At 66.7% G+C, this 42,358-nt stretch carries 37 protein-coding genes and 1 tRNA gene (1 of these 38 cut by a window edge); 26 read left to right on the top strand and 12 right to left on the bottom strand.

The window, feature by feature from the left end:
- Together ACTU6V_RS03890 and ACTU6V_RS03895 are read left to right on the top strand one after the other, a co-directional pair.
- A protein-coding gene (locus ACTU6V_RS03890) for a sugar phosphate isomerase/epimerase family protein (protein ID WP_443474969.1) crosses the window boundary here: on the top strand, positions 1-550 show its 3' portion. Its footprint begins 221 nt before the window's first position; the window shows 550 of its 771 coding nt (coding positions 222-771); its start codon lies off the left edge, out of view; its stop codon occupies positions 548-550.
- Positions 551-609: 59 nt separating this feature from the next.
- The gene (locus tag ACTU6V_RS03895) at positions 610-1,719 is read left to right on the top strand and encodes a glycerate kinase (RefSeq protein ID WP_443468683.1); all 1,110 of its coding nucleotides are present in this window, start codon (positions 610-612) and stop codon (positions 1,717-1,719) included.
- Between the two features lie 48 nt (positions 1,720-1,767).
- Here the strand turns inward: ACTU6V_RS03895 and pgm are convergent, their stop codons facing one another.
- A complete protein-coding gene (gene pgm / locus ACTU6V_RS03900; RefSeq protein WP_443468684.1) occupies positions 1,768-3,411 on the bottom strand; it encodes a phosphoglucomutase (alpha-D-glucose-1,6-bisphosphate-dependent) in 1,644 nt (547 codons plus the stop codon).
- Positions 3,412-3,485: 74 nt separating this feature from the next.
- Here pgm and pheA point away from each other — a divergent pair, with 74 nt between their 5' ends.
- Complete coding sequence (gene pheA, locus ACTU6V_RS03905; protein WP_443474970.1) at positions 3,486-4,436, top strand: prephenate dehydratase; 951 nt, start codon at positions 3,486-3,488, stop codon at positions 4,434-4,436.
- A gap of 137 nt (positions 4,437-4,573) precedes the next feature.
- On the opposite strand, the gene ACTU6V_RS03910 is transcribed toward pheA, so the two are convergent.
- A complete protein-coding gene (locus ACTU6V_RS03910) occupies positions 4,574-5,620 on the bottom strand; it encodes an LLM class flavin-dependent oxidoreductase (protein WP_443468686.1) in 1,047 nt (348 codons plus the stop codon).
- Positions 5,621-5,717: 97 nt separating this feature from the next.
- Here ACTU6V_RS03910 and ACTU6V_RS03915 point away from each other — a divergent pair, with 97 nt between their 5' ends.
- The 5 genes from ACTU6V_RS03915 (at position 5,718) to ACTU6V_RS03935 (ending at position 12,117) form a co-directional block, all read left to right on the top strand.
- Positions 5,718-6,902 carry an ROK family transcriptional regulator gene (locus ACTU6V_RS03915; RefSeq protein ID WP_443468687.1) on the top strand — a complete coding sequence of 395 codons (1,185 nt, stop codon included), beginning with the start codon at positions 5,718-5,720 and terminating at the stop codon, positions 6,900-6,902.
- A gap of 81 nt (positions 6,903-6,983) precedes the next feature.
- Positions 6,984-8,096, top strand: coding sequence for an ABC transporter substrate-binding protein (locus tag ACTU6V_RS03920; RefSeq protein ID WP_443468688.1), 1,113 nt, complete (start codon positions 6,984-6,986; stop codon positions 8,094-8,096).
- Between the two features lie 175 nt (positions 8,097-8,271).
- Positions 8,272-9,090, top strand: a complete 819-nt coding sequence (locus ACTU6V_RS03925) for an ATP-binding cassette domain-containing protein (RefSeq protein ID WP_443468689.1) — start codon at positions 8,272-8,274, stop codon at positions 9,088-9,090.
- A 29-nt stretch (positions 9,091-9,119) separates the two neighbouring features.
- Positions 9,120-10,355 (top strand): sugar ABC transporter permease, encoded by a 1,236-nt coding sequence (locus tag ACTU6V_RS03930; protein ID WP_443474971.1) that lies wholly within the window; start codon positions 9,120-9,122, stop codon positions 10,353-10,355.
- Positions 10,356-10,407: 52 nt separating this feature from the next.
- Positions 10,408-12,117: a cation:proton antiporter gene (locus ACTU6V_RS03935; RefSeq protein ID WP_443474972.1), complete on the top strand. Its 1,710-nt coding sequence runs from the start codon at positions 10,408-10,410 to the stop codon at positions 12,115-12,117.
- A gap of 3 nt (positions 12,118-12,120) precedes the next feature.
- On the opposite strand, the gene ACTU6V_RS03940 is transcribed toward ACTU6V_RS03935, so the two are convergent.
- The 5 genes from ACTU6V_RS03940 to ACTU6V_RS03960 form a co-directional block, all read right to left on the bottom strand.
- On the bottom strand, positions 12,121-12,471 hold the full coding sequence (locus tag ACTU6V_RS03940) for a hypothetical protein (RefSeq protein ID WP_443474973.1): 351 nt from the start codon (positions 12,469-12,471) through the stop codon (positions 12,121-12,123).
- Positions 12,472-12,550: 79 nt separating this feature from the next.
- Positions 12,551-13,975 carry a dicarboxylate/amino acid:cation symporter gene (locus ACTU6V_RS03945; RefSeq protein WP_443474974.1) on the bottom strand — a complete coding sequence of 475 codons (1,425 nt, stop codon included), beginning with the start codon at positions 13,973-13,975 and terminating at the stop codon, positions 12,551-12,553.
- 501 nt (positions 13,976-14,476) lie between these two features.
- Positions 14,477-14,728, bottom strand: a complete 252-nt coding sequence (locus ACTU6V_RS03950; protein WP_443468694.1) for a helix-turn-helix domain-containing protein — start codon at positions 14,726-14,728, stop codon at positions 14,477-14,479.
- The gene (locus tag ACTU6V_RS03955) at positions 14,725-15,324 is read right to left on the bottom strand and encodes a hypothetical protein (RefSeq protein WP_443474975.1); all 600 of its coding nucleotides are present in this window, start codon (positions 15,322-15,324) and stop codon (positions 14,725-14,727) included. The genes ACTU6V_RS03950 and ACTU6V_RS03955 overlap by 4 nt, the downstream gene beginning before the upstream one ends.
- On the bottom strand, positions 15,324-15,944 hold the full coding sequence (locus tag ACTU6V_RS03960) for a hypothetical protein (protein WP_443474976.1): 621 nt from the start codon (positions 15,942-15,944) through the stop codon (positions 15,324-15,326). The genes ACTU6V_RS03955 and ACTU6V_RS03960 overlap by 1 nt, the downstream gene beginning before the upstream one ends.
- Positions 15,945-16,164: 220 nt before the next feature.
- On the opposite strand from ACTU6V_RS03960, the gene ACTU6V_RS03965 reads away from it, so the two are divergent.
- The 4 genes from ACTU6V_RS03965 (at position 16,165) to ACTU6V_RS03980 (ending at position 20,600) form a co-directional block, all read left to right on the top strand.
- Positions 16,165-18,696, top strand: coding sequence for an ATP-dependent Clp protease ATP-binding subunit (locus ACTU6V_RS03965; RefSeq protein WP_443468697.1), 2,532 nt, complete (start codon positions 16,165-16,167; stop codon positions 18,694-18,696).
- Positions 18,697-18,839: 143 nt separating this feature from the next.
- Complete coding sequence (locus ACTU6V_RS03970) at positions 18,840-19,337, top strand: amino-acid N-acetyltransferase (RefSeq protein WP_443468698.1); 498 nt, start codon at positions 18,840-18,842, stop codon at positions 19,335-19,337.
- Complete coding sequence (locus tag ACTU6V_RS03975; protein ID WP_443474977.1) at positions 19,337-19,993, top strand: hypothetical protein; 657 nt, start codon at positions 19,337-19,339, stop codon at positions 19,991-19,993. The genes ACTU6V_RS03970 and ACTU6V_RS03975 overlap by 1 nt, the downstream gene beginning before the upstream one ends.
- Before the next feature lie 187 nt (positions 19,994-20,180).
- On the top strand, positions 20,181-20,600 hold the full coding sequence (locus tag ACTU6V_RS03980; RefSeq protein WP_443468700.1) for a dehydrogenase: 420 nt from the start codon (positions 20,181-20,183) through the stop codon (positions 20,598-20,600).
- Positions 20,601-20,617: 17 nt separating this feature from the next.
- Here ACTU6V_RS03980 and radA read toward each other — a convergent pair whose 3' ends face one another.
- Both radA and ACTU6V_RS03990 read right to left on the bottom strand, forming a co-directional pair.
- A complete protein-coding gene (gene radA / locus ACTU6V_RS03985; RefSeq protein WP_443474978.1) occupies positions 20,618-22,006 on the bottom strand; it encodes a DNA repair protein RadA in 1,389 nt (462 codons plus the stop codon).
- 66 nt (positions 22,007-22,072) lie between these two features.
- A complete protein-coding gene (locus ACTU6V_RS03990) occupies positions 22,073-23,296 on the bottom strand; it encodes a nitrate/nitrite transporter (RefSeq protein WP_443468702.1) in 1,224 nt (407 codons plus the stop codon).
- A 212-nt stretch (positions 23,297-23,508) separates the two neighbouring features.
- Between ACTU6V_RS03990 and ACTU6V_RS03995 the strand changes: the two genes are divergently transcribed.
- From ACTU6V_RS03995 to ACTU6V_RS04025, 7 genes are read left to right on the top strand one after another with little or no spacing between them, the layout of a single operon-like run.
- On the top strand, positions 23,509-27,231 hold the full coding sequence (locus ACTU6V_RS03995) for a nitrate reductase subunit alpha (RefSeq protein ID WP_443468703.1): 3,723 nt from the start codon (positions 23,509-23,511) through the stop codon (positions 27,229-27,231).
- Positions 27,228-28,898, top strand: coding sequence for a nitrate reductase subunit beta (narH, locus tag ACTU6V_RS04000; RefSeq protein ID WP_443468704.1), 1,671 nt, complete (start codon positions 27,228-27,230; stop codon positions 28,896-28,898). Before ACTU6V_RS03995 ends, narH begins: the two co-directional genes overlap by 4 nt.
- Positions 28,895-29,587 (top strand): nitrate reductase molybdenum cofactor assembly chaperone, encoded by a 693-nt coding sequence (gene narJ, locus ACTU6V_RS04005; RefSeq protein WP_443468705.1) that lies wholly within the window; start codon positions 28,895-28,897, stop codon positions 29,585-29,587. The genes narH and narJ overlap by 4 nt, the downstream gene beginning before the upstream one ends.
- Positions 29,584-30,342 carry a respiratory nitrate reductase subunit gamma gene (narI, locus tag ACTU6V_RS04010; RefSeq protein WP_443468706.1) on the top strand — a complete coding sequence of 253 codons (759 nt, stop codon included), beginning with the start codon at positions 29,584-29,586 and terminating at the stop codon, positions 30,340-30,342. Before narJ ends, narI begins: the two co-directional genes overlap by 4 nt.
- Positions 30,339-31,577, top strand: a complete 1,239-nt coding sequence (locus ACTU6V_RS04015; RefSeq protein WP_443474979.1) for a molybdopterin molybdotransferase MoeA — start codon at positions 30,339-30,341, stop codon at positions 31,575-31,577. Before narI ends, ACTU6V_RS04015 begins: the two co-directional genes overlap by 4 nt.
- Positions 31,574-32,200: a molybdenum cofactor guanylyltransferase gene (gene mobA, locus ACTU6V_RS04020; RefSeq protein WP_443468708.1), complete on the top strand. Its 627-nt coding sequence runs from the start codon at positions 31,574-31,576 to the stop codon at positions 32,198-32,200. Before ACTU6V_RS04015 ends, mobA begins: the two co-directional genes overlap by 4 nt.
- Positions 32,197-32,478 (top strand): DUF6457 domain-containing protein, encoded by a 282-nt coding sequence (locus tag ACTU6V_RS04025; protein ID WP_443468709.1) that lies wholly within the window; start codon positions 32,197-32,199, stop codon positions 32,476-32,478. Before mobA ends, ACTU6V_RS04025 begins: the two co-directional genes overlap by 4 nt.
- On the opposite strand, the gene ACTU6V_RS04030 is transcribed toward ACTU6V_RS04025, so the two are convergent.
- A complete protein-coding gene (locus tag ACTU6V_RS04030) occupies positions 32,475-32,906 on the bottom strand; it encodes a molybdenum cofactor biosynthesis protein MoaE (RefSeq protein ID WP_443468710.1) in 432 nt (143 codons plus the stop codon). The two genes, ACTU6V_RS04025 and ACTU6V_RS04030, sit on opposite strands and share 4 nt — an antisense overlap.
- 100 nt (positions 32,907-33,006) lie before the next feature.
- On the opposite strand from ACTU6V_RS04030, the gene ACTU6V_RS04035 reads away from it, so the two are divergent.
- Genes ACTU6V_RS04035 through cydC form a run of 5 tightly spaced genes read left to right on the top strand, consistent with a single transcriptional unit; the run spans position 33,007 to position 39,392 of the window.
- Positions 33,007-33,630 carry a helix-turn-helix transcriptional regulator gene (locus ACTU6V_RS04035; protein WP_443468711.1) on the top strand — a complete coding sequence of 208 codons (624 nt, stop codon included), beginning with the start codon at positions 33,007-33,009 and terminating at the stop codon, positions 33,628-33,630.
- Between the two features lie 27 nt (positions 33,631-33,657).
- Positions 33,658-35,073 carry a cytochrome ubiquinol oxidase subunit I gene (locus tag ACTU6V_RS04040; RefSeq protein ID WP_443468862.1) on the top strand — a complete coding sequence of 472 codons (1,416 nt, stop codon included), beginning with the start codon at positions 33,658-33,660 and terminating at the stop codon, positions 35,071-35,073.
- Positions 35,074-35,083: 10 nt separating this feature from the next.
- Positions 35,084-36,094, top strand: coding sequence for a cytochrome d ubiquinol oxidase subunit II (gene cydB, locus ACTU6V_RS04045; RefSeq protein ID WP_443468712.1), 1,011 nt, complete (start codon positions 35,084-35,086; stop codon positions 36,092-36,094).
- Positions 36,091-37,740 (top strand): thiol reductant ABC exporter subunit CydD, encoded by a 1,650-nt coding sequence (gene cydD / locus ACTU6V_RS04050; RefSeq protein WP_443474980.1) that lies wholly within the window; start codon positions 36,091-36,093, stop codon positions 37,738-37,740. Before cydB ends, cydD begins: the two co-directional genes overlap by 4 nt.
- The gene (gene cydC / locus ACTU6V_RS04055) at positions 37,737-39,392 is read left to right on the top strand and encodes a thiol reductant ABC exporter subunit CydC (RefSeq protein WP_443474981.1); all 1,656 of its coding nucleotides are present in this window, start codon (positions 37,737-37,739) and stop codon (positions 39,390-39,392) included. Before cydD ends, cydC begins: the two co-directional genes overlap by 4 nt.
- 4 nt (positions 39,393-39,396) lie before the next feature.
- On the opposite strand, the gene ACTU6V_RS04060 is transcribed toward cydC, so the two are convergent.
- Positions 39,397-40,170, bottom strand: a complete 774-nt coding sequence (locus tag ACTU6V_RS04060; protein WP_443474982.1) for a hypothetical protein — start codon at positions 40,168-40,170, stop codon at positions 39,397-39,399.
- A gap of 102 nt (positions 40,171-40,272) precedes the next feature.
- Between ACTU6V_RS04060 and ACTU6V_RS04065 the strand changes: the two genes are divergently transcribed.
- Both ACTU6V_RS04065 and ACTU6V_RS04070 read left to right on the top strand, forming a co-directional pair.
- Positions 40,273-40,734 carry a hypothetical protein gene (locus tag ACTU6V_RS04065; protein WP_443474983.1) on the top strand — a complete coding sequence of 154 codons (462 nt, stop codon included), beginning with the start codon at positions 40,273-40,275 and terminating at the stop codon, positions 40,732-40,734.
- 53 nt (positions 40,735-40,787) lie between these two features.
- Positions 40,788-40,877: transfer RNA gene (locus tag ACTU6V_RS04070), tRNA-Ser, on the top strand.
- Positions 40,878-41,274: 397 nt separating this feature from the next.
- On the opposite strand, the gene ACTU6V_RS04075 is transcribed toward ACTU6V_RS04070, so the two are convergent.
- Positions 41,275-42,234, bottom strand: a complete 960-nt coding sequence (locus tag ACTU6V_RS04075) for a CPBP family glutamic-type intramembrane protease (protein WP_443468716.1) — start codon at positions 42,232-42,234, stop codon at positions 41,275-41,277.
- Between the last annotated feature and the right edge of the window lie 124 nt (positions 42,235-42,358).

Genomic DNA, 42,358 nt, shown 5'->3' on the forward strand with positions numbered 1-42,358 from the left:
TGAGCCTCTCACCCCGATCCTCGACAGCGCACAGGCCCTGGGTGCGGATCGGGTGCGCATCTGGGCCGGAGATGTGGATTCTGGAGATGCGACCCCCGCTCAGTACGCGCGGGTCGTCGGCAGGCTGAAGGATGCTGTGGCCGAAGCATCCGCTCGTCAGATCTCTTTGGCGCTCGAGTTCCATCGCGGCACTCTCGCTGACAACCCGGATGCCGTGCTGCGCCTGCTCGCGGGTGTCGGTGCGGCGCCTGAGGCGCTCACGACCTATTGGCAGCCGAGCGTGGGCGCGGACGACGCCGCGGCGCTGGACGAGTACCGTGCTGTCGCCGCGCACACCAGCGCCGTGCATGCGTTCTCGTGGTGGCCACAGACGCAGCGGCTGCTGCTCGAAGAGCGCGAGTCGTTGTGGCGGCGGTTCTTCGAGGCGGTGGGCGCGGCGCAGGCACCGCCGCGCGAGGTGCTGCTCGAGTTCGTGCGAGATGATCACCCCGCGCTGCTGGCTTCAGAGGCCGCGACTTTGCGTTCTTACGCGGGCGGGACACCTCGGTAGGCTCGGCTCATGACCTCCACGCACACCCGTGCCGGGTGGTCCGTGAAGGGAGTCGCTTCGTGAGGGTCGTTCTTGCACCGGACAGTTTCAAGGGCACGATCACCGCGCTGGCGGCTGCATCCGCTCTTGCGGAGGGCTGGCTGGGGGTCGATCCGGATGCCGAATTCACTCTGCGTCCGATGGCTGATGGCGGCGAGGGCACCGTCGCGGCATTCGAGGCCGCGGTTGCGGGCGTCCAGCGCATACCGGTGCGCGTCGATGGACCGGCAGGCCGCCCGATCGACTCCAGCTGGCTGCTCCTGCCCGGCTCGGATGAGGCGCCCGCGGGTACGGCCGTGATCGATATGGCCTCCACATCGGGAATCGAGCTTCTGGACGAGCTCCGCCCATGGGATGCCGACTCCACGGGATTCGGGCAGGCTATCAGCGCGGCTCTCGACCACGGAGTCTCCCGTGTCGTGCTCGGCATCGGATCCAGCGCATCGACGGATGGCGGCACCGGGATGCTGCGCGCGCTCGGCGCGCGATTCCTCGATGAGTCCGGAGCGGAGGTCCCTCTCGGTGCGCGCGGACTGTCCGCCATCGCGCACGCCGACCTGAGCGGTCTGCGCGCGGCTCCCGAGGTGCACGTGCTCACCGACGTCACCAATCCGTTGACCGGTCCTCGCGGGGCGGCGGCCGTCTTCGGCCCACAGAAGGGGCTCACTGACGCCGGCGAAATCGAGCGAACGGATGCCGCCCTCGCGCAGCTCGCTGACCTGCTGGGCCTTGACAGCAACAGGCCAGGAGTGGGAGCTGCCGGCGGGGTCGGCGGCGCACTCATCGTCTGGGGTGCATGCCTCGCGCCAGGGGCCGCCGAGGTCGCGCATCTCATCGGGCTCGCCGATGCGATCGCGGGCAGCGACGTCGTCGTGACCGGCGAAGGCGCCTATGACGGACAGTCCGGTGATGGCAAGGTGCCGTCGTTCGTCGCTGCGCTTGCTGCGGAGGCCGGCGTGAAGCCGATGCTCGTCGCAGGACGCATCGATGAGGATGCCGACACGGGGCTTTTCGCGGCATCCGCTTCGCTGACTGATCTCGCGGGGTCTTCAGCATCCGCTCTTCGCGACCCGGCGCGTTGGCTGCGCGCCGCCGGCGAGGCGCTCGCGGAGCGCGCTGCGAACGGTTAAGCGCCCGCGACCTGGACGGGCGCCGAGGCGACCTGACGGGCGCCTGCCTCAGGAACCGAGCGCAGCCGAGACCACGGCGCGGGCTTCGGCCTGCACCTCGGCGAGGTGTTCGGGTCCGCGCAGGCTCTCGGCATAGAGCTTGTAGACGTCCTCCGTGCCCGAAGGGCGCGCGGCGAACCACGCGTGCTCGGTCTGCACCTTCAACCCGCCGATCGCCGCACCGTTTCCGGGAGCGTTCGAGAGCTTGGCGGTGATCTCCTCGCCGGCAAGCGTCGTCGCGGTGACAGACTCGGGGGCGAGGCGAGAGAGCGTCGCCTTCTGCTCCGGCGTCGCCGGTGCGTCGACGCGCTGGTACGCGGATGCTCCGAACGCGGCCTCGAGCTCCGCATAGCGCTCCGACGGGGACTTGCCCGTTACCGCGATGATCTCGGCGGCCAGCAGGCACAGCAGGATGCCGTCCTTGTCTGTGGACCAGACGGATCCGTCGCGGCGCAGGAATGATGCTCCGGCCGACTCTTCGCCACCGAAGGCCACCGATCCATCGAGGAGTCCTGGGACGAACCACTTGAACCCGACGGGAACCTCGAGCAGGCGGCGCCCGAGGGATTCGGCGACGCGGTCGATGATCATCGACGAGACGAGGGTCTTGCCGATTGCGGCATCCCGCGGCCATTCCGCACGGTGCGAGAACAGGTAGTCGATCGCGACGGCGAGGTAGTGGTTGGGGTTCATGAGCCCGGCATCCGGAGTGACGATACCGTGGCGGTCGGCGTCGGCGTCGTTTCCAGTGAGGACGTCGAAATCTGCGCGACGCGCGACGAGCGATGCCATCGCACTCGGCGAGGACGGATCCATGCGGATCTTCTCGTCCCAATCCAGCGTCATGAAGCGCCAGGTCGGGTCGACTTCGGGGTTCACGACCGTGAGATCGAGGCCGTGCATCTCCTTGATGAGGGCCCAGTAGTCGACGGATGCTCCGCCGAGAGGATCAGCGCCGATGCGCACACCGGCGTTCTTGATCGCGTCGAGGTCGATGATCGAGGGCAGGTCGCGCACGTACGCGTCGCGGAAGTCGTAGTTTTGCAGCGCGTCCCAGTCGATGTCGGCGAAGCTCGTGGCCTGCACGCCTTCCATGCCAGCCTCGATCAGCTCGTTCGCGCGGTCTGCGATCCAGCTCGTGGCATCCGTGTCGGCGGGGCCGCCGTGCGGAGGGTTGTACTTGAAGCCGCCGTCGCGGGGCGGATTGTGCGAAGGGGTGACGACGATGCCGTCTGCTCGTTCGGCAGCATCCGAGGGCAGGTCACGGTTGTACGTGAGGATCGCGTGGCTGAGAGCCGGGGTGGGCACGTACGAATCACGGGAGTCGACGCGCAGATCCACACCGTTGGCGAGCAGAACTTCGATCGCGCTGCGCTCGGCGGGGAGTGAGAGGGCGTGGGTGTCGCGACCGAGGAAGAGCGGGCCGGTGATGCCCTGAGTGCGGCGATAGTCGACGATCGCCTGCGTGGTGGCGAGGATGTGGTTCTCGTTGAAGCTGCCGGCCAGCGACGAGCCGCGATGGCCGCTCGTGCCGAAGACCACGCGCTGTGCGGGGTCAGCGGGATCAGGGTGCCGGTCGTAGTAGGCGGCGATGAGTGCGTCGACATCGATGAGGTCTTTTTCCTCCGCGGGGAGGCCGGCACGGCTGGTCATGCTTCCAGTGTGCCCCGATACGGGCGCGCGCGCATCCTGAATGACGAGGCGGGTGAGGGGAGGACGGGGCTAAGGTGAAACGCGTGACTGAACGCCGTACTTACAGCTACCTGGGGCCAGCGGGTACCTTCACCGAAGCAGCACTCGATCAGGTGGCCGAGGCTCGGGGGCACGATCGCCGTTCGGTGCACAACGTCGGCGAGGCGCTCGCGGACGTGCTCGAAGGGCGAAGCTACGCGGCGATGATCGCGATCGAGAACTCCATCGAGGGCGGCGTCTCCACGACTCAGGATGCTCTGGCGACTCTCCCGGGGCTGCGCATCGTTGGTGAATACCTGGTCAAGGTTAATTTCGTGCTCGTCGCACCTCGCGGAACGAAGCTCGAGGACGTCTCTGCGATCGCCGCGCATCCCGTGGCCTACGCGCAGTGTCACGCCTGGCTCGGCGAGCATCTGCCTAACCACTCCCATGTTCCGGCAGCGAGCAACGTGGCATCCGCCATCGGCGTGCTCGAGGGAACCTCCCCCGCGCAGGCGGCGATCGCACCTCCCGGGATCGTGGCGCACTACGACGTCGACGTGCTCGCCTCCGAGATCGGCGACAACACGTCGGCCGTCACCCGCTTCGTGCTGGTCACGCGGACGACCACAGCGCCGGATCCGACCGGGGCAGACAAGACCTCGCTCATCGTCGAGCTCCCGAACGATCAGCCGGGAGCCCTGCTCGACATGCTCGAGCAGTTCTCGACCCGTGGCATCAACCTCTCGCTCATCGAATCCCGCCCCATCGGGGATTCGCTCGGACGCTACCGCTTCGTGATCGATGCGGACGGACACGTGCACGATGAGCGGATGGCCGATGCGCTGCTCGGCATCCGCCGCTTCAGCCCGCGAGTGGTGTTTCTCGGGTCGTATCCGCGGGCCGATCGCCGGATCGTGCAGTACCCCGAGCGCTACGCCGATGACGTGTTCGTCGAGGCGCGCGACTGGCTGCGCGCCCTCATCGCCGGCGAGCCCGAGGCCTGACCCGCTCGTTCTCGTTCGTCGCGCCGGTTGGCCGGGTCGGTTGGCGCGCGCGGGATGGATCTCGGGTCTAAACCGGCCTGCGAGCCGCGAAAAGCATCCCGCGCGCGCCCGCCGCGCCCCGCGCCCGGCCGCCGACGCTAAAGCGCGGCGGCGACGAGCTCGAGCGTCTGGGCTCGGCCGGCCGGAGCATCCATCGGCTCTGTCTCGTACGCGCCGGCGACAGGGGAGACCATGACCTCGTCGACACCGAACTTCGTCGCGAACTCGCGCAGTTGGGTCGCGACCTGCGCGCCGGTGCCGACGAACCAGCGTGAGCGGGCGGCCTCGACGACCTGATCGGTCGCGGGGTCGGATGCCGCGGCCAGCGCCTCGTCGACGCTTTCGAGCGCGATCAGCGGCTTGTTCAACCGCAGCCGCGACATCATGCGCAGCTGCGGCAGTGCCCGCGCCTCGGCCTCTTCGGGCGTGGGGGCGGCGACGACGTTGACGGTGAGGAAGGTCCGAGGTGCCGGGTGCGCCTCGCTCGGCTGATAGTTCGTGCGGTACAGATCCAGCGCGCGCTCCAGCCCCTGGCCCGAGAAATGGTTGGCGAACACGTAGGGCAGCCCCTGGGATGCCGCGAGCTGAGCCGAGTAGTCGCTCGAGCCCAGCAGCCAGACCTCCGGCGTGCTCGTGGCTGCCGGCGTCGAATGCACGATGTACTCGCCGCCCGACGTGAAGCGCACCGTCGCACCCTCGCTGCTGAGGAGCATCGTGATGTCCTGTACGTGGCGGGGGAACTGCTCCACGTCACTGGTCGTCCCCGAGCCGCGGAGAAGCTGAGTGATGACGGGGTCGCTGCCCGGAGCCCGACCGAGCCCGAGGTCGATGCGCCCGGGCGCGATGGCCTCGAGCGCCGCGAACTGCTCGGCGACGATGAGCGGCGCATGGTTGGGGAGCATGACGCCACCGGAACCCAGACGCATGGTCTTGGTGCGCGCGGCGGCGGCCGCGATCAGCACGGGTGGGGTCGTGGATGCCACGGCCGGCATGTTGTGGTGCTCGGCGAACCAGTAGCGGTGATAAGCGAGCCGGTCGGCGGTCTCGGCCAGCGATAGAGAGGCGTTGATCGCCTCTGCGCTGGTCTGGCCGGTGCGCACCGGAACGAGGTCGAGCACGGACAGAGCGGGGGCTGAAGCAGTCATCACAGAGGTGAACATGCGGGTGTGGTCATACATTCCTTGCGCGTGGCGAAATGCCGGATGCTCGCGTATCCGCGCCTGACGCGGATAAAGTGTCGTCGTGACATCACAAAGGCGTCCTCCGGGCTCACAGTCTTCACTGCGTGAAGCCAACCGGCGCCGTGTGGTGGCCGCGATCAAGAAACAGGGCAGCCTCACGCAGGTCGAATTGGCTGCGGTCACGGGGCTTTCGGCAGCATCCGTTTCGAACATCGTGAAAGAGCTCGCGGCGGCCGGAATCCTGCGCACGACGCCGAGCATTCGCAGCGGACGACGAGCGACGCTGGTGTCCTTCGCCCGTGCAGTGGGTCTCGTCGCCGGCATCCATGTCGCCGCCCGCCATCTGCGGGTCATCGTTGCGGATGTGAACGGCAGCGTGCTTGGCGAGAACCACATGCCGCTCGCGCGCGATCACCGCGCCGACAACGAGCTCGATCGGGCCTCTCTCCTGCTCGCCGACATCCTCTCGAACCTCGAGTCGGGCATCGATGAGCTGCGCGGTGTCGGGGTGGCGATCTCGGCGCCGATCGACCGGGCCACGGGGCGCGTCGCGGGGCGCGGCATCCTGCGCGGCTGGACCGGAGTCGACATCGCGGATGTCATGCATCGGCGGCTGCGGCAGCCGATCTTCCTCGACAACGCCTCGAATCTCGCAGCGCTCGCCGAAGCGCGACTGGGCGCGGGGCGCGGCAAGCAGAACGTGGTCTTCATCGACGTGGATGACGGCATCGGCGCCGGCCTGCTGCTCGGCGGACAGCTGCTGCGCGGTCACAACGGCACCGCCGGAGAGCTTGGGCACACGGTGATTCTCGAGGATGGTCCGCTGTGCCGGTGCGGCAACCGGGGGTGCTTGGAAGCGATCGCTGGGGGACCTGCGATTCTCGAGAAGCTCGGGGATGCCGGGGGGATCACGAAGGTCGGCGATGTCGTCGTTCGGGCGATGGCGAATGACCCCGACTGCATCCGCGCGCTGACTGAGGCCGGCCGGCACATCGGGCTCGCGACAGGTAACCTCTGCAACCTGTTCGACCCGGAGCGGATCATCGTCGGCGGCGACTTCGCGCGCGCAGGGGAGCTGCTGCTCGGGCCGATCAGGCTGGTGATGGAGAACACCATGATCGTCAGCGGTCAGGGCGTTGCCGACGTCGTGCCAGGACAGCTGGGCATCGGAGCGGCTGCGAGGGGCGCCGCAGTCCGTGCGATCGACGAGACCAATGTGCGCGAATCGGATCTTCTCATGGCTTGAATTCAAGTCTTGACGCCAATGGCTGAATCCTGTCATGCTCAGATGTCGCCAAAGTGGTCGGCACAGCTACGGAGGTTTTCAATGAAGAACACAACCAAGCGAGCGCTGGTGGCTACGACCGCGCTCGCGCTTTCGTTGGGCATGCTGTCTGCGTGTTCCAACGGCACACAGACCGGCGATGCCGCTCCTGCCGAGACTGGGGATGCCTCCGCCGCGACGATCGGGCTCCTGCTTCCCGACAACGTCACCGAGCGTTACGCCAGCGCTGACAAGCCCTATTTCGAAGAGAAGGTCGCCGAGCTCTGCCCCGACTGCACCGTGCTCTACGCGAACGCTGACGGCGACGCCGCCAAGCAGCAGCAGCAGGCCGAGTCCATGCTCACGCAGGGTGTCGACGTGCTGGTGCTCGATCCCTTCGACGGCAAGGCCGCCGCGGCGATCGTCAACCAGGCCAAGGCCAAAGACATCCCTGTCGTCTCGTACGACCGCCTCATCGACAGCCCCGATGTGTCGTACTACGTCTCGTTCGACAACGAGAAGGTCGGCGAGCTGCAGGCTCAGGCACTCGTCGATCAGATGGGCGTTCTCGGCCTGCCCGAGGACTCGGGCATCATCATGGTCAACGGATCGCCGACCGACCCGAACGCCGCGCAGTTCAAGAAGGGTGCGCACAGCGTCATCGACGCATCCGGGCTGACCGTCCTCGCCGAGTACGACACGCCCGGATGGGAGCCGCCCAAGGCTCAGGACTGGGTCGCCGGTCAGGTCACCAAGTTCGGTGACCAGATCACCGGTGTCTACGACGCCAACGACGACACCGCCGGTGGCGCGATCGCGGCTCTGAAGGGCGGCGGCATCACGCCGCTTCCTCCCGTCACGGGTCAGGATGCCTCGCTTGCCGGCATCCAGCGCATCCTCGCCGGGGACCAGTTCATGACCGTATACAAGGCGTTCAAGCCCGAGGCCTACCAGGCAGCTGAGTTGGCTGTCGCGCTGACCAAGGGCGAGTCGCCCAAGGCAGACACGACCGCTGACACCGGGAGCGGCGACGCGATCCCGTCGTTCCTGCTGAAGCCGGTCGCGGTGACCGTCGACAACATCAAGGACACCGTCGTCGCTGACGAGCTGTACACGATCGACGAGATCTGCACCGCGGCTTACGCCGATGCGTGCGCCGCGCACGGTCTCAAGTGATCACCCCGCGGTGCCGGCGGTTCGGCGGGATCGGGGGCACCAAAAAAAGGGAGTTCCGGGGGAAAAGCATCCGAAGTTAAAGGAAAGCGCGAAGCTGTGGGGNCACGGTCTCAGGGGATCACCCCGCGGTGCCGGCGATCCGCCGGCACCGCGGCCATCAAGCGAAGGAATCTCCGTGGCAACAGCATCCGACCTCGACGAACAGCATGACGCTGTGCGTGAGCCCGTCCTGTCGATCCGAGGCGTATCCAAAGGATTCGGCGCCGTCAGGGCTTTGACTGATATCGACCTCGACGTCTACCCCGGCGAGGTCGTCGCCCTGGTGGGCGATAACGGCGCAGGAAAGTCGACTCTGGTGAAGATCCTCGCCGGTGTGCACCCCGCCGACAGCGGTGTCATCACCTTCAACGGTGCACCGGCGTCGATTCCGTCGCCGACCGCGTCACGCGAGCTCGGCATCGCTACGGTCTTCCAGGACCTGGCGCTCTGCGACAACCTCGACGTGGTCGCCAACCTCTTCCTCGGTCGCGAGCGGGGCACCGCCACCCTTGACGAGGAGCTCATGGAGCAGCAGGCATGGGAACTGCTGCGTCAGCTCTCGGCCAAGATCCCCTCGGTGCGCATCGCCGTGGCGTCCCTCTCGGGCGGTCAGCGTCAGACGGTCGCGATCGCGCGCTCGCTGATCGGTGAGCCGCGCATCGTGATTCTCGACGAGCCCACCGCGGCGCTGGGCGTCGCGCAGACGGCGGAGGTGCTCAACCTCATCGAGCGTCTGCGTGAGCGGGGCCTCGGGGTCATCCTCATCAGCCACAACATGGCCGATGTGCAGGCGGTCGCCGACCGTGTGCTCGTCCTCCGGCTCGGCCGCAACAACGGCATTTTCCGCACATCCGACGTCAGCTACGAAGACATCGTCGCCGCGATCACCGGAGCGACGGACAACCCGGTCAGTACCCGCGCGGCGTCGCGGATCGAAGAGAAGGACGCCCGATGAGTGCTCGACAGCCCGTGAAAGACAATTCCATGCCCACCACTCGCGCCGTCGACCTGCAGGACGAGCGACTGGTGCGCGGCGAGGGACTCCGCGGCGCGATGAGTGGGTTCGGAACCCGTATCCGCACCGGTGACCTGGGGTCACTGCCGATCTTCCTCGGGCTCGTCGTGATCTGGATCGTCTTCCAGCTGCTGAACCCGAACTTCCTGACCGCCGACAACCTCGTCAACCTCACGCTGCAGTGCGCGGCGGTGGGCACGATCGCCCTCGGCGTCGTCGTCGTGCTCCTGGTCGCGCAGATCGACCTGTCGATCGGTTCGCTCAGCGGACTGTCATCGGCGATCCTCGGCGTCACGTTCGTGAACATGGGCTGGCCGATCTGGGTGGCGATCCTGCTGTCGATCGCGGTGGGCGCGGCGATCGGTTTCCTCTACGGGTTCCTGTTCACGCGCTTCGGGGTTCCCACCTTCGTCGTCACTCTCGCGGGGCTCTTGGGCTTCCTCGGGCTGCAGCTGTGGATCCTGGGACCGACGGGCACCATCAACCTGCCCTACTCATCGTGGCTCGTGCAGTTCGCGACCTCGTGGTTCCTGCCGCCATGGCTCGCGTACCTCATCGCTCTCGTCGCGGTGGCGGGCATCGTCGTCAGCGACCTGAGTCGGGCACGCCGGCGGGCGAAAGCGGGGCTCTCGACCGGCCCGGTCTCGCTCATCATCATCAAGGCCGTGGTGATCGCGGCTGTGGCGGTCGCCGCCATCGCCTATCTTGCGACGAACCGCGGCGTCGGTGTGATGTTCCTGGTGTTCATCGTCTTCGTCGCCGTGATGGCGTTCATGCTCACCCGCACGCGCTGGGGTCGGTGGATCTACGCGGTGGGCGGCAACGAAGAGGCAGCGCGCCGCGCGGGCATCAACGTGAAGGCCGTCTACATCTCCGCGCTCATGGTCGGTACCGTGCTCGCGTCGGTGGGCGGCCTGATGGCGGCAGCGCGACTGACCGCTGCGAGCATTTCCAGCGGTGGCGGCACGACGAACCTCATCGCGATCGCTGCGGCGGTCATCGGCGGCACCAGCCTGTTCGGTGGACGCGGGTCGGCGTGGTCGGCGCTGCTGGGCATCTTCGTGATCATGTCGATCCAGAACGGACTGACGCTTCTGAGCCTGGACTCCTCTGTTCAGTTCATGGTCACCGGTGGCGTGCTTCTGCTCGCGGTGATCATCGACTCGCTGTCGCGGAAGTCCCGGGTCCAACACGGACAGTCCTGACGGACGGGTGCGCGGCTGGGGCCACTTGACCGGACGCAGATAGTCTTTCCGCATGGATGCGACACTGTTCTACGTGGTGGTCGGCGCTGTCGTCGTGGCGGCGATCGCACGGTGGCGGGGGTGGCCTGCGCCGTTGCTGGTCACGGTCGTGGCGCTCGCGGCATCCTTCGTTCCGTTCATCCCCGACCTGGAGATCGACGGTCATCTGCTGTTGAGTGTCGTGCTTCCGCCGCTGCTGTACTCGGCGGCGCTGGATGTCTCGTTCGTTGGGTTCAAGCGCAGCCTGCCGCAGATCCGCCGGCTCGGGATCTGGCTCGTACTGCTCACTACGGCGGTCGTCGGGGTGGTGGCGTGGCTGATCATGCCTTCGTTGACTCTGCCGGGTGCGCTGCTGCTGGGGGCGATCGTGGCGCCGCCGGATGCGGTGTCTGCTGCCGCGATCGGTCGGAAGCTCGGTCTTCCGAGGCGCATCATGACGGTGCTGTCGGGGGAGAGCCTCATCAACGATGCGACCTCGCTGACGCTGTACCGGGTGTTCGCGGCGATGATCGCCGGGGCCGCGCTGACCGCCTGGGACGGTATCTGGCAGTTCGTGGTCGCGGTCGTGGTCGGGGTTTTCGTCGGCCTCGTGTTCGGGGTCGTGCTGCATCAGCTGCGCATGCGGGTGGCAGACCCGGTGGTGATCGGCACCTTCGGGCTGCTCGTGCCGTTCGGCGCATATGCGATCGCCGAGCATCTCGGTGGATCCGGTGTGCTCGCGGTCGTGGCGATGGGACTGTACGTGGGGTTCAACGCCCCACGCACCGACTACACGACCAGGCAGCAGGAGGCGCCGCTATGGCTGTCGGCCGATCTGCTGCTGGAAAGCTTCGTCTTCGCCTATATCGGGCTGCAGTTCCCGCGAGTGCTGCGCGACCTCAGCTCGGAGTCGGTAGGCCAGTTCCTGCTGCTTGCAGGGGCCGTGCTGCTCGCAGTGCTGCTGGTGCGCCCGGCCTACATCTATCCCGCGCATGCCTGGGCGCGGTGGGCCGAGCGAAAGCGGCTTGCGCGCTGGGAGCGGATGGTGGCTGCGGGGCGCACGCAAGCACGCCCGAGACCAGGGCGCCCGGTGCTGACGGCTGAGCAGATGAAGAAGCGGCTGACCGAGCCCGCGCTGGACTGGAAGGACAACGCGGTCATCTCGTGGGCGGGAATGCGCGGTGTCGTGACGCTGGCGACTGCGCTCGCGGCATCCGATCTCGCGGCGCTCGACGACAAGTCGTCGCATGCGATCGTCGTGGTCGCCTTCATCGTGACGGTTGCGACGCTGCTTCTGCAGGGGCTGACGCTGCCGGTGTTGATCAAGCGGCTCAAGATCGCCGGCGACGTCGATCACGAAGAGGATGCCAAGGCGATGGCCGCGGTGCGCAAGCGCAGCCGTGAGGCGGGCAAGGCTTATCTCGCCGAGCAGCGCGAGAAGTGGGCCGGCAAGTATGACGAGGGTCAGCTGAAAGCGTTCGACGCCTTCGTCACACGGATGACGCGAGTTGAGACCGAGACCGATCGTGTGCAGGAGATGGAGGAGTCCGTTCCACGGCCTTCTTACGAGGATCTTGTGACGCTGTCGAAGGGATGGCTGTACGTGCGTCGCGAGGTGCTCCTCGCCGAGCGCGATGATGACAATCTCGACGAGGAGCTGATGCGCGAGCTCATGACGGCGATCGATGCCGAAGAGCTCGCGCTCGACACGCGCGGTGCGATCTGGCCGCAGCCGCGCGCGTAGATGCTACTCGGCGCTGCAGGTCATAGCGGCCTCTGACATCGTCTGCGAGACGAGATCCTTGGCCTCTTCCGAGGTCTGCTCGTCCTTGCCGTCGGCGAGGTTCTGAAGATCCTTGTCGGAGACCTTGGAATCGAGGAACTCCCCGGCGACGCAGTCGATCTGGTCGGCGGTGAGGACGTCGCCTTGACCGGCGTCCTCGAGGATCGTGGCGATGCCGGAGCTGAGCTCGTCGGCAGTGGGCCGGGCGTCGCCTCCGGTCGCACCGACGCCGGAGCACGCGGCGAGGGAGATCGCTGCGGCGGCGATCGGGAGTGCGAGCAGGAGGCGGGTGCGGGTGCGCAGGGTTCCGGTCATGAGTACCAGCCTATGAGGCGCTGCCCGCAGGTACGGCGACGGGCGATGGGCAGTGATACCCATCGCCCGTCGTCAGAGGTCAGCGCGCAGCGACGGCGTCGGTCGTGGGGCCGGCGGGTGCGGCATCCGCCTCATCGTCATCTGAATCGTCCGCGAACGGCAGGCCTTCGCGAGGCGCGTTGTAGAGCTCCTCATTCAGGATGCCTTCGCGCTTGGCGACGATCGTCGGAACGAGTGCCTGGCCTGCGACGTTGACGGCGGTGCGTCCCATGTCGAGGATCGGGTCGATCGCGAGGAGGAGGCCGACGCCCTCGAGGGGCAGGCCCAGCGTCGACAGGGTGAGGGTGAGCATGACGATCGCGCCGGTGGTGCCCGCGGTGGCGGCGGAGCCGACGACCGAGACCAGGACGATCAGCAGGTACTGCACGAAGTTCAGCTGGATGTCGAAGAACTGTGCGACGAAGATCGCCGCGATGGCCGGGTAGATCGCGGCGCAGCCGTCCATCTTCGTGGTGGCTCCGAAGGGAACCGCGAAGGAGGCGTAGGCGCGGGGCACGCCGAGGTTGCGCTCGGTGACGCGCTCGGTGAGGGGAAGGGTGCCGATCGATGAGCGGCTCACGAAGCCGAGCTGCACGGCGGGCCAGACACCGGTGAAGTACTGCTTGATCGACAGCCCGTGGGTCTTGACCAGGACCGGGTAGACGACGAAGATCACGAGGGCGAGGCCGATGTAGACGGCGCCGGCGAACCAGGCGAGTGATGCGAGCTTCTCCCAGCCGTACTTGATGACGGCCGATCCGATGAGGCCGAAGGTGCCGATCGGGGCGATGCGGATGATCCACCACAGCACGCGCTGGATGATCTTCAGCAGGGACTCGGTGAAGACGAGGAACGGCTCGGCCTTCTTGCCGGCCTTGAGGGCGGCGATACCGATGACGGCCGCGACGACGATCACCTGCAGGATGTTGAAGCTGATGCTCGACGCGGCTGCACCCGTTTCGGGATCGATCTGCGTGCTGGCACCGATACCGAGGAAGTTCTGCGGGACGAGGCCGAGGAGGAAGTTCCACCACGTGCCGACCGTGTACGGCTCACCGGGCTCGAGGCCGGAGCCTGCGCGAGATCCAGGCTGGATGACCAGGCCGAGGACGATTCCGATCGATACGGCGATGAAAGCGGTGATTGCGAACCAGAGCAGCGTCTGACCCGCCAGGCGCGCGGCGTTCTGCACGCGGCGCAGGTTCGAGATGCTGGCGACGATTGCGGTGAAGATGAGCGGGACGACGGCCGCGCGAAGCAGTGTGACGTACGAGCTGCCGATCGTGTCGAGGGTGGCGGAGAGGCCGTTGGGGGACTCGGCTGTCGCGCCGAGTTGGCGTCCGATGAGGCCGGCGGCGATGCCGAGCACCAGGGCCGCGAGGATCTGGAAGCCGAATGATGTCAGCAGTTTGCGGACGGGGCCGCGGGTATCGGGTGCCTTTTGGGCGCGTGCAGTCGTGCTCATGGTTCTCCAGATCAGGCGCGCTCCGGACGCGCGCCACGGACTTCAACGTTAGGCGGGAAGATTCATTCCCACGCATGTTGTGACGTTGCGTGACGTGGCCGGCGTCGTGCCCGTAACGATCGACGCGTGCGGAAATCCACTCGATGTGGGCCGAGAGCAACGGCTCTTCACTCCGAGACAGCGCATCGGGCTCGCGATCCGCGACGGCGGATGCCGATGGTCGGGCTGTGATCGACCATCCTCATATTGCGAGGCCCATCACATCGATGAATGGCAAAAAGATCAGGGCTCAGCTACGCCTTCGGCGACATCGACCCGCCACCCAAGCGATTTCGCACCACAGGTGATTCATCTATTCCGACCCACGGGTGATTCAGCTATTGCGCGGATGCTGCCGTGCTGTGCGTTCGTTGCCACGTTTGTAGTTGCCAGTCCAGCGAGCGCGCCACATACTCGAATCCTTCAGCGGCGCTCATCAGGATTACCCATCAGGATTACCCATCAGCGCGACTGTCGAGCAGGCGGCGTCAGCACCAACAGCTCACCCACCTCGCACTCGAGCACATCGCAGATCGCCCGCAGCGTCGAATACCGAATAGCCCGCGCCCGATCGTTCTTCAGCACCGAGAGATTGACGATCGACACCCCGACCCGCGCGCTCAACTCCGTGAGCGTCATCCCGCGCGCAGCGAGCAGCTCATCGAGCCGACAGTGGATGCCGGTCTCTTCATCTTCCGGCGGCGGGGGAGTCATACCAACCCCTCCGTGTCCTTCTGCAGTGACGCCCCTCGACGGAACACGATCACCAGCACGCCCAGGGCGATCGCGGCGACGAAGAGCGGAATGCCGTCCAAGAACAGCAGCCACTGCCCATCGAACTCGCCACCCAGGGCCGCGAAGACGCCATTCAATCCCATGTTCTCGAACCACGCCCAGGCCAGCCCCGCAGCCAGAAATCCGATGGACATTGCGAACGTCAGGCTGGAGTTCACTCTGTCGAAGACGGCGCCCCGCATCAGCCGACGGCACAGGACGACGCCCAGTGCAGTGACACCTACCAGGCACACCGCTCGCAACGCAATTGCGAGAACCAGGCACACGGTGCTGACGCCGTTCACGTTCTCCACCGTCAGCGTCGCTGCGTCGACGGTAGCCGGCGCACCCGCGCCGATCGCAACGGTGAGCTCCTGGGCGGGCACCCGGGTCGTCACCGTCACCGAACCCGCGGTCGCGAACAACTGGACCAGAGCACGGATGCCGTCATACAGCAGCCAAGCGATGACCAGACCGCCCACGACGATCGCCGCGTTCAGATCATTCCGATCCGATCTCACCTGCTTCGTGTTCATCAGATCAACCCCTCAGTCTCACGCTGCAGACGCTGACCGACTTCGAACGCTGTCGCCACGAGCGCCAGGGCGATGCCCCAGCCGATTGGCGCAAGATCCGCCGAGACCAGGAACGTCCAGAACTGCGAGGTGTCGGCGCCGGCGGACAACTCCTCCACCACTGCGGCGCGACCGATCCCGCCGAGAAACGGGCCGACCATCCCCGCCACGACGAGCGCGAACGCCCCCGTCGCCAAAGTCGGAACCATCGACCGACGAAAAGCCCGCTGTCGAATCAGTGACAGCCCCAACCACCACAGCGCCGCGCACACGATCACCGTTGCCAGCGCAGGAAGCGCTGCCTCCGCGAACAAGAGCCAGCGAGCGCCGCCGGACAGCGCCTCAACAGACACCACGGACTGCGTGTATTCGGCGGCGGCAATGCCCGCGGCATCCGACAGCCCGACTATCGGCGCATCGTGCACCGGCAGATCTACCGCCACCGGCGACCCGAAGATCTCGACCCCTGCGCCGACCGCCCCCACGATCGCCGCGATCCCGATGCTCACCGCACCGGTCGCCACCAGTCCCAACGCCACCGCCTCAGCCATCGACGGTCGGCCCATTCGTAAAGCCATCATGCCCTCCGTATCGAATATCGTTGTTATCGATGGTCGTTAACATATCGACTCTCGATAAGGCGCGTCAATGGGGGATGCGTTTCGTCTCGCGTTGCTCACTCGGCGACCGGCCGCCCCAGTATGCCGACGGCGAACACGGCCTTGCCCGGCGCGACAGGTCGTTACTCTCGATGTACAGGCGCTCGCCGCGTCTTCGCCCCGTGCGATAAGGAGTCACAGCATGTTCGAGAGATTCACCGACCGAGCCCGTCGTGTGGTCGTCCTCGCCCAAGAAGAGGCGAAGATGCTCAACCACAACTACATCGGCACAGAGCACATTCTGCTCGGCCTCATTCACGAGGGCGAAGGCGTCGCAGCCAAGGCCCTCGAGAGCCTCGGCATCTCCCTCGACGCCGTGCGCGAGCAGGTGCAGGACATCATCGGCCAGGGCCAGCAGCAGCCCACTGGCCACATCCCCTTCACCCCGCGCGCCAAGAAGGTTCTCGAGCTGAGCCTGCGCGAAGCGCTCCAGCTCGGCCACAACTACATCGGCACCGAGCACATCCTCCTCGGCCTCATCCGCGAGGGTGAGGGTGTCGCAGCCCAGGTGCTCGTCAAGCTCGGCGCCGACCTCAACAAGGTCCGCCAGCAGGTCATCCAGCTGCTCTCCGGGGCCCCTGGCCGCGAGCCCGCCGCCGTCGGCGCACAGACCAACGATGGACCCCAGGCCGCCCAGGGCGGTTCCGCAGTCCTCGACCAGTTCGGCCGCAACCTCACCCAGGCCGCGCGCGACAACAAGCTCGACCCGGTCATCGGACGCGAGAAGGAAGCCGAGCGGGTCATGCAGATTCTCTCGCGCCGCTCCAAGAACAACCCCGTCCTGATCGGTGAGCCCGGCGTCGGCAAGACCGCCGTCGTCGAGGGCCTCGCCCAGGCGATCGTCAAGGGCGAAGTGCCCGAGACGCTCAAGGACAAGCAGCTCTACTCGCTCGACCTCGGATCGCTCATCGCCGGATCCCGCTACCGCGGTGACTTCGAAGAGCGCCTGAAGAAGGTCACGAAGGAGATCCGTACCCGCGGCGACATCATCGTCTTCATCGACGAGATCCACACCCTCGTCGGCGCAGGAGCTGCCGAGGGTGCGATCGACGCCGCCAGCATCCTGAAGCCGCTCCTCGCACGAGGCGAGCTGCAGACGATCGGCGCGACCACGCTCGACGAGTACCGCAAGCACTTCGAGAAGGATGCCGCTCTCGAGCGCCGCTTCCAGCCGGTGCAGGTCAACGAGCCGAGCCTCCCGCACGCGATCAACATCCTCAAGGGACTGCGCGACCGCTACGAAGCGCACCACAAGGTGCAGATCACGGACGGCGCCATCGTCGCAGCGGCAAACCTCGCCGACCGCTACGTCTCTGACCGCTTCCTGCCGGACAAGGCCATCGACCTGATCGATGAGGCCGGTGCTCGTCTGCGCCTCAGCATCCTCTCCAGCCCTCCCGAGCTGCGCGAGTTCGACGACAAGATCGCCGCTGTTCGCGAGCAGAAGGAAGCAGCCTCCGAGGAGCAGGACTTCGAGAAGGCCGCATCCCTCCGCGACGAGGAGAAGAGCCTCCTCGCCGAGCGCCTGCGTCTCGAGAAGCAGTGGCGCTCGGGTGACGTCGCGACCGCAGCAGTGGTCGACGAGGGCCTGATCGCCGAGGTCCTCGCGCAGGCCACCGGCATCCCGGTGTTCAAGCTCACCGAAGAGGAGTCCAGTCGACTCGTCTTCATGGAGAAGGCGCTGCACCAGCGCGTCGTCGGACAGGAAGAGGCGATCGCTGCCCTTTCCCGCACGATCCGTCGCCAGCGCGCAGGCCTCAAGGACCCGAAGCGCCCCTCGGGCTCGTTCATCTTCGCCGGCCCCACCGGCGTCGGAAAGACCGAGCTCGCCAAGGCTCTCGCGGAGTTCCTCTTCGACGACGAGAACGCGCTGATCTCGCTCGACATGAGCGAGTTCGGTGAGAAGCACACCGTCTCGCGTCTGTTCGGTGCCCCTCCCGGATTCGTCGGATTCGAAGAGGGCGGCCAGCTGACGGAAAAGGTGCGCCGCAAGCCGTTCAGCGTTGTGCTCTTCGATGAGATCGAGAAGGCGCACCCCGACATCTTCAACTCGTTGCTGCAGATCCTCGAAGAGGGTCGCCTCACCGACGGCCAGGGGCGAGTCGTCGACTTCAAGAACACAGTCATCATCATGACGACCAACCTCGGCTCGTCCGCGATCGCCGGAGGCCCGGTCGGCTTCCAGATCGAGGGCAACGCGCAGACCAGCTACGAGCGGATGAAGGGCAAGGTCGACGAAGAGCTCAAGCGCCACTTCAAGCCCGAGTTCCTCAACCGCGTCGACGACGTCATCGTCTTCCCGCAGTTGTCGAAGACCGAGCTCGTGCAGATCGTCGATCTGTTCGTCAAGCGCCTCAGCGACCGTCTGCTTGACCGCGACATGACGGTGGAGCTGTCGCAGCCGGCCAAGGAGCGCCTCATCGAGATCGGCTTCGACCCGGCGCTCGGCGCTCGTCCGCTGCGTCGTGCGATGCAGCGCGAGATCGAGGACCAGCTGTCGGAGAAGATCCTGCACGGTGAGCTGAACCCCGGCGACCACGTGAAGGTGGATGCTGAGGACGGCAAGTTCCTCTTCGAGACCGGCCCGCGCGGCGAGAAGGTCTCCGTCGGAATCAACACCACCGGTGGCGCGATCTCTGCGACTCCCGACCTCGCGGCAGCTTCGGGCGAGTAGTCCCCACGAACGAAAGGCGGATGCTTCGGCATCCGCCTTTCGTCGTTTTCGGCACCCGCCCGTGGGAAAGCGGGAGGGGCCGAAGCTGGGCACATTCGACGCGGCTCACAGGTGGACCAGCCCGACAGATCTAGGCTGGAGGGGTGAGCTACACCGTCCGCCCGGCGCGCAGCGCCGATATCCTCGGCATCCACCATCTGCTGGAACCGCTGGTCGAGCGACGCATCCTGCTCGGCAAGGACCTTGCCGTCCTCTACGGCGCCGTGCAGGAATTCGTGGTCGCGGAGCGCGACGGGCAACTCATCGGATGCGGGGCACTGCACGTGATGTGGGAGGACCTCGGCGAGATCCGCACGCTCATCGTGCGAGATGACTGGCTGCGCCACGGCGTCGGACGAGAGATCGTCACCATGCTCGAACAGCGCGCACTCGAGCTCGGGCTCTCGCGACTGTTCTGCCTCACCTTCGAGACCGAGTTCTTCACGCGCCGCGGCTTCGCCCCGATCGGCGAGCAGGTCGTCGACCCCGACGTGTATTCGCAGCTGCTGCGCAGCCCGGATGAGGGCGTCGCGGAGTTCCTCGATCTCGCGCACGTCAAGCCGAACACGCTCGGCAATACCCGGATGCTGAAGAGCCTGTGATGCATTCAGTCAGCCCCGCGGTCTACCGGCGCCGACGACTGGTGTTCTTCAGCGTGCTGATCCTCGTGATCGCCGCGGTCGGTGTGGGTATCTGGCTCGCCATCGCGCAGCCCTGGGCAGCTCAGCCGGCACCCGCTCCCACGAGCACGGCTTCCGCCACGAGCACGGCTTCCGCCACGCCCACGGCTTCCGCCACGCCCCCGCCGTCGGAGAGTCCCGCACCCGAACAGAGCGAGAATCCGGTTGCGGCGTCCTGCCGCGGAGCAGACCTCACGGTCGAGGCCCTCACCGATGCGGACTCGTACCCCGCGGGCGCGCTTCCTGCGCTGTCGATCTCGCTCACGAACGACGGTGCCTCCGCCTGCACTCTCGACGTCGGCTCGGCGACCCAGGTGTTCACGGTGACCAGCGGCGAAGACGTGTGGTGGCGCTCCACAGACTGCCAGGAGAACCCGAGCAGCATGGTGGTGACCCTGGAAGCAGGACAGAACGTGACCAGTGCGGAAGCCGTGATCTGGGACCGCACACGTTCTGACATCTCCACCTGCGCGGACGAGAACCGAGCCCATGCCCCGGCCGGCGGCGCGTCATATCACGTGGGAGTATCGATCGGCGGTTTCGATTCCCTCGACACGAAACAGATACTTCTGTACTGACCGCCTGAGTGCTGAGCGCCTGGGCTAGCATTGGAGCGCTCTGCGCACATCGGTGCGGGCCATCCCCAGTGGTCATCTGTCGAGCGTCCCCTCGCTCTGACAGCCACCGTGCAAGAGCACGCGGGCCCTTTCGAATGCTTCAGTCCCCAATGGAAAACTCGAGAGGGCCCCACCTATGCTTGAAGCCATGGCAGGGAAGAAGTCGAAGTCCGCAGGCAGAAGCAAACCGGCACCCGAGGAGTTCCGCGCTGAGGCCCTCGCCCGCGCGCTGGAGAAGCAGGATATCGCGGCTGTCGCGCTCGCGCTCCGCCACGGGAACACCGTTGTGCCGCTCCTGCGCGCTGGTGCCCGTGACAATCCGCTCGACGGCGGCGAGGTCTGGACGTACCGTGACCCCAACACGGGCGATGTCGCACTGCTGCTGTTCAGCGATGCGAAGAACAAGCCCGAGAATCTGCCTCCTGGCGTGGGGATCTACTCGCCGGAATGGCTGAAGCAGTTTCTCACCACGCACCAGCAGACGATCACGACGGTGTTCCTCGATATCGCAGGCCCGCACCCGATGCAGGCATCGCCCGATGAGCTGCTCAAGGCGCTCGACGCCTGAGCGCGCCAGATCACCGCTCAGAACGGCGGAACGTCGTCGATCTTCGACTGATGCTTCTTCGACTGATGCACCGACCTGCTGCGAGAGCGCACATCGTCGAGCGCGGCGCTGAGTCGTTCCGAGCGGTCATCGATCACCTGCTGATAGCCCAGACGCGCAGCCTCTGAACGACGCTGCGCGGCCTGCGTCACCGCACGCACTTCGCCGGCCAGGCTCAGCTCGCCGACCGCGGCGATCGTGCGTGGCACCGAGAAGTTGCGAATCGATGCCGCCACAGCGATCGCGATCGCGAGATCTGCCGCAGGCTCGGTGAACCGCACTCCGCCGACCGTGGAGACGTAGATATCGAGCTTTCCCGTCTCGTAGCCTGCGCGCCTCTCGAGCACAGCGAGAACCATCGCCACTCGCGCTGAATCAAGACCAGACACGACCCGTCGCGGATTCGGTGCGGTCGTGGCGACCGTGAGCGCCTGCACCTCGACCGGCATGGCGCGCCGGCCCTCCATCGCGATCGCGACGCAGGTTCCCGGTTCGGTCGAACCGTGCCCGAGGAACAGCCCTGAAGGGTCGGGGACTTCGGCGATTCCATCGCCGGTCATCTCGAAGCATCCGACCTCATCAGTCGGACCGAAACGGTTCTTCAGCGCGCGGATGAATCGCAGCGCGGTCTGGCGGTCACCCTCGAAATGGCAGACGACGTCGACGAGATGTTCGAGGATGCGGGGGCCTGCGACCTGACCGTCTTTCGTGACGTGCCCGACGATGATGATCGGCAGGCTGCGCTCTTTCGCCACCCGGATGAGCGTGGCGGCCACTTCGCGCACCTGGCTCGGCTGGCCGGCCGCGCCGTCAGAGAGCGACGATGCCACGGTCTGCACGGAGTCGACGATCACGAGCTGGGGCCCTACCTCATCGATGTGCCCGAGAATCGTGGCGAGATCTGTCTCGCTCGCCAGATACAGCTCGTCGTGCAGCGCCCCGGTGCGCTCGGCCCGAAGCCGCACCTGCGCCTGCGACTCCTCGGCGCTCGCGTACAGCACGCGCCGACCACCGCGCGCGGCCTGGGCGGCCACCTCGAGCAGCAGCGTCGACTTGCCGACACCAGGCTCGCCGCTGAGCAGAATCGCCGCCCCCGGCACGATGCCGCCGCCGAGAACACGATCGAACTCTGCAACACCGCTCGAGCGCCGGGGCGTCTCAGCGGTGGAGATCTGCGTGATCGGCCGCGCCGCCCGATCGGCGCCCGGCGCGAGCGGGCTCATCTGCCGGAAGATTCCGGTCTTCGCGGCCTGCTCCTGCACCGTGCCCCACTGCTGGCACTCACCGCAGCGGCCGACCCACTTCGAGGTCGTCCACCCGCACTCGGTGCAGACGAAAGCGGGGGGAGCGGGACGACGTGTGGCCATGCTGCAAGGCTAGTCGTGGCATCCGACGTCGGCGGATGGGCGAGCGTTCCGATCGTGCTCAGCTGATCACTTCTTCTTGCCGACGTCGCGGAGCATCCCTGCGACGACCAGCGCGAAGGCCCCGACGAGCACCAGCAGCCACAGACCCAGCTGGTACGAATTGGTGTCGGCGTGATAGGTCGCGCCCATCACCAGCGGTGGGAAATAGCCGCCCAGGCCCCCGGCCGCGGCGACCACACCGCTGACGGCGCCCACCTTCTCCGGCGGTGTCGACGGTCCGATCCAGGCGAACACCGCACCCATGCCGAGACCCATCGCCGCGGCCATCAGGATGAACGTCACACCGGTGACGATGCCCTCGGGCGGCTGCTGCCCGACCACGTAGGCGAGCGAGACGATGCCGCCCAGCGAAATCAGGGCGATGATCTTCGGGCCGAACCGGTCGGCGAGCACACCGCCGATCGGGCGGGCGATCACCGCCGCGACGGCGAACAGCGCCGTGCGCGTGCCAGCCCCGACCACATCGACTTCGCTGGGGTAGATCGTGGTGAGGTACTTCGGCAGGAACGTGGAGAACGCCACGAAACCGCCGAACACGATGCCGTACAGAAATGCCATCTCCCACGTCACCGGCAGCTTCAGCGTGTCGAGCACCTTCGGGATCAGCTTCTCGCGGTTCGGCTTCCACACCGGCGAGTCACGCAGGAAGAACCAGCTCACCAGCGCCATGACCACAAGAAGTCCGGCGATGAGCAGATGCGTAGGCAGGTACCCGATGCCGTCGGCCAGCCGAGGCGTCAGAAAAGCCGACACGGCAGTGCCGATCATGCCCATGCCGAAGATGCCGTTGGCAAGACCCCGATGCGCCGGTGGATACCAGGCGCTCGCGAATGGAACGCCGACCGCGAAGATCGTCCCGGCCACCCCCAGATAGAACCCGGAGATCAGCAGCAGCGGAAAGCTGTTGATCATGCCCGAGAGCGCCACCAGCAGCACAGCCGGCACCGAGATCAGCAGCACGGCGGTGAACATCTTGCGTCCGCCGAATCGATCCGTCATCGCACCCACGAGGATGCGGCCGAGCGCCCCGACGAGCACCGGGGTTGCGAGCATCAGCGAGATCTGGCCCTCATCGAGCCCCATCTGGGTCGCGTAGGTCTTCTGCAGAGGCGCGATCGCCATCCAGGCCCAGAAACCCGCGGTAGAGGCGAGAGTGGCCAGCAGCACTTGGGTGAGTCCACCTCTGAGCTCTGTGGTCGGCCTCGCAGAGGCGGCGGTCTGAGCGCTCATCTGGCATCCCTTCGATACCGGTGACACTGGTCAATACCGGCGACAGTATCCTGTCGCGCGTCGAGTGACCAGAGACGGCGCCGGGAAAAACCATAGATGGCACCGGGAAAAAGATGCACGGCCGTGAATAAAAACGGCTCCCCCTTGTTCCGCGACAGGCGTCACGGCAGGATGCTGAGGGAACAGGCATGTATCTCCGGAAGGGAGCAACAATGAGCCTCAGCACCCGCTCACAGAGCACACCCGCAACAGATGGGCCGCTCGCAGACGCACTGGTGAACATGGGGCGCTTCCTTCGCCCGGGTGAGACGTCCGAGGATCTGCGGGCGGTCTTCCTGCAGGGCGGGCGTGCGGGTGATTCGTTCTATCGTGACCGCTGGTCGCACGACAAGGTCGTGCGCTCCACGCACGGTGTGAACTGCACGGGATCGTGCTCGTGGAAGGTGTACGTCAAGGACGGCATCATCACGTGGGAGTCACAGCAGACCGACTACCCCTCGGTGGGTCCTGACTCGCCGGAGTACGAGCCGCGCGGCTGCCCTCGAGGTGCCGCCTTCAGCTGGTACACGTACTCGCCGACCCGGGTGCGCTACCCGTACATCCGCGACACGCTCGCGCAGCTGTACCGCTCTGCGAAGGCGCAGCATCCTGACCCCGTCGATGCCTGGGCATCGATCGTCGAGGATCCCGAGAAGTCGACCTCGTACAAGCGGGTCCGCGGCAAGGGCGGGCTCGTGCGCACCACGTGGGACGAGGTCATGGAGATCGCCGCGGCGGCCCACGTCTACACGGTGAAGCAGTACGGCCCCGACCGGATCGCAGGCTTCTCGCCGATCCCTGCGATGTCGATGGTCTCGCACGGCGCCGGTTCGCGTTTCATGAACCTCATCGGCGGCACGATGCTGTCGTTCTACGACTGGTACGCTGACCTGCCCGTCGCAAGTCCCCAGGTGTTCGGCGATCAGACCGATGTGCCCGAGTCCGCGGACTGGTGGAACGCCGGCTACCTGATCATGTGGGGTTCGAACGTGCCGGTCACGCGCACCCCGGACGCGCACTTCATGACGGAAGCGCGCTATCGCGGCCAGAAGGTCATCACCGTCTCGCCCGACTACACCGACAACACGAAGTTCGCCGACGAGTGGGTCGCCCCGCACCCCGGTACCGATGCCGCACTCGCGCTCGCGATGGGCCACGTCATCCTCCGTGAGCACTACGTCGAAAAGCGCACGGAGCGCTTCGAGTCGTACATGCGCCAGTACACCGACAGCCCCTTCCTCGTTGAGCTCGAGCAGCGCGGCGACGGGCTGGTTCCTGGCAAGTTCGTCACCGCATCCGACCTCGATGGTGCAGACGCCACCCAGTCCAGGGCTGATTTCAAGCCGGTTCTCATGGACGAGAACGGCAACCCGGTCGTTCCCAACGGCTCGCTCGGGCACCGCTTCTCGCCAGAAGACGAGGGACGCTGGAACCTCGACCTGCAGGGGGTCGTCCCACCACTGTCGGTCGCAGACCTTTCCCGCTGGAACGGCGAAGCCGCAGAAGTGCGCCTGCCGCGATTCGACCTGGATCCCGAGCCCGGCCAGGAGCACGCCGGCGGCTCGGGCAGCATCACCCGCGGCGTGCCGGTGCGCACGATCGCCGGCAAGACCGTCACCACCGTGTTCGACCTCATGCTCGCGCAGTACGGGGTGGGGCGTGATGGGCTTCCCGGGCAATGGCCGACCGGCTATGACGACGCGTCGAGCCCCGGAACGCCCGCCTGGCAGGAGGAGCATACTTCGGTGCCTGCGCCGCAGGCCGAGCGCATCGCGCGTGAGTTCGCCGACAACGCCGAGAGAAGCGGCGGGCGATCGATGATCCTGATGGGAGCGGGAACCAACCACTGGTTCCACTCCGACACGATCTACCGCACCTTCCTCGCGCTGACGACCATGACCGGATGCCAGGGCGTGAACGGCGGCGGATGGGCGCACTACGTGGGTCAGGAGAAGGTCCGCCCGATCACCGGATACCAGCAGTACGCCGGAGCGTCCGACTGGGTGCGCCCGCCGCGCTACACGATCGGCACCGCGTTCTTCTACCTCGCCACCGACCAGTGGCGCTACGACGGGCTGCCCGCCGACCAGCTGGCCTCGCCGCTGGGCAAAGGCACCTTCCAGGGACGCACCACCGCCGACTGCCTGGTCGAATCCGTGCAGCGCGGCTGGATGCCGAGCTACCCGACCTTCGACCGCAACCCGCTCACCCTCGTCGAAGAGGCCGATGCACTCGGCAAGGACCCGGCGCAGCACGTGGTCGACAGCCTCGATGACGGCTCGCTGCGTTTCGCGGTGGAGGATCCGGATCATCCTGCGAACTTCCCGCGGGTCATGAACATCTGGCGTGCCAACGTGCTGGGCTCATCGGGCAAGGGCAACGAGTACTTCCTCAAGCACCTGCTCGGAACGGATGCCGCGGTGCGTGCCTCAGAGGCGCCAGAGGGCTCGCGTCCGTCCACGATGACCTGGCACGAGAAGGCGCCAGAGGGCAAGCTCGACCTGCTGATGACGGCGGACTTCCGCATGACGAGCACGACGCTCTTCAGCGACATCGTGCTGCCGGCGGCGACCTGGTACGAGAAGTACGACCTGTCGTCGACGGATATGCATCCGTTCATCCACGCCTTCAACCCGGCGATCACGCCGCCGTGGCAGACGAAGACCGACTTCGAGACGTTCCGCATCCTCGCGGAGAAGTTCAGCGAGATGGCGCGCACGCACCTCGGCGTCCGTCGCGATCTGGTCGCAACCCCCCTCCAGCACGACACGCCCGATGTCATGGCGACCCCGCACGGACGCGTGCAGGATCTGCCGCGCGTGCCAGGAGTGACGATGCCGAAGCTCGCCGTCGTCGAGCGCGACTATCCGAATCTCGCCGAGAAGTGGCGCTCGCTCGGACCGCTGACCGCGAAGCTCGGGATGACCACCAAGGGCATCACCTACCACCCCGAACCCGAGATCGATCTGCTCGGTCGCCTCAATGGCACGGTCGCCGCAGGACCCTATGCGGGTTCGGTGCGGCTGGACACCGATCAGCGCGCATGCGAGATGATCCTCGCCTTCTCGGGCACGAGCAACGGCCGCCTCGCGGTGGCGGGGTTCAAGTCGCTCGAGAAGCACACCGGGCAGAAGATGGCGTTCCTCGCCGAAGAGCACGAGGGCATGCACCTGTCGTTCCAAGACGTCTCGGTGCAACCGCGCAGCGTCATCACCTCGCCGGAATGGTCGGGTTCCGAGCACGGCGGGCGTCGGTACACGGCCTTCGCGATCAATGTCGAGCAGCTCAAACCCTGGCATACCCTCACGGGCCGCCAGCACTTCTATCTCGACCATGACTGGATGGATGAGCTCGGCGAGACGCTGCCGATCTACCGACCGCCGCTGGACATGCACCGGCTGTTCGGCGATGTGGTGCCCGGCACCAACTCGGCCGCTGAGGTCAACGTGCGCTACCTGACTCCGCACTCGAAGTGGTCGATCCACTCCGAGTACCAGGACAACCTGTTCATGCTCTCGCTCTCACGCGGCGGCCCCACGATCTGGATGAGTCCGCTGGATGCCGAGAAGATCGGTGTGCGCGACAACGACTGGATCGAGTCGTACAACCGCAACGGCGTCGTCGTCGCTCGCGCGAACGTGTCGCACCGGATGCCTGCGGGCACGGTGTACATGTACCACGCGAAGGACCGCACCGTGGATGTACCGATCTCCGAGACCAGCGGTCTGCGCGGCGGCATCCACAACTCGCTCACCCGCATCCTGCTCAAGCCCAGTCACCTCATCGGCGGCTATGCGCAGCTCGCCTGGGCGTTCAACTATCTCGGGCCCACCGGGAACCAGCGCGACGAGGTCACCACGATTCGTCGCCGCAACCAGGAGGTGCAGTACCGATGAAGGTCATGGCTCAGATGTCGATGGTGATGAACCTCGACAAGTGCATCGGATGCCACACCTGCTCGGTCACGTGCAAGCAGGCCTGGACAAACCGCACCGGTGTCGAATACGTGTGGTTCAACAACGTCGAGACCCGGCCGGGAGTCGGTTACCCGCGCGGGTATGAAGACCAGGAGAAGTGGGGCGGCGGCTGGGTGCGCAACAAGCGCGGACGGCTGAAGCTGCGCAGCGGCGGTCGCCTCGCGAAGCTCGCGCGCATCTTCTCGAACCCGAAGCTGCCTGAGATCGATGACTACTACGAGCCGTGGACCTATGACTACGACATGCTCGTGAACGCTCCGAGCGGCGACCACACTCCCGTGGCCCGCCCGAAGAGCCTCATCACCGGCAAAGACATGAAGGTGTCGTGGTCGGCGAACTGGGACGACGACCTCGGCGGCTCGATCGAGACGATGCAGCAGGACCCGATCCTGCAGAAGATGAGCGAAGAGGTCAAAGCCGAGTTCGAGCAGGCCTTCATGTTCTACCTGCCGCGCATCTGCGAGCACTGCCTGAACCCCTCGTGCGTCGCATCCTGCCCGTCGGGGGCGATGTACAAGCGCGCGGAGGACGGCATCGTCCTCGTCGACCAGGACGCCTGCCGCGGATGGCGCATGTGCGTGTCCGGATGTCCCTACAAGAAGGTGTACTTCAATCACAAGACCGGTAAGGCCGAGAAGTGCACGATGTGCTATCCGCGCATCGAGGTGGGGCTTCCCACCGTGTGCTCCGAGACGTGCGTCGGACGCCTGCGCTACCTCGGTCTCGTGCTCTACGATGCGGACCGCGTCGCCGAGGCTGCAGCGGTTGAGGACGAGCACGAGCTGCTCGACGCGCAGCGCTCGGTGCTGCTCGACCCGCACGACCCCGCAGTCATCGAAGCGGCCAGGGAGGGCGGCATCCCAGAGGACTGGATCGAAGCAGCCCAGCGCAGCCCGGTCTGGCGCCTGATCCACGACTACAAGGTCGCGCTGCCGCTGCACCCGGAATACCGCACCATGCCGATGGTCTGGTACATCCCTCCGCTCTCGCCCGTCGTCGACGTCATCAGCAATTCCGGCAGCGATGGTGAAGATGCGCGGACCCTGTTCGCGGCGATCGACAAGCTGCGCATCCCGATCGGGTACCTCGCTGAGCTGTTCACCGCAGGCGACATCGCTCCGGTGGATTCCTCTTTGCGCAAGCTTGCCGCGATGCGCTCGTACATGCGCGGGGTGAGCATCGACGATCACCGCGACGAGAGCATCGCCGAGGCGGTCGGCATGACCGGCCGCGAGATCGAAGAGATGTACCGGCTGCTCGCGATCGCGAAGTACGAGGAGCGCTATGTGATCCCACCGGCGCACTACGAGCAGGCGCATGATCTCGAAGAGATGGCGTGCTCGCTGGACTTCGAGGGAGGCCCTGGCATGGGCGGCGCAGGTGGGCCCTTCGGTGCCGCCAGCGGTCAGTCGGTGCCGGTGGCCGTGGAGAACTTCAACATGCTCGCGGATCGCCAGACGGCCGACCAGCCCTCGACATCCGGGCGCGTGAACCTGCTGAACTGGGATGGCAACGGACGCCCGACGGGGCTCTTCCCGCCGTCGGATGTCTCTGAGCAGCGCTCGTACGACGAGGAGAGCTCATGAGCACGGTCCTGCCCCCGCGCGTCACGCCGCGCAGAAAGCTGCCGGATGCGCTGGCGCCGGTCGCCCTGGATTCCGCGCAGCGCAGCACGGTGCACATGCTGGCATCCCTCCTGATCGACTACCCGGATGCTGCGTGGTACGAGCGCCTGGACGTCTTCGAGGCGAACGCGGTGTCTCTGCCTCGCCCCATCGCGGAGCCACTGGAGCGCTTCATCCACCGGGCGCGCGAGGCCGGAGCATCCCAGTGGCAGAAGACCTATGTCACGACCTTCGACCTCAAGCGCAAGTGCTCGCTGTACCTCAGCTACTACGCGACCGGTGACACTCGTCGCCGCGGCACGGCCCTTGTGACCTTCCTCGACGCGTACCGCGCGGCGGGGTGGGAGTTCGATGCGGCAGAACTCCCGGACTACCTGCCGGCAGTGCTCGAGTTCTCGGCCCGTTCGCAGTCAGAAGTCGCCGACGCGCTGCTGGCCGCACACCGAGAGGGCATCGAAGTGCTGCGCGCAGCGCTGGAAGACATGGACAGCCCGTGGTCGGACATCGTGCGAGCGATCACGCTGTCGCTGCCCAAGGTCGACCAGGCCACCCGCGACCGCGTGCTCGCGCTCGTCAATGAGGGACCACCGACCGAGACCGTCGGTCTCAGCCTTCCCATGCCCACCTTCCGAACGGGGGAGCAGTCATGACCATCGTGGAGATTCTGCTCTGGGTGGTGCTGCCGTACCTCTGTGCTGCGGTGTTCATCGTGGGCCACATCTGGCGCTACCGCTACGACAAGTTCGGCTGGACGACGAGGTCGTCGCAGACCTATGAGAACCGCCTGCTGCGGTGGGGATCGCCGATGTTCCACCTCGGCATCCTCATGGTCATCGCCGGTCACATCGTGGGGCTCCTGATTCCGCGGGAGTGGCTGTACTTCATCGGCATCAACGAAGAGATCTACCACATCGGTGCGACGGTGCTCGGCACTTTCGCCGCAGTGCTGACGCTCGCCGGTCTTGCAATCCTCATCTTCCGCCGTCGTACCGTGCCCGCAGTGTTCCTGGCGACTACGGTGATGGACAAGATCATGTTCGTCTTTCTCGGCGCCACGCTGCTCTTCGGCACCGCGGCCACGGTGGTCCACCAGGTGTTCGGACCCGGGTTCCACTACCGCGAGACGGTCTCGCCATGGATCCGCGAGATGATGATCTTCCGCCCGCGTCCAGAACTCATGCTCGAGGTGCCGTTGCTGTTCCAGCTGCACATCATCACGGCATGCGTGCTGTTCGCACTGTGGCCGTTCACTCGTCTCGTGCACGTGTTCTCGGCGCCGGTCGGGTATCTCTTCCGGCCCTACATCGTCTACCGCTCGCGTGATGACCACCGCGGTTCGCGCGAGCCGAAGCGCGGTTGGGACCCCGTGGAGGCGCCGGACCCCACGCGTCTGCGGCGACCGTGACAGCGGCGCTGCGGACGGTCGAGGAGCACCTTGAGAAGATCCTGGCGGTGACCCGGCGGCTGTCGCCGGTCACGGTCTCGATCGACGACGCGCGCGGACTCACGCTCGGGGCGGATGCTCGAGCGCGCAGTGCCGTACCGGTGTTCGACAACTCCGCGATGGACGGGTTCGCCGTGCGGTACGCCGATGTGGCCGAGGCGCGCGAGACGAACCCGGTCACGCTGCGCGTGGTCGCTGACATTCCCGCAGGCAGCGGAATCGATCCGCAGCTGTCGCAGGGGGAGGCCGCGCGCATCATGACCGGGTCACCGGTGCCGACCGCGGCGGACGCGATCGTGCCCTTCGAGGACACGGTCGGAGGGCTCGCCGACTCTCTTGCCGAGACAGTCGTCACACGCGCACCGAGGGCGCTCGGCGCGCACATCCGTCGCGCGGCGGAAGACGTTGCCGAGGGCGACGTCGTCCTGCCCGCCGGCACGCTTCTGGAGGCATGGCAGCTGGCGGCGCTGGCCTCCACCGGGGTCTCGCAGGTGGCGGTCGCGCCTCGCCCCAGAGTCGTGGTCGTCTCGACGGGCTCGGAGCTCGTCGTGGGTTCCGGCGCGCTCTCGCGCGGGCAGATCCCCGAATCGAACGGCATCCTCCTCGCGGGCCTGGTCGAAGAGGCGGGCGCCGAGGTCGTGCTGCGACGGGTGATCGATGACTCGGGCGATGGCCCCGCGCAGGTCGTCGCCGAGGCTGTGCGCTGGGAGGCGGATGCGGTCATCTTCACCGGCGGCGTCAGCGCCGGCGCCTACGAGATCGTGCGGCAGAGCCTCGCCGGCGCCATGGAGTTCAGCAAGGTGGCGATGCAGCCCGGCAAGCCGCAGGGGTTCGGAGCGACGCCGGACGGAATGCTGCTGTTCGGACTCCCCGGCAATCCGGTGAGCGCCGCGGTCTCGTTCGAGGTGTTCGTGCGACCTGCGCTGCTGAAGATGCAGGGGCGGGGGAGCATCCATCGGCAGGTGCTGCACCTGCCCGCCGCAACCGACTGGCGCACACCGCCGGGCAGGCGTCAGTACCTACCGGTTGTGATCGATCGGAGCGACCCGATGCACCCGGGCGTGCGCCCGGCGACCAGCGGCGGATCCGGCTCGCATCTCAGCGCAGGACTCGGGGTCGCCGAGGCCTACGCGGTCGTGCCCGCCGATGTCGCGCAGGTCGCCCGGGGCGACCTCGTCGAGGTCATGCTGCGGTGACTGCGTCACGTGTCTCGGGAATCGGGGCGATCCTGCTCGTCGGCGGCCGGTCGCGCCGCATGGGTGGCGGCATCAAACCGCTTCTCGAGGTCGGCGGAAGCACGCTGTTCGCGCGGTCCATGGACGCGCTGACGGATGCGGGGTGCGAGGCCATCACGGCCGTGGGGCCGGTGCTGGATGCCGCGATGCCGGTGCGATGGGTGCGCGAGGATCCTCCGTTCGCAGGTCCCGTCGCGGGGATCGCCGCGGCGCTCGCCGGGAATGGTGCTCTCCCCGACGGCGCTCCTCCCGAACCGGAATGGACGCTGCTGCTCGCCGGTGATCTGCCTCGGGTGGAGTCGCTCGTCGCTCGGCTGGTTGCGGCGGCTGCGTCAGCATCCGAGGTCGATGCACACGCGTTCACCGCCGACGGGCATCCGCAATGGCTGGCCGGCATCTATCGCACCATCGCGTTGCGCGCCGCGCTCGCCGCCTTCACGGGTGAATATGCCGGAGCCTCATGCCGTGCACTGCTCGGCGACCTGGCGATCTCGTGGATCCCCGACGAAGATGGAGTCACCGCCGACATCGATACACCGGCAGACCTCGCGCGCATCCGCGCCGAACTTGAGGAGAAACCGTGAGCGATTCATCTCGCACCCTGCCACCCGAAGCTCTCGACGAGTGGGCGCAGGCACTGCGCGAGCGCTTCGGCCTCGGCGAGGAAGACCTGCCGATCGCACTGATCCTCGACCTCGCGCGCGACGTTGCCAACGGGGTGGCAAGACCGGCAGCGCCATTCAGCGCATTCGCTGCCGGGCTCGTCGCCGGGCGGGCCGGTGGCTCACCGGATCAGGTCCGTGCGGCAGTCGGAGAGGTCGTCGAGATGGCCGGCGCGTGGAGCGCGAGGCAACAGGACTAACCGCCGAGGCCCTTCCACTCGGTGGTGCCATCGGCCTCGACCTGACGCTTCCACACCGGCAGCTCGCGCTTGATCGCTTCGATCACCTCACGGCAGACCGTGAACGCCTGATCGCGGTGCGGAGACGCTACGGCGATGACGACAGCGACATCGCCCACCTCGAGCCGGCCGACGCGGTGGCTGACCGCCACGACGGCCTCGGTTCCACCGGCGGCGGCCTCGGCGATCCGGCGCAGTGCGGACTCGGCATCCGGATGGGAGGAGTATTCCAGCGCGACCACGGCGTCCGCGGCATCCGGATCGTGGTCGCGCACACGACCAACGAATGTCGTGACGGCGCCCGCCTTCGTGCTGTCGACCGCGGCGACGTGCTCGTCAAGTGAGAGAGCAGTTTCAGAGATGCGAGCCAGACGCACGACGGGGGACATGTGACCAGGCTATCGTCGGCATCCGACATCTCTATCGCGAAAGCTGATTATTCACGGCCGAATAATCCGGGGCTGATCAGGAACTCGCCATACTTGAAGTATGGCTTCAGCTCGCCCCGCATGCGGCCCCATCTCGACGTTCTCACGAGTGCAGATTCTGCATCTCGTCCAGTCGCGATCCCCGCGGTCGATCAGCGAGCTGTGCGAGGCGACCGGGCTGCACCAGAACACGATCCGCGAGCACCTGCAGCGTCTGATCGAGGGCGGCTACATCATTCCGTCGATCGAGCATCGTGCCACTCGCGGGCGCCCGCGCACGCTGTACAGCGCTGCCACGGGAACGGCAGACGCCTCCAGCTCGGTCGCCCGTGACAAGGTCAGCGCGGCTGCCCGCCGAGGCGATCTGATGCGGCGGGCAATGCCCGCGACGGCATCCGACTTCGGGCCTCGAGCCACGTATCAGCTCGACGCGCTGATCGAACATCTTGAAGAAAGCGGTTTCGAGCCCGTCATCGATGACGCCCAGCTCACAGTGGACCTCACCCCGTGCCCGCACGCCGCGGCACGGCCCGAGGATCGCCCGGTGCTGTGCCGGGTACATCTGGGTCTCATGCAGGGGGTGTTGACCGAGGCCGGTGGCCCGCTCGCCGCCGACTTCGTGCATGAACCCGTGATGCCTGCAGAGTGCACCGTGCAGCTTCGGCTCACGGATGTCACTGTCTGACGTCGTTCGAGAAAGGGAGTCCTCTTGATGGAGTGGCTCGATCCGCTGGCGCTTGCCAGATGGCAGTTCGGTCTGACGACCGTGTACCACTACCTGTTCGTTCCGCTCACGATCGGGATGGCGTTGTCTGCGGCGCTCTTCCAGACCGCGTGGGTGCGCACGGGGAAGATCCACTACCTGCACCTGACCCGGTTCTTCGGGAAGATCTTCCTCATCAACTTCGCCATGGGCGTGGTGACCGGAATCGTGCAGGAGTTCCAGTTCGGCATGAACTGGTCGGACTACTCGCGCTTCGTCGGTGACGTCTTCGGCGCACCGCTCGCCTTCGAGGGCCTGCTCGCCTTCTTCTTCGAGGCGACCTTCATCGGCGTCTGGATCTTCGGCTGGGACAAGCTGCCGCGAAAGCTGCACCTGATGAGCATCTGGTTCGTCGCGATCGGCAGCATCCTCTCTGCCTACTTCATCATCGCCGCCAACGCGTTCATGCAGAACCCGGTCGGCTACGAATACAACCCGGTCACCAACCGTGCAGAGCTCGTCGACTTCTGGGCGCTGCTGACCAACCCCGTCGCTGTGGCGGCCTTCCCGCACACGATCTTCGGCGCCTTCATGTTCGCCGCCGGTGTCATCATCTCGGTGTCGGCCTGGCACCTCTACCGCGGACAGCACGTCGACACGATGCGCGTCTCGCTGAAGTTCGGCCTCTGGGGCATGCTCGTCTCGACCGTCGGCGTCGCACTCTCGGGCGACCAGCTCGGGCTCGCGATGTACGTGGCGCAACCGATGAAGATGGCAGCGGCCGAGGCGACGTTCAATACCGTCTGCGGTGCGGATGCCTCATTCAGCCTGTTCACGCTCGGAACCCCGGACGGGTCCTCCGAGCTGTTCTCGATCCGCGTGCCGTACCTGCTCTCGCTGCTCTCGACCCACACGCTCGATGCCTGCGTGCACGGCATCAATGATCTGAACGCCGAGTATGCCACGACGTACGCCGATCTCGGCATCGACAACTTCGCCCCTGTGCTGTGGATCACCTACTGGGCGTTCCGCTGGATGATCGGCCTCGGCATGCTGCACGCCTTCATCGCACTGGTGGGGCTCTGGGTCACCCGCAAGGGGGCGAAGAAGCCGGTCGCGAAGTGGATGTGGAAGATCGCCATCTGGTCGTTCCCGCTCGCACTGCTCGCGAACATCGTCGGATGGGTGTTCACCGAGATGGGGCGTCAGCCCTGGCTCGTGTTCGGACTCATGTCGACCCGCGATGGCGTCTCGCCGGGCACCAGCGGGCTCGAAGTGCTTATCTCGCTGGTCGCCTTCACCGTGATCTACGCTGCTCTCGCCGTCGTCGAAGTTCGGCTCATCGTGAAGGCCGCGCAGAAGGGGCCTGACACAGACGAGCAACCCGAAGACGAGACGGCCCAGCTGCCGTCGGTCGTGTACTGAGAGGTGTGACATGGATCTGGCTACCCTGTGGTTCGGCATCATCGCCTTCTTCTTCGTCGGCTACTTCGTGCTCGACGGCTTCGACTTCGGCGTGGGGATGTCCCTGCCGTTCCTCGGCAAGGACGACGTCTCGCGCCGGCAGATCATCAACACGATCGGGCCGGTCTGGGATCTCAACGAGACCTGGCTGATCGTCGCCGGTGCCTGCCTGTTCGCCTCGTTCCCGGAGTGGTACGCCTCGCTGTTCAGCGGCTTCTACCTCGCTCTGCTGCTGATTCTCTTGACCCTCATCATGCGCGGTGTCTCGTTCGAGTACCGGCACCAGGGGCGCTCGCCGCAGTGGAAGGCGGGCTTTGACCGGATGATCGTGATCGGCTCGGCTGTTCCCGCGTTCCTGTGGGGCGTCGCCTTCGCGAACATCATCCAGGGCGTCGCGCTCGATGAGCGGCATGTCTACATCGGCACCGTGTTCGATCTGCTGAACCCGTACGGGCTGCTTGGCGGGTTCACGACCCTGCTGCTGTTCTTCACGCACGGGGTGACCTTCGTCGCGCTCAAGACCGACGGACAGCTGCGCTCGGATGCCCGCAAGCTGGCATTCCGCGCGGGGCTCGTGACCCTTGTGGTTGCGGCTGCCTTCCTGGTGTGGACGGTCGCGGCGCACTTCTCGATCCTCGTGCTCGCGCTCGCGGCGCTCGCCGCCGTATCGCTCGTGCTGTCGATCCTGGCGAACCTGCGAGGCCGCGAGGGTTGGGCATTCACCTTCGGCGCTCTGACGACGCTGTTCGCGGTGGTGACGCTGTTCGCGGCGCTCTTCCCGAACGTGCTGCCCTCGACGATCGATCCGGCCTTCAGCCTCACGATCCAGAACGCCTCGAGCACCGAGTACACGCTGCAGATCATGACATGGACGGCGCTGGTCGCCATGCCGCTCGTTCTGCTGTACCAGGGGTGGACGTACTGGATCTTCCGCAAGCGAGTCACCCGCGCCTCGATCGAAGGAGCTCCGGTTCACGCGTGAAGCCCGTCGACCCGCGTCTTCTGAAGTACGCCGGTGCCGCGCGAGGATTCTTCGTCCTCGCCGCGGTCATCGGCGTTGCCCAGACTGCGGTCGTGATCGCATTCGCCTGGTTCCTCACTGATGCCGTGACCGGCGCGATCGCCGGCCGCTCGGTGCTGTCGTCCATCGTGTGGATGCTGGGGCTCGCGCTGCTGCGCGGTGCGCTCATCGCGGCATCCGACTATGCCGGCATGCGCGCGGCCGCGGCAACCGGCGCGCAGCTGCGTCGTGCGCTGATCAGCGCGATCGGTCGGCTGGGACCGGGGTGGCTCACGCAGCGCAACCAGGCCTCGCTCGCCGTCACCGCAGGGCACGGTCTCGAGGCGCTGGATCAGTACTTCGCGAAGTATCTGCCGCAGCTCGTGCTGACCGTCATCGCGACGCCCGTGATCGTCGCGATGATGTGGTGGCAGGACTGGCCGAGCGGGCTGATCGCAGTGATCACGCTGCCGCTCATCCCGATCTTCATGATCCTGATCGGCGTCGCCACCCGCACCGTGCAGCGCAAGCAGTGGCAGACGCTGCAGCACCTCGCCGCGAGGTTCGCCGACACCGTGCAGGGGCTCGCGACGCTGCGGCTGTTCGGGCGCGAGCGACGCGCGGCATCGCAGATCGAGGTGACGGCCGACCAGTACCGCCGCGAGACCATGAAGGTGCTGCGGTTCTCGTTCCTGTCGGGCTTCGCGATGGAGCTGCTGTCGTCGCTCGCAGTTGCACTCATCGCCGTAGCGGTGGGATTCCGGCTGCTCGCGGGTGAACTCTCGCTCGAAGTCGGACTGTTCGTGCTGCTGCTCGCGCCGGAGGCGTTCCTGCCCGTTCGGCAAGTCGGAGTGCAGTTCCATGCAGCATCCGAAGGGGTCGCTGCCACCGAAGACGTCTTCGCCGTGCTGGACGAGGCATCCAGCGCTGCCGCGCACAACTCCGGAACTTTTTCCCAGAACCCTGATTTCTCGGCCGCCGGCCGCCCGAAAACGGCAGTTCTTCAGGAGCTGTGCGTCGACGGGCTGCGGGTCCGCGACCTCCCACCGGTCTCGTTCACCGCGAAACCAGGCTCGATCACTCTGATCGAGGGGCCGAGCGGCTCGGGCAAGTCGAGCCTGATCGCAGCCCTCCGCGGAGCGGTGCCGTCCGAGGGCGCCGCTGTTCTCGGCGGTACAGACCTGCGCGCACTCGATCTCGACTGGCTCGCGTGGGCGGGGCAGTCGCCAGGGCTCATCCGCGGCACGATCGCCGCGAACGTCTCCCTCGGCGCCGAACCCGATGCCGCCGCGATCCGTCAGGCGCTGGATGCCGCGTGCGCCGACGACCTCGACCCGGAGCAAGAGCTCGGCGTACAGGGCAGCGGGCTGTCCGGCGGGCAGGCGCAGCGGGTCGCCGTCGCCCGCGCGCTCTACCGACACGCTGCAGCCCCGCACCGCGTGCTCGTTCTCGATGAGCCGTCCAGCGCGTTGGACCCCGACACCGAATCGCGCCTGTGGAGCACGCTCCGTGGGCGAGCGGATGCCGGCGCCACGATCCTGCTCGTCTCGCATCGCCGCTCGGCGCACGCGATCGCGGATGGCTTCGTGCGCCTTTCGGCAGGCGCAGCAGCCGGGGTGATGCTGTGAACGAGACAACCCGGGTGCGCGATGTTCTCCGCCTCGCACAGCCTTCCACACGCAGGTTCCTCCCCGGCCTCATCTGGGGCGTGCTGTCCGCCGCCGCTGCTGTCTCGCTGCTCGCCGTGAGTGGCTGGCTGATCGTCAGCGCCTCGATCGTCGATTCGCTCGTGCCGCTGTCGATCGCCGTCGTCGGCGTGCGGTTCTTCGCGGTCTCGCGCGCAGTGTTCCGCTACCTCGAGCGGCTCTCCGGGCACGATGCCGCGCTGCGCCAGCTCGCGACCACCCGGGCCGACATGGTGCGAAGGCTCATCCCGCTCTCGCCCGCAGGGCTCGGCCGCACCGATCGCGGACGCGTGCTTTCCGCACTCGTCGACGACGTCGAGAACCTGCAGAACCTCCCGCTGCGCGTCGTGCAGCCGCTGGCTGTCGCCGGTGTCATCGCGGTCGGCTCGGTCATCTTCATCGCGGTCATCTCGCCGCCGGCCGCCCTCACACTCGCCGCCTGCCTCGTCGCAGCCGCGGTCATCGCGATCGGTCTCGGCTGGGTGTTCGGTGCCAGGGCTGAGGCTCGCCTCTCACTCGAGCGGGCAGAGCTCTCCGCATCCCTCGTCGACTACTTCGGCAGCCTCGACGTTCTGCTCGCCTACGGCGCAGAGCCCGCCGCCCGCGAACGGATCGAGCGCGCCGACGCAGCGGTCCGGCGCACCGTGACGCGCGCGTCACTGGCGCAGGCGCTCGCCGCGGGTGTTGTCTCGGTGCTCGCCGGTGTCGCATCGGCGTGGGCGGTGGCAGCGGCATCCCCCGGGCTCGCGGCCGGGGCGATCGATGGTCCGTGGCTCGCGGTCGTCGTGCTCGTGCCGATGGTCGTGTTCGAGGTGTTCGGTGCAGTTCCGATCGCCGCGGCATCCTGGCGGAGCGTGAGCGCCAGCGCCCAGCGCGTCGTCGACGTGCTGCCCGCGTCGGTTCCCGACGAACTGAGATCGGATGCCGGCGGCGACGACGCTCCCGCGGGCACGGCCCTGCACCTGCGCGACGTTCGTGCGTCGTGGCCCGGAGGTGCGCCGGCACTGCGCGGCGTTTCGCTCGACGTTGCGCCGGGGGAGCGCGTGCTCGTGGCCGGGCCCAGCGGCGCGGGCAAGAGCTCGCTCGCCTCGGTGCTGGTCGGGTTCCTCCGCGCAGAGGGCGAGTTCACGATCGGGGGTGTGGATGCCGCGGCTCTCAGTGGTCCTGCCCTCAGGCGTACGATCGGGCTGTGCGAGCAGCATCCGCAGCTCTTCGACGAAGACATCCGGCAGAATCTGCTGTTCGCGCGTGACACCGCGACCGACGACGAACTGATCGCCGTGCTCGAACGCGTGGGACTCGGCGACTGGGTGCGCCAGCGCGGGGGTCTGGGCGCCCGCGTCGGCGACCGCGGCGCTCTCGTCTCGGGCGGTCAGGCGCAGCGCATCGCGCTGGCGCGTGCCCTGCTGCGTGGCTTCCCGGTGCTCGTGCTCGATGAGCCGACGGCCGGGGTTGATCCCGAAGCATCCGATGCCTTGCTGCGCGACCTGTTGGGGGCTGCGGGCGAGCAATCAGTGGTGCTGATCTCGCACGTCGCGCCGCCTGCGGGCACCGTCGAACGGGTCGTGCGGATAGAGGCCGGGCGCACGGTCTGAACGGTCAGTACAGCTCGACCGGGGGCTCCATCACGATGCCCTGCGCCTCGAAGGAGCGGCGGCGCTCTTCGATGCGGCGGTGCAGCTCGAGCTGCGCTTCTTCGACCAACGCCGGGTCGAGGGTAACGTTCTCGGCGTGAGATTCGCCGCCGTTCGCGGCGATGTAAGCATCGAGTTCCGGTCCCGAGGTCAGCGACGTGATCAGCGAGTACCGCGGAGAGGACCCGTTGTGCCAGGCGGCGTGCCAGAAACGCTGCGTGTCCACGATGATGTGCGTGCCCGCTGCGAGTCGGAAACGCAGTTCCGTCGCCGGGTCGAACCGGTCCCTCCGAAGGATGAGGAATGAGTCCGGGTCGTCGGTGAGGTTGATGAGCGCGCGCACGACCCAGCCGGTTCCGTCTTCGTTGAGGCGGTTGTTGTCGTCCTGATGCAGGTTGTAGATCGCATCGGCGTAGCTGTTGGGCTGCAACTCGACGACCCGGCAGCGGCCGACGTTCGCACCGGGCTCCTGAGCGAGGCGAGCCAAGGTCGGGGCCTTCTCGACCTGCGAGGGGATCCAGACGCCGTCCTTGTCGGTGCGAGGGGGAGTGTGGTTCCAGAATCCGTTGCAGTCGATGTCGCCTGCGTAGCTGGCAAGGGGCGCGTATCGGGTGATGCCGGAGGAGCGCCAGCCGACGTATTCGAGGTCCTGCCACTCGGCCGGATCGATCGGCGCCGGATGCGGTGGAAGGACGACAAAACCGGTCTCCTCGAGCGCGGTCGACGTGATGAAGCTCATGACTACCTCCGTGAGGTCATCCTAACCAGCATCCGTGTTCGGGGTCGGTGGCGGGGCCGGAGATAACCTGGTGGCATGGCTCAACCGTAGAGAGCCCTCTTCGTGAGCAGTGTGGATTACGACGATGCCGAGACCACGATACGCGCCGCGGCATCCGTTCTCGGCGCGCACCTTAAGCGCATCCCTGATGGCGAGGTCGGCAAGCGGTTCCGCTGGATTATGTTCCAGCCCGATGTGCTCGGCCAGGCCGATGGGATCGAGCGCGTGGGCGACGAGCCGGTTCCGTTCAAGGCGGGGTTGGATGCGCGCCGTTTTCTCATCGCCGACGGCGTGGATGCCGCTTCGCGGCGCTCGCTTCGCTGGCACCGGTCGCCGAGCTGTATCTCGGCCTCGTGCACCGGGAGGACGGCATCGAGGGTGCGCGCAGCGGCGGATCACTGCGGCATCCGCCGTCGTTCCGACCTTCGGCGCGGCGACCGAGTGCGGGATCGGGCGGGCGCCGGAGGGGACGGCCGAGAGCATCCTCCGCTCGCACGGCGAGGCCGCCGCGGCCTGGTGAGCTGACCCGATCGTTTCTCGATTCGCGCGAGGCGCCGTCGTCGCGTAAACTCTTCCGCGGTGACGTGTCCGAGCGGCCGAAGGTGCAACACTCGAAATGTTGTGTAGGTTCACCCCTACCGTGGGTTCAAATCCCACCGTCACCGCCATCTTGGGCCGGATCGACTTCCTCTTCAGGCGGTTTCGATCCGGCTCATTCCTTTTGCATTCGTCTCAGTCCATCTCAGATGTGGGCACGGCTGTGGTCAGGCGTTTTCTGACACCGGCCGTCTCTTCTGGGTGATCGGGTTGACCGTGAACGAGGCAGACTCGGACGGCTCGAGAATGATCGGGACGGACATCGGATCTGTGTCGAGAGCGGTCGTGCCCACCGCTTGCCCACACAATCTTGCGTTCGAACATCCGAACTTCGGAAGTTCGGAAGTTCGGTGATGATCGTCGACACGATCCCTACAGCGGCGGACCCGATCGGTCGGTAGGACATCGCACTCCGATCCACAGCTCGGACGTGGCGAGCATGGAGCGTTTGGCGCACCCCCAGCGCGCTCAGCCCTGCGGTGCCGTGGCCGGTGCCGAATGTGTCGTCGGCGCCGCGATCGGTGTGTCGTGTGTGCGCTTCTTGTCCCAGGAGCGGAACACGAGGAATGCGATCAGCGCGGCGATGAAGAGGGTGATGTCGGCCGCGAGGCTTCCCTCGGTGCCGAACTCGCCGCCCGTGATCCAATCCGGGGCGCCGGCGGTCGGCTCAAGGAAAAGCAGCGACGTGGACCTTGCTGGCAGACCGCTCACGGCGATGCCGTAGATGTTGCCCATGGCGAAGTTCCAGCCGGCGTGCAGGCCGATCACCAGCCAGAGCGAACCGAGACGGAGCACGAGGAAGGATGCGAGCAGTGCGTAGAACAGGATGCTGGCGAACGCGAGCGGCTTGAGGGCGACACCATGGATGACCGTGAAGATCACGGCGGGCAGGAGAATGGCCAGCCAACCGGGCAACTTAAGCCCTTGATTCTGCAGCAGGAACCCTCTGGTGAGGACCTCTTCCGTCCCTCCCTGGATGAGGACGAATACCAGCAGAAGCAGCAGGAGCGGCACCGCCGCGGCGCCGGCACTGGCGCCCGCAGGCGCCTCCACGACCTTGTACGCGCCAGTGAGAAGGAGCAGCAGGGTCGGGATCGAGATCAATGCAATGCCTATGAGGATGCCCAGCAGCATCGTGACGACACCGTGGCCGGGTCGGCGAAAGCCCATGCTCGCGACCGAACGACGCTCGAACAGCACCACCCAGAGCAGGATGAACACTAGCGCGGCAGCGAACGTGATCGCCTCTTGCAGTTGCGCTGCCGGGGTTCCCGGAGTCACCGCCCACACACTCGCGAAGACGGCGCCGACGCCCGCCTGCACGGCGAGGATCCCCACCACGAACACAAGGATGTACGCGAGCCAGCCGTGCGTCACCCGCTTCCCCGTGGTGGCGTCCTGAACAAACGGCGTGGTGCGTACGGACATCGGCTACTCTCCTGGGTGTCAGTTCGACGAGCGGGGTGCGGGGTCGTGCCCGCTATGCAACCCCACGCTAGTTGTTTTTCCCATTGTGTTGTGGACGCGGTCGATGGGTGAGCGGCCTCCGAGA

Source organism: Microbacterium zouquanmingi, assembly GCF_052266675.1.
Taxonomy (GTDB): domain Bacteria; phylum Actinomycetota; class Actinomycetes; order Actinomycetales; family Microbacteriaceae; genus Microbacterium.

Excerpts from the sequence above, each read along its gene's own strand:
- ACTU6V_RS03965 (WP_443468697.1), top strand. The coding sequence starts at position 16,165 with ATGTTCGAGAGATTCACCGACCGAGCCCGTCGTGTGGTCGTCCTCGCC.
- ACTU6V_RS03910 (WP_443468686.1), bottom strand. The coding sequence starts at position 5,620 with ATGACTGCTTCAGCCCCCGCTCTGTCCGTGCTCGACCTCGTTCCGGTG.
- ACTU6V_RS03995 (WP_443468703.1), top strand. The coding sequence starts at position 23,509 with ATGAGCCTCAGCACCCGCTCACAGAGCACACCCGCAACAGATGGGCCG.
- ACTU6V_RS03990 (WP_443468702.1), bottom strand. The coding sequence starts at position 23,296 with ATGAGCGCTCAGACCGCCGCCTCTGCGAGGCCGACCACAGAGCTCAGA.
- ACTU6V_RS04060 (WP_443474982.1), bottom strand. The coding sequence starts at position 40,170 with ATGAGCTTCATCACGTCGACCGCGCTCGAGGAGACCGGTTTTGTCGTC.
- ACTU6V_RS03955 (WP_443474975.1), bottom strand. The coding sequence starts at position 15,324 with ATGAACACGAAGCAGGTGAGATCGGATCGGAATGATCTGAACGCGGCG.
- radA (WP_443474978.1), bottom strand. The coding sequence starts at position 22,006 with ATGGCCACACGTCGTCCCGCTCCCCCCGCTTTCGTCTGCACCGAGTGC.
- ACTU6V_RS03950 (WP_443468694.1), bottom strand. The coding sequence starts at position 14,728 with ATGACTCCCCCGCCGCCGGAAGATGAAGAGACCGGCATCCACTGTCGG.
- narI (WP_443468706.1), top strand. The coding sequence starts at position 29,584 with ATGACCATCGTGGAGATTCTGCTCTGGGTGGTGCTGCCGTACCTCTGT.
- ACTU6V_RS03960 (WP_443474976.1), bottom strand. The coding sequence starts at position 15,944 with ATGATGGCTTTACGAATGGGCCGACCGTCGATGGCTGAGGCGGTGGCG.
- ACTU6V_RS03975 (WP_443474977.1), top strand. The coding sequence starts at position 19,337 with ATGCATTCAGTCAGCCCCGCGGTCTACCGGCGCCGACGACTGGTGTTC.
- narJ (WP_443468705.1), top strand. The coding sequence starts at position 28,895 with ATGAGCACGGTCCTGCCCCCGCGCGTCACGCCGCGCAGAAAGCTGCCG.
- narH (WP_443468704.1), top strand. The coding sequence starts at position 27,228 with ATGAAGGTCATGGCTCAGATGTCGATGGTGATGAACCTCGACAAGTGC.
- ACTU6V_RS04040 (WP_443468862.1), top strand. The coding sequence starts at position 33,658 with ATGGAGTGGCTCGATCCGCTGGCGCTTGCCAGATGGCAGTTCGGTCTG.
- ACTU6V_RS03945 (WP_443474974.1), bottom strand. The coding sequence starts at position 13,975 with ATGAGCACGACTGCACGCGCCCAAAAGGCACCCGATACCCGCGGCCCC.
- ACTU6V_RS04035 (WP_443468711.1), top strand. The coding sequence starts at position 33,007 with ATGGCTTCAGCTCGCCCCGCATGCGGCCCCATCTCGACGTTCTCACGA.
- ACTU6V_RS04030 (WP_443468710.1), bottom strand. The coding sequence starts at position 32,906 with ATGTCCCCCGTCGTGCGTCTGGCTCGCATCTCTGAAACTGCTCTCTCA.
- pgm (WP_443468684.1), bottom strand. The coding sequence starts at position 3,411 with ATGACCAGCCGTGCCGGCCTCCCCGCGGAGGAAAAAGACCTCATCGAT.
- cydB (WP_443468712.1), top strand. The coding sequence starts at position 35,084 with ATGGATCTGGCTACCCTGTGGTTCGGCATCATCGCCTTCTTCTTCGTC.
- ACTU6V_RS03920 (WP_443468688.1), top strand. The coding sequence starts at position 6,984 with ATGAAGAACACAACCAAGCGAGCGCTGGTGGCTACGACCGCGCTCGCG.
- ACTU6V_RS03930 (WP_443474971.1), top strand. The coding sequence starts at position 9,120 with ATGCCCACCACTCGCGCCGTCGACCTGCAGGACGAGCGACTGGTGCGC.
- ACTU6V_RS04075 (WP_443468716.1), bottom strand. The coding sequence starts at position 42,234 with ATGTCCGTACGCACCACGCCGTTTGTTCAGGACGCCACCACGGGGAAG.
- ACTU6V_RS03940 (WP_443474973.1), bottom strand. The coding sequence starts at position 12,471 with ATGACCGGAACCCTGCGCACCCGCACCCGCCTCCTGCTCGCACTCCCG.
- ACTU6V_RS03935 (WP_443474972.1), top strand. The coding sequence starts at position 10,408 with ATGGATGCGACACTGTTCTACGTGGTGGTCGGCGCTGTCGTCGTGGCG.
- ACTU6V_RS03980 (WP_443468700.1), top strand. The coding sequence starts at position 20,181 with ATGGCAGGGAAGAAGTCGAAGTCCGCAGGCAGAAGCAAACCGGCACCC.